Here is a 57,343-nt window from a genome sequence, read left to right as displayed (position 1 = left end):
TTTGTTTCTATTAAATAGAAACGCCCTACACATTTGGTTTGTTTTATTCGTTCAGTTTTCAAAGGTCTACATTGTTTGTCACTTTGTTTCAGCAACTTTTATATCTTAACAGCTTGCTGAGTGAATGTCAATAACTTTTTTGAAGTTTTTTTCAAACAAATCATTGTCACTGCTTGATGCGACTTTGATAGAATAACTGATAACCAGTCACCTGTCAACAATAATTTTAGGTGTTCCAAAAGGTTTATCGCCGCTTCAGAACATAAAATAATATATCAGTTTTATGCGGTTTGGTCAACGAAAAGATGGTAATTTTATCCACTTTTTTTAAACACGATGAATAAATATAAATATCAGTTTTTCGTTCGCTTTTTTATTTTAAGAGTGAGACTTTTCGTGATCTTCAAAGTTTAACTTTCGGTATTTTATTTTTGATTTTTCTTTAACTCCTAGTGCTGTCTTTCGCCTTCCGTTGATTTCTTTGGTAAAATAGGGATGTAATTATTTTTATGATGGACGGAGGAACATTTAATGAAAGTATTAGTTGCAGATGATGACAAAGAAATTGTCGAACTATTAAGTATTTATTTGCATAATGAAGGGTATGACGTTATTAAAGCATATGACGGTAAAGAAGCATTGAGTAAGCTTCGAACTACGAATGACATTGAGTTACTCTTATTAGATATTATGATGCCGGTGATGGACGGTATGCAAGTTGTAAAGGAATTAAGAAAAGAATCGCAAATACCGATTATTATGTTAACGGCTAAAACAACCGATATGGATAAAATAAAAGGATTAGTTGCCGGTGCTGATGACTACGTAACGAAACCTTTTAATCCTTTAGAGGTCATGGCTCGGGTCAAATCTTTATTACGCCGGACAAAAATGCATATCGCGGAAGATCAGCCCGATATTCTTGAGATCCAGTCGTTGATCATCAATAAAGATTCTCATGAAGTTAAGACGGTTGATGGAAAAGAAATTCAGCTGACAGCTTTGGAATTCGGCATCCTATATTTATTAGCAAGTCATCCAAACCGTGTTTTCAGCGCCGATGAAATTTTCGAACGGGTTTGGAAACAGGAAAGTATTGTCTCAGCGAAAACGGTCATGGTTCATGTCAGCCACTTGCGTGATAAGATCGAAGAAGCGACAGATGGCGAAAAAGTGATCCAAACCGTTTGGGGTGTGGGTTATAAAATAGATGCAAAATAAAGTAGAAAAGAAAAGACGAATCACACTTACCTCAAAAGAAGTCAGTGAATTGATCGCGGAAGGAATCATTACTATTATTTTATTGCTTCTATTAAATGTAGCAATTATGGTTCTTTTTACTCAGATGCTGAATAACTCACCTGATCTGACGGATGCGATCTATCGGTCAAAAGATATTTTTGCAAATAATCTGGGCAGTGATATTTTTTGGAGTGGACGTAATTTTGTGATCCCCCTCTTTACTATTATCGATGTACTGATTATTTTTTGGCGGTTGATTCGCCGCTATCATCAAATGCAGCTGCGGCATATCATCAATGAGCTGCATTATATCGCTAATGGGAATTACGATTACCGGATTCCTTTTGAATTGCGCGGTGATCTCAGCAAAGTCGTTGACAGTATCAACGGTTTGGTTGACAGTACTGTCGCAGCCATTGAAGATGAACGCGAGATTGAAAAATCCAAAGATGAATTGATCACAAATGTCAGTCATGATATTCGGACACCGCTGACTTCGATCATCGGTTATCTCGGTTTAATTGAAGATGGTCAGTATCAAAATGATGAAGAGATCCTGAAATATACGAGTATCGCCTACAACAAAGCCAAGCAAATGAAGTCTTTGGTCGAAGATTTATTCGAATATTCCAAGGTCCGCCAACCTTCTGTTCCCGTCAACAATGTCTCTTTTGACATGGTGCAGCTGCTGGAACAGTTGGCCGCTGATTTTGAGCTGGAAGCTAAGAAAAAAAATATTCAGATTCAAGTGGAGACAACAGAGAGTCAATTGATCATGGACGGCGACACAGAAAAACTCGTACGCGTCTTCAATAATTTGATCACCAATGCGCTGAAATATGGTGCGGACGCTGACAAAATAATTATTGAAATCGAAAAAATGAAAAATGAAGCGGTCGTTACTGTCAAAAACAATGGACAACCAATCCCAAGAGAAGCGCTGGAACAACTTTTTGATCGTTTTTATCGAGTGGACGGCTCCCGTTCGCAAGAAATCAGCGGGACTGGCTTAGGATTGGCCATTGCTCAAAACATTGTGAATCTTCATGGCGGTTATATCTACGCACAATCCAGCAATGACTGGACTTCTTTCATTATTCACTTGCCGCTTTATAAAAATCAAACGAAGACTCTGCCAGATAATCATTGACTTTAAATTTTTGATTGCTTATACTGGTCTCAATAAGAGATGCAGGAAACCAAGTACGTAAGTTTGTTTTTCTAGAGAGTTGATGGCTGGTGGGAATCAACAAAACAACTTAGGGAAATCCAGTTTTATGATCTGCGTTTTTCGAAAGAGAGACCGGGTGACGTCGATAACCGTCGATCAAGTGCAGCTTAGGCTGAATTTGGGTGGTACCGCGAAATTCAACACCGTTTCGTCCCTGTTATATGGGATGAAGCGGTGTTTTTTTATTTTAAAAGGAGGAGAATAGGATGCTAGATGTAAAAATGATCCGCAACAACTTTGCGGAAGTAAACGAAAAATTAGCAACTCGAGGCGTAAAGGAAGAAGTTTTGAAACGGTTCTTAGAATTGGATGAACAACGTCGCCAGCTATTAGTCAAAACAGAAGAATTGAAAAAATATCGTAATGATGTCTCAAATGAAATCGCCAAGTTAAAACGCGAAAAAAATGATGCTGCTGATAAAATCGCAGAGATGAAAGAAGTCGGGACAAAAATCAAAGACTTTGATACTCAAGTAGCCGATATCGACGCGCAATTAACAGAGATCACAACGACATTGCCAAACTTGCCTCATGATTCTGTCCCAGTTGGCGAAGACGAAGATGATAACATTGAAGTACGCCGTTGGAGTACGCCGCGCCAATTTGCTTTCGAACCAAAACCGCACTGGGAAGTCGCAGAAAACTTAGATATTTTAGACTTTGAACGTGGTGCAAAAGTTTCCGGCAGCCGTTTTGTTTATTACAAAGGTTTAGGTGCACGGTTAGAACGTGCAGTTTATAACTTTATGTTGGACGAACACGTCTATGAACAAGGTTATACTGAAATGATTACGCCGTTCTTAGTAAACAGCAAATCAATGTTTGGTACTGGACAATTTCCTAAATTCAAAGAAGATGTCTTCCAAATTGAAGATCGCGATCTAACCTTGATCCCGACTGCGGAAGTTCCTTTAACAAACTATTATGCGGACGAAATTTTAGACGGTAAAGAATTGCCGATCTATTTTACAGCACTATCTCCTTCTTTCCGTTCTGAAGCCGGCAGTGCGGGACGCGATACACGCGGATTGATCCGTTTGCACCAATTCCATAAAGTTGAAATGGTGAAATTCAGCGACAAAGAAACATCATATGACGAATTAGAAAAAATGACACAAAATGCGGAAATTCTTTTACAAAAACTAAACTTGCCGTACCGTGTCATCACGTTATCAACCGGCGATATGGGCTTCTCTGCTGCGAAGACTTATGACTTAGAAGTCTGGGTCCCTGCTCAAAATACGTATCGTGAGATCAGTTCTTGCTCAAATTGTGAAGACTTCCAAGCTCGTCGCGCAATGATCCGTTACCGCGATGAAGCTGGCAAAGTCCAATACGCTCACACATTGAACGGTTCAGGTCTAGCGGTCGGCCGAACAGTGACTGCGATCTTAGAAAACTATCAAAACGAAGATGGTTCAGTAACGATCCCTGAAGTCTTAGTGCCGTACATGGGCAATGTTAAAGTGATTAAAAAAGAAAAATAGTAGATAAAAAAACAGCGGCTTCGCTTTTGCGAAGTCGCTGTTTTTAGTTAAATTTTTATTGTTCAACTGAATAGTTTGGTGCTTCTTTTGTGATTTGAACATCATGGGGATGAGATTCTTTCAAACCATTGCCGCTCATTTGAACAAATTGAGCATTCTCACGTAAATGTTCCAAATTGCCTGCACCGACATAGCCCATACCGGCTTTCAATCCGCCGATCATTTGGAAAATAATATCTGCAGCCGTTCCTTTATAAGCAACTCGACCTTCGATTCCTTCTGGAACTAATTTGTTGGCTTCGTTGACGCCGCTTTGGAAATAGCGATCACTTGAACCTTTTTCCATCGCGCCTAATGAACCCATGCCACGATATGTTTTGAAGCGACGACCTTGATAAATCTCAAATTCACCAGGAGATTCATCTGTCCCGGCTAGCATGGAACCAAGCATGACAGCATGTCCGCCAGCCGCTAAAGCTTTTACGATATCGCCTGAATATTTGATCCCGCCATCAGCAATGATGGCTTTGCCATACTGACGTGCAACAGAAGCTGCATCATAAATCGCAGTCAATTGCGGTACACCAACACCGGCAACCACACGAGTCGTACAAATCGAACCTGGTCCGATTCCGACTTTCACTACATCTACCCCCGCATCATATAATGCTTTTGCACCTTCAGCAGTGGCGATATTGCCAGCGATCAATGTCGCTGTTGGAAATGTCTCACGGATTTCACGAATCTTGCGCAGAACACCGGCACTGTGACCATGTGCGGTATCGATGATGATTGCGTCGGCTCCAGCTTCTAGCAAGGCTTCTGAACGCTCAAAAGTATCGCTTGTCACGCCGACTGCTGCGGCAACTAACAAACGGCCGTGCTCGTCTTTCGCTGCGTTAGGAAATTCGATAACTTTTTCGATGTCTTTGATCGTGATCAAACCGCTTAGACGACCGGCATCATCCACGATCGGTAATTTTTCGATTTTATGTTTTTGTAATATTTTTTCAGCGTCTTGCAACTTTGTACCAACGGGTGCTGTTACTAGACCTTCTTTAGTCATTACTTCGTGGATGGGGATCTCGTAATTTGTCACAAAGCGCATATCGCGGTTCGTAATGATCCCAACTAATTTACGATTTTCCAATGTCTCTACGATTGGTACACCGCTGATCCGGTAACGGCTCATCAAATCTTCGGCATCGCGTACTTTATGTTCTGGTGTTAAGAAAAACGGATCAATGATTACGCCGCTTTCTGATCGTTTTACTTTGCGAACCTCGTCTGCTTGGGCTGCGACGCTCATGTTTTTATGGATGACTCCAAGTCCGCCTTGTCGGGCCATCGCGATCGCCATTTTACTATCTGTCACAGTATCCATACTTGCACTCATCAATGGAATGTTCAATTTGATATTTTTTGCTAATTGCACACTCATATCCACTTCATTCGGCAATACGTGACTCTCCGCCGGAATCAATAAAACATCATCAAATGTCAGACCTTTTTTTGCAAATTTCGTTTCCCAATTAGACATCGTTCATTACCACTCCCCAGAATTATTTTTAATAAAAAAACTAACAGAATGCGCGAGTGAAGTCAACAACTTGTGCCGAAATCCTCATCTAACCCTTATTTTTCTTAATATTCACCTTATTTCCCTAGTGATTCCGTGGTTTCTTTAGCTAGTTGTTCTGTGTTGAAATACTAGTAGAATCCGCACCAAGACAAAAAAGGAAGTTCGTCACCGAACTTCCTTTGATTTTTTTATTTACGTGGTGCTGAGGCTAAACTGCTGATGATGCCAAAACGTTTTTTCAAGTAGTAACGCAAGGCTAAAGCCAAAGCGGATAATATGACTAAGACCATCGGATCAAGAATAGGGTTCAACGTTGGCGGTAACAGTGCCGCACTATTGAATACTAAAAACCAGACAAGTGTAACAGACGCCAGCATTAAGACGGTCTTCCATGTTTTTGGTTTCTTTGATTTATCTGCGCCTGGTTGGTCATACTGGTAAACAAATAAATACATCATGTAAAATACGATCCCACCGATTGCTGAAGCAATGATCAACGCGGTGATCCCATAAGTGACTGGTTGTGTTCCACGTGAAACAAACAAGCCCATCACTCCAGATACGATCCCTAATAAACCAAACAACAACAAGAAATTATCTAGCCACATCAATGACGCAGTAGTAGATTTTTTCTGTTCGACTGGTTTGTTTACGATTGCATCTAATCGTTCGGAGACTGTTCCGAACAATTGTCGAGCGGTCTTTCCTGATTTTTGTTCTTCGACTAAAGTCGGCAGCATTTCATTTAAAGCGGTGATGGTTTGTTCTTCCGTTAAATTTGCTGCTTTTAAAGCTTTTTTCAAGTCAAAAATGTACTGTTCATTCCGCTTGGTCAACTTTGTTTCAAGCTGTACATTTTCTGCTTGCAACGTTTGCAATTTCTCTGGTTCCATTGTTTCTTTCCTCCCTAAACGTTGAAACGGAACAACATTACATCGCCATCTTGCACGACATAATCTTTCCCTTCTAATCTGACACGCCCAGCTTCTTTGGCCGCGTGCATACTGCCGTATTTATCTAAATCTTCAAAAGATACTGTCTCTGCACGAATGAAGCCGCGTTCGAAATCAGTATGGATAATCCCGGCTGCTTGCGGGGCTTTCATCCCTTTACGGAACGTCCAAGCACGAACTTCTTGTTCTCCGGCAGTAAAGTAAGTTGCTAAACCTAATAAATCATAAGCTGTACGAATCAATTGATCCAAGCCTGACTCTTCGATCCCCATCGCTTCTAAAAATTCTGCTTTGTCTTCGTCTTCCAATTCAGCAATTTCTTCTTCTGCTTCGGCACAGACTACGATCACTTCTGAATGCTCGCTAGCAGCGAAATTCCGGACAGTTTGTACGTATTCATTGCCATCTGGATTTGCAACGGTTTCTTCATCAACATTGGCTACATAGAGGACAGGTTTGCTTGTCAGTAAGAATAATCCTTTGACGATTTTTTGTTCGTCTTCAGTAAACTCAACCGTTCGAGCCGATTGCCCTTCTTCCAACACAGGTTTTAGTTTATCTAAAACGGCCAACTCAGCCACTGCATTTTTTTCTTTTGTTCTCGCTACTTTTGCTACTCGAGTATAGCGTTTGTTGATAGAATCCAAGTCCGCTAAAACTAACTCTAAGTTAATCGTTTCAATATCTTCTAGCGGATCAACGCGTCCTTCCACGTGGGTGATGTTTTCATTATCGAAACAACGGACTACATGACAAATGGCGTCTACTTGGCGGATATGGCTTAAAAATTGATTTCCTAATCCTTCACCTTTGCTGGCACCTTTGACGATCCCGGCGATGTCGGTAAATTCAAAAGTCGTTGGAACAGTTTTCTTAGGATGAACTAATTCGGTCAAACGTTCTAAACGCCAATCAGGTACTTCGACCATTCCGACATTGGGGTCGATCGTCGCGAACGGATAGTTAGCAGCTTCTGCTCCTGCTTTAGTAATTGCATTAAATAGGGTAGATTTACCTACGTTAGGTAATCCTACGATTCCGGCTGTTAAGGCCATGGTTCACTTCACTCTTTCTCTACTAAGGAATTATTCTTGAGTTAAATCGATTTTCTTCTCAAGGATTTTTTTCATTTTCTTTTCAAAATCGCGGCGCGTCATCATGACGATATGTCCGCAGTTGATACATTTGATTTTAATATCCGCACCCATCCGAATGATTTCCCAGCGATTTGTCTGGCAGGCATGCGGTTTTTTCATCTCAACGATATCACCTAAGTCATACATCTGGCAAACCTCCTATCTCTATTTAGCTCTATACTTCAATAGAAATCCTATCTGTGCTTTGTTTTTTTAGGATTCATCAAAATGGATATTCAAAATATCTAAGATTCGAGTCAGGTCAGACGGTGATAAATACTCGATCGCAATCTTGCCTTTGCCGTCTTTTTCAACGATCTCGACGCCGGTTCCGAATTTGTCCATCAAGCGATCTTCGCTTTCTCGTAAGTAGTAAGGTTTTTCTTTTGCCAATCGCGGACCTTTTTTCTTGTCCTTGGCTTTGCCTTCGTTGTATTCATTAACGATCTGTTCTAATTGACGCACGGTCAAATTCTCTTTCACCGCTCGATTTGCTAATTTCAAAATTTGATCTTTTTTCTTTAAACCTAACAAAGTCCGAGCTTGGCCCATCGATAGACGTTCATCTTGGACCATCTCTTTTACCAATTTAGGCAACGTCAGTAAGCGCAGATAATTCGCGATATACGGACGGCTTTTGCCTAACCGATTCGCTACATCGGCTTGGGTCAGTTTTAAATTTTTCATCAGCATCTCGTAAGCTTCGGCTTCTTCCAACGGGTTCAAATCTTCCCGCTGCAAGTTTTCCAAAACTGCGACTTGCATCATCGCCTCTTCGTCAAACTCGCGGATGATCGCAGGGATCGTTTCTTTGCCCGCTAGTTTAGAAGCACGGAAACGCCGTTCGCCGGCGATCAGCTCATAGCCTTTCACCGCGGATTTTCTGACGATGATCGGCTGAAAAACACCTGATTGCTCAATCGAGTTGGCTAATTCTTGCAAAGTCGCTTCATCAAATGATTTTCGCGGTTGATAGGGATTGGGGCGTAGATCGCTTAACGGAATCTCGATCACTTGATCTTTTTTCATGTCGACTTCTTCGATCTCAGATAAATCTTGAAACAACGCATCGATTCCGCGGCCTAATCCTTTATTTTTGCTCACGAGCTAACACTTCCTTTGCTAGAGCTTGATAAACTTCGGCACCTTTTGAGCGTGGGTCATAATCAATGATCGGTTTGCCATGACTAGGCGCTTCTGATAAACGAACATTTCTTGGAATGATCGTATCGTATACTTTTTCTTGGAAATAACGGCGAACTTCTTCGACCACTTCCGCGCCTAAGTTGGTCCGGGCATCGTACATCGTCAGCAGTACGCCTTCGATCTCTAAACCGGGATTAAAATGTTTTTGGACCAAACGAACCGTGTTTAGCAACTGGCTCAATCCTTCCAAGGCATAATATTCACATTGAACTGGAATCAAAATCGCATCACTAGCTGTGAAGGCATTGATCGTCAAGTGTCCCAAAGAGGGCGGACAGTCCACCAAAATGAAGTCATAATCGTCACTGATTTCTGCCAGTGCGCTCTTTAAACGGGATTCCCGTGCCATCATAGAAGTTAATTCGATTTCTGCGCCGGCTAATTGCAGCGTCGCAGGAACGATCGATAAATTTTCCCGTGAGGTTTCAATGATCGTCTCTCTGATAGGGACCTCATTGACTAAAACATCATAAATATCTTGTTTCACGTCTGGTTTGCGCACGCCTAGACCGCTTGTAGCATTTCCTTGCGCATCGCTGTCGATCAATAAGACTTTCTTACCATCATAGGCTAAGCACGCACCCAAATTAACAGTCGTTGTCGTTTTTCCGACACCGCCTTTTTGGTTTGCAACAGATATGATCCGTGCCATTTAATTTCCTCCTAGTTCATACTAAAGAATTTATTTTTCTCAAGAAAAATAAGTCTGATTTTCACCGCATAGCCGCTTTTGTATCCTATACAATCCCAGGCAAAACTGGTATTTATATTGGCTTTGAGTTTTCAAAACAAAAGTCAGCTTTTCTCGCATCTTACCTTAAAATAATTCAACTTATTTCAATGGCTGCTTATTCGGTACTCCTGGTTTGCGCGGATATTTTTTCGGGGTCTCTTTCTTTTTTTGCACCGTGATGATGTGTCGCGTATCGCCGTTTGGCAGCGAAACATCTTCAGCTTGGATCAGCTTGCCGCCTAATAACGCGATCGCTGGTCGTGCTTCGGTCAATTCTTCTTCACTTTTTGCTGCTTTTAAAGCAAAGAAGTAGCCGTTTTTTTTCACCAAGGGCAAACAAAGTTCCGTCAAAACATTTAAGCGCGCCACTGCTCGTGCGGTAACAAAATCAAATGCTTCACGAAACTCAGGATTTTGCCCGAAAGTTTCTGCTCGATCATGATAAAGCTGCACGCCATCTAATTGCAAAGCCTCTACTAAGGTGGTTAAAAAAGTGATTCGTTTATTCAATGAATCAACGATTGTAATTTCTAATTCTGGAAATACGATCTTTAACGGCAGACTGGGGAAACCCGCACCTGAACCGACGTCGCATAACTTTCCAACTGGTTCGAACGTATCAGAAAAAGCCAACGTAATCGAATCATAAAAATGCTTCAAATAGACTTCTTCGTGTTCAGTGATCGCGGTAAGATTCATCTTTTGGTTCCATTCAACCAATAACTGAAAATAAGTTGCGAATTGATCCAGCTGTTTTGCGGACAATTCGATTCCTTGTTTCTTTAATTCCGCTTGAAATTCTTCTGGTGTCATAAGAAATCCTTTCATTTTCGTGAAACAGCAAAATGTTTCACAGACTATCCTCTACTTTAACGCATTATTACGTTACATGCAATGGTTTCCGTATGTTTCACAAGGAGATTAAGAAAGCTTTAATCCCCTTTTTTATTGTGGTTTTCCAGACAAAAATCATAGAATTTTTTCAAGACTGGAATTTCCAAATTATTTTTTTTGACCGCTAAATAAATATTGCGATCTTCCAGTGCATCAGTGATCGTGATCTTTTTGACTGGAAATGAATTAATCGACGGGATATTGGGCATAATGGCGATCCCATATCCTTGACCAACAAAGCCCAAAATACTATGATCTTCTTCTAATTCGCAAATGATCTCTGGCTTTAATTTTAAATTTTTGATTTGCCGATCCAGATACGGCCGCAAACCGCTTTGCTTATTATAGTAAACATACGGATATTCCGCCGTTTCAACTAATGAAATACTGTCATAACTTGCCAATGGATGATCCAACGGGACTACCAATACCATCTCTTCTTGTGTTAAAATTTGATAGATTAGCTCAGCTTCATTGCCTACTTTTGAACAGATGCCGATATCGATTCGATCTTCAAGCAGCATCTGAATGATCTGATTCGAATTACCTTGCTGAAATTCAAAAGTGATTTTGTCATTGCCTTGGCGATGGAAAGATTGCGCTAATCGCGGCGCTAATTCAGCCCCCATCGTAAAAATAAAGCCAAACTGGATCTCACCTGAATCAGGATTGACCATCTCTTGTAATTTTTTTTGACCTTTTTCGATCTCGGCTAACGCCGGCGCAACATATTCGTAAAAAATTCGTCCATGACGGGTCAATTGGATGTTCCGTCCTTTTTTCTCAAACAGCGTGACGCCAACTTCTTGTTCCAACATCGTCATCGCGTGGCTGATGTTTGGCTGTGAAGTATTGGATTTCTTGGCTGCTTGGGTCATGTGTTCCGTTTGCGCGAGTGTCACAAAAAATTCTAATTGTCGCAGATTCATTTCTTCACCCCATTACTAAAAATTGTGCCGCTTTCAATAAATAGAGTTTATCAATTTTATTGATATAAATCATTAGTTTTCATAATAAATTTGCGTTAGTATGTGTGTGACTTTAAGTGAAACTAATCACATGAAAGGAGTCTTCAATGAAAAAAGATAATTATCGGCTATTGATCTCAAGTCTCTATTTCAACTATATTTTTCAAGGAATGGCAGCCATTCTTTTGTCACAAAATATGGCTAATTTAAAACTCCACTGGCAAGCCACCACCGCTCAAGTCACTTTAGTTATGAGTGCCATCGGGCTGGGCAGAATTTTGAGCCTGTATTTTTCCGGGTATTTCTCAGATAAATTCGGCCGCAAAAAAACGGTGCTGATCGCCATTGTTTCTTATATGATTTTCTTTGTTGGAATGCTCGTCAGTCCGAACTATCAATTGGCCTTTTTCTTAGCCATGTTCGGCGGTGTCAGCAATGCGTTTTTGGACACTAGTACCTATCCAACTCTTGTGGAAGCGTATCCCGATGAGCGGGTAAATAGTTCTTTGAGTGTCTTGAATAAAGCATTCATCTCACTTGGCCAATTCCTGCTTCCATTTATCACACGCTATTTACTGCAGCACGATCTGTTTTTCGGCTGGCCGTTTATCTTGGCTGCATTGTGTTTGTTTGCCAATATGTTCTATTTATTATTTGCTCGTTTCCCAAAAACCACAACCATCATAAAAAAAGCAACCGACGAGGTCACTGTTCCAACAAGCACTCCGGAAAATCGTGGAAAATTTAAGATTGATGGTGTCGCTTTGCTGATCTTTTCTTTTGTGTCTGTCTCACTATTCAATATTTTTATTTTATGGATTCCGCAGTACGCGGAAAACATGCGGGTCGTTTCTCACGAAAACAGTTTGATCCTTGTCAGTCTTTATAGTACTGGATCCTTCATTTCGGTCTTTTTCACTTCAGGGATCGTAAAAAAGGGCATCAATATTCCAAAGTTCATCAGTTTCTGTCTTATTGTCTCAGGTCTCTCACTGCTGGCTATGCTGCTCCATCCAAACTTTGTCACAGTTGTTTTAGCGGCAATCTGTATCGGGATCTTTGCTGCCGGCGGTATTTGGCAATTAGGACTGGCTTTGATGCTGGAATTGTTTCCGAAACAAAAAGGAAAATGCACTAGCTATTATTCGCTGGCTACCTCTGTTTCGATTATGGTCACCCCTTATATCACTGGACTGCTCAGCGAGCAAAAAATCACTTATGTCTTCTGGTTCGTCATTCTTTTAAACGCGATTGGTTTGGCAGCTTCGCTCGTGATTGTTTATCGCTACAATAAATTAGTAAAACGACTAGTCTTGAGCTAGTCGTTTTATTCATTTGCTTTATTGATTTCATCAATATAAAGCATTAGTTTTTATACAGATTAAATTCTAAAATAGAGATAACAACTTGTGATTTTATTCATAAGCGGTATTTTTAGAAAACGCTTTGCTTGAGAACAAATGAACAAATAAATTTGAAAAGAGGAATTTATCAATGACTGAACGACTTACTGGCCACACTTTGCTAATCAGCTTAATCGCAACTCCGATCCGTCACAGCATGTCCCCTACGATGCACAACGAAGCTTTTGCTAAGTTAGGACTTGATTACGCTTATTTAGCTTTTGAAGTTGGCAACGAAGAATTAAAAGACACAGTCCAAGGAATCCGTGCCCTGGGGATTCGCGGTTCGAACGTTTCAATGCCGAACAAACAAGCGATCATTCCTTATTTAGACGAGGTGTCGCCTGAAGCAACGTTGATTGGTGCAGTCAATACTGTAACTAATCTTGATGGCAAAGGTCATCTTGTAGGGTACAATACAGATGGGATCGGTGCGATGTCCGCATTGAAAGATGAAGGGGTCGAAGTGAAAGATCAAATCATCACCTTAACAGGCGCAGGCGGTGCAGGAACAGCTGTCGCAATTCAAGCAGCCTTCGATGGCGCAAAAGAATTACGAATTTTCAATATCAACGACGGTGTCTTCGCAAACGCGAAAGAAACTGCGCGCAAAATCAACGAGAACACCAATTGTCGCGCAACAGTCACTGATTTAGCCGATCAAGCCGCTTTCAAACAATCGATTGCCGAAAGCAGTATCTACATCGACGCAACGGGTGTCGGCATGAAACCATTAGAAGATTTGAGTTTGATCACGGATCCAGCGGTTATCCGCCCAGACTTAGTTGTTTTTGATGTCGTTTACGCTCCGCGCGAGACGAAATTATTGAAATTCGCGAAAGAACACGGCGCCAAAAAAGCGATCAACGGACTTGGTATGATGCTTTATCAAGGTGCCGCTGCCTTCAAATTATTCACTGGGGAAGAGATGCCGGTCAGCTATATCAAAGAGCTGCTATTTAAAGACTAGGAGGAACAACATGAAAACAGTAACTGTTGGCAACGTTACAATCGGTGCCGGTCTGCCTAAGATCATCGTGCCGATGGTGGGAAAAAATAAAGAAGAACTCTTAACAGAGGCAAAATTGATCCAAACATTGGATTGCGACTTAGTAGAATGGCGGATCGATTTTTTTGAACAAGTTCAAGATGCGCAAGCAGTTGCTGCATTTTCACACACATTAAAAGCGACGCTGGAAAAACCGTTACTGATTACTTTTCGGACAAAAAAAGAAGGCGGCGTGCGTGAATTATCCGACAACGATTACTTCGCTCTGTATCAAACGATCCTCACTGAGGGCGACTTAGACTTATTAGATGTGGAATTATTCATGGCAGAAAAGCAAGTTGCTGAAACGATCGATTTGGCACATCAAAACGATGTTCAAATCATTATGTGCAACCACGATTTTGATCAAACACCTGAAAAAAATGAGATCGTTACACGACTGCAAGCGATGCAAAATAAAGGCGCCGATATTTGCAAAATCGCAGTGATGCCACAGAGTTCCGCTGACGTGCTGACGCTATTAGAAGCCACTCGCGAAATGCACGAAGAACACGCTGAAGTTCCTTTGATTACAATGTCAATGGGCGCGCTAGGCATGATCAGCCGTGTTTCCGGACAACTCTTCGGCTCAGCCGCAACTTTTGGCTCAGCTGCCACAGCTTCTGCTCCAGGACAAGTTCCCGTTGCAGAATTACGAAAAATCTTGACGACGTTGCAATTAGCTTAATCCGCGCTGGCTGATAAACAGAAAATATATTCTCGTTATTCTAATTTTTGTTTATCGTTATTTATATATTGGCTCAAACTAGACTAACGAGAAATTTTTCTTTTAAAAAAGGCTAGGAATGTTTCACATGAAACATTCCTAGCCTTTATTTTTTTCAGTAAGAAAACAACTTGTATACGAACAAAAAATACAGATTCAGTTGCTAAAAATTTTAATATCTCAAAGAAAAATTTGCAAAATTTTTCTTTGACTGAACTATTTGATCGGCCTTTCCACTTACTGTTTCATCCAGATAAAAAAATAATAGATCGGCTATTTTCCCAATATTAGTTTTAGATTGACTCACTTGAAGTGAGCCGCGTGTTTTTCTATCGTTCCAATGATTGTTATCAATTTGATTCATTAAAATTTCTTGTTTTCACCATTTGAACATCTTTCAACTACTCATTGGGACTAACCAAAAAACAACCTTCAAAATTAAATTTAAAGGCTGTTTTTTTAAATTATTTTATTTATAATTTATTTTTACGTTATTCATCCGATAATTCTTCCGTCTTAATAACGACATGATCACTATTTCGGATCGTGTATTTGGTGCTAGGATCATTAGGATAAGAGGCATTACCGCCATAAACGATCAATTCCGTAGTATCACCAACTTTGGTGAATTCATCATAGCTACCGCCTGCCCCAAGATTAGTCCAGTGCAAGACGATTCGATCCCCACTCTGCTCTGTTAAACTCCAACAGCTTCTATCGTAGTTTTCCCAATTTAAATCTTTACTGATTGCATTTGCCGGATTTTTGTAAGTTTCTTCATAAAATTGAATGGCTTCATCCATAGACCACGCATTACTTGTTTGAGTTGCTTGAGTCGTCTGACTCGCTGTACCCGTTGCGATGTTTTGGAAGCCTGCATTCAGCTCTTGATTTTCTGTTGCGCTAAAATGCAATGCCCCATCAGGCATCCCTTGATTTTGCATCGAGACTAGTACGATCGGCTGATTATTATTAAACCCCAAAAAATAAACGTGTTTGCCTGCATAAGCGGCTGTTTCTGCATCTGAATAGACGGAAACAATCATGTACTCAGCCGTTGATTTTCCATTTTCAGACCATTCCGCTGAGACAATCTGGTCGTTGACTGCGATCGGTTGGATTTTAGTATCTCCCAATACGCCATCCGGCAAATCCAACCCATAGAAATCAACGTTTTGCTTCGGCTGATATTCCTTGTACGTTTGCCCCATCGTACTGCCCCAATCATTCATAAAGCTTTGAAGTGCGCTGGCCTTTTGAGAATCCCAAAGAACAGCTTCCTTAGCAGAACTCTTAGACTTTTCCGCTGAAGACTCCACCGTTTTTTCACTCAAACTGCTGGACTTGCGCTCACTTTTTTCAGTTGTTGAATACGTCTCTGATACTTTGATCGTATCTTTGCTTTTTGTTTCACTGGCTTCTTTTTCACTACTACACCCTGCTAAACCAAGCAAACAAAGACCAATGCTGAAACCAACTATTACTTTTTTCACTTAATCACTCCCAGTCTGCCTCTAGCTTAGCAAATAGCCGTCATGATTAAAAGGTCTTTTCATGAATAGCGCTAACAAACTGAAACAGTTCGGAAAAGTTCTAAAAAAAAGAAAAAAACGGCTTAAGACTAAGCCGTTTCACTATCCACTTTTGCAATTTTCCCTTGTTCCACGTAGACCATAAGAATGCTGATATCGGCGGGATTCACACCGCTGATCCGGCTGGCTTGGGCAATTGTTTCTGGTTGGATTTTTTGGAGTTTTTGTTTTGCTTCTGTTGCTAGACCATTGATTGCTTCGTAGTTGATCCGTTCTGGAATACGTTTTGCTTCCATTCGTTTCAATTTTTCTACTTTTTCCATCGCTTTTTTGATGTAGCCTTCATACTTGATTTGGATCTCTACTTGTTCGATTTCTTTTTCTGCTAGTTCATCGTTAGCAGGGATGAATTGCAATAATTCTTGGTAAGAAATCTCTGGTCGTTTTAAGAAATCACTCGCCAAAACACCGTCTTTCAATTCTGCGCTGTTTTTAGCCCGTAGGAAGCTTTGGACCGCTTCGTTAGGTTTTACCCGAATTGATTGTAAACGAGCCAGCTCTGCCTCGATATGGGCCTTTTTGACTAAGTATGCTTGATAGTTCTCTTCTTCTACTAAACCAATCTCATGACCGATCTCAGTCAAACGTAGATCCGCATTGTCATGACGTAAAATCAAGCGGTATTCCGCCCGTGAAGTCAACAGACGGTAAGGTTCATTGGTTCCTTTAGTTACTAAGTCATCGATCATGACGCCGATATAGCCATCACTGCGTTTCATGATAAATGGTTCTTTGTCTTGGATTTTCAATGCTGCGTTGATTCCAGCCATCAAACCTTGGCCGGCAGCTTCTTCGTAGCCGCTCGTTCCATTGGTTTGTCCCGCTGTATAAAGATTTTCAATTACTTTTGTTTCTAAAGTTGGACGCAATTGATGGGGGGCTACCATATCGTATTCAATCGCATAACCTGTCCGCATCATCTCTGCATTTTCCAACCCTTTGATGGAATGCAAAATAGTATTTTGGACATCTTCCGGCAATGATGTAGACAAGCCTTGCACGTAAACTTCTTCTGTATGACGGCCTTCTGGTTCTAAAAACAATTGATGGCGCTCTTTGTCTGAAAAACGTACGATCTTGTCTTCGATTGATGGGCAATAACGCGCGCCTACCCCATCAACGATCCCAGTAAACATCGGTGCACGATGCAAATTGTTTTGAATGATTTCATGACTTTTTAGGTTCGTGTAAGTCAGCCAACAAGGGATCTGTTCTTGCAAGTATTGACTGTCCGGTGTTTGGTAACTAAAATGGTTGGGTTTTTCATCGCCTGGTTGGATCTCTGTTTTGCTGTAGTCGATCGAGCCTGATTTTACTCGCGGCGGCGTTCCCGTTTTGAAGCGATGGATCTCTAAACCTAATTCTTGTAGGTGATCTGCTAATTTGATTGCTGGTTGCGAGTTGTTGGGTCCTGATGAATACTTTAATTCACCGATAATGATCTCGCCGCGCAAGGCAGTTCCTGCTGTAATGATTACGGCTTTGGCTGAATAGACTGCACCAGTCGAAGTCACTACCCCTTTGCAAATCCCGTCTTCAACGACTAAACGATCCACCACACCTTGTTTCAACGTTAGATTTTCCGTTTTTTCGATTGTATGCTTCATTTCTTCTGCGTAAGCATGTTTGTCTGCTTGTGCCCGCAATGCCCGTACTGCGGGACCTTTACCGGTGTTCAGCATCCGCATTTGGATATAGGTCTTGTCGATGTTGCGGCCCATTTCCCCGCCAAGCGCATCGATTTCCCGTACGACGACACCTTTAGCTGGCCCGCCGATCGATGGATTACAAGGCATAAATGCCACCATGTCCAAATTGATCGTAATTAATAAAGTTTTTTGACCCATTCGTGCTGCTGCTAAGGCTGCTTCAGAGCCTGCATGTCCGGCACCAACGACGATTACGTCATAATTTCCTGCTTTGTATTCCATTGCACTGCTCCTTTTATTTTCCTAAACAAAATTGGCTGAATAATTGTGTAATCAGTTCGTCTTGCACACTGTCGCCAACGATCTCGCCTAAATAGTCCCAACAACGCGTCATGTCGATTTGGACTAAGTCTACCGGCATCCCTGCCATGATCCCATTGCGGACTTCGCTCAGCGACTGTCCAGCTTTTTCAAGCAACGCAATGTGGCGCGTGTTCGACACATACGTTGCGTCTTTTTCTCCTGTTTGGCCGCCAAAGAAAAGTTTAGCAATGGCTTCTTCCAATTGATCCAAACCAGCTTTTTCTAAAACTGAGATCGCAAAAACTTCATCTTCGCTTAAATAAGCCGCTAGTTCTGCTTGCGTCAGCTGGCTAGGCAGATCCGTTTTATTTAATAGAACGATTCGTTTCAAGCCTTGCGTGGCTTCCAATAATCCTTTGTCTTCGGCAGTCAAGGCCTCACTTTGATTCAAGACCAACAAGATCAAATCGGCTTCTTTTAACGCCTTTCGGCTGCGTTCCACACCGATTCGTTCTACTACATCATCTGTTTCACGAATTCCCGCCGTATCGATCAATTTCAACGGCACACCGCGAACGTTGACATATTCTTCGATCACATCGCGAGTCGTGCCGGCAATCTCTGTTACGATCGCTTTTTCTTCATGCAGCAAGTAATTCAATAAACTTGATTTTCCAACATTAGGCCGGCCGATAATTGCCGTACTTAGACCTTCTCGCAAGATCTTTCCTTGTTTAGCATTCAGCAACAAAGCATCGATCTGCTGACCGACTTGTTGGGCTTTTTCTAATAATAATTGTGTCGTCAACTCTTCGACATCTTCATATTCCGGATAGTCGATATTTACTTCGACTTGCGCCAATGTTGCTAAAATTTCTTGGCGCAGCTGACGAATCAAATGAGATAAATTGCCGTCCAATTGATTGATCGCAACGTTCATCGCCCGATCGGTCTTGGCCCGAATCAAGTCCATCACTGCTTCTGCTTGAGACAGATCCACACGGCCATTTAAGAACGCTCTTTTAGTGAATTCACCTGGTTCTGCCAAGCGCGCGCCTGATCGCAAAATCAGCTGCAGCAATTGATTAACCACTACGATTCCGCCATGACAATTGATTTCAACGACATCTTCTCTCGTAAACGTCTTCGGTGCCCGCATCACGCTGACCATCACTTCATCAACTACTTGTTGATCTGACGGGTCGACGATGTGTCCATAATGGATCGTATGTGTTGCGACATCTGCCAAACATTTTTTCCCGCTGCGATACACACTGTCCGCGATCGCGATTGCTTGATCGCCGCTCAAACGGACGATACTGATCGCGCCTTCGCCTGGCGGGGTCGAAATCGCTGCGATCGTATCAAATTCTAAGGTGATTTCTGCCACTTTTTTTCCTCCTATTTTGTCTTTAAGAGCATAAAAAAAGTGCCTACTCCACCCCTTAAAGGAGCAGATTGAGCACTTTGACTGCTTTTTCTACAAAATTCTGGTGTAAGGTTAGCATATTTTTTTTAACAATTCAAGTTTCCTTGCCGAAATCCGTTCATTTTCTAAAATTTTAGTAAATAAAAAAGCGGATGTTACTCAATAATCAAAGAATACGCATAAGGACTTTCATAGATCCCCTTTGCTTTGAACGTTAGCGGCTGTGAAAATAGCGGACCATCCGTCACCAATGTATGATACTCCCCGTTTTCCCCGCATACGTCTAATTCATGTTTCACTAAATACTCAACAAAATTTTTATCCAACGGCTTACCTAAAAATTCTAATGGAATGCCTGATTTTTTACTGACAGTCTTGATCATCGCTTGATAACCGCTAGTTAGAAATTCTGCTACAAGTTCTTGCCGGCCGCGCTGCCACAATGGCAGATGAGGCGTTAGTCCTGCACTAGCTGCGATTCGTTTGTCCCAAGCACCGTTTTCTTCGATGTCGATATCGCCAAAACAAATATTCGTGATCCCGGCTTCTTTAATTTTTTTGAGCGCCAGAGTCATTTGTTCTTCATAGTTCTCGCCATTGGTCCGCACGACCACCAACGGTAAGTTTAATGCCACAGCCGCATTTGCTAAAACATTTTCAGGTACTCCATGAAACCAAGAACGGTCGATTTCTTCGTTTAAGCTGGTGATCAATCCAGCCGGCTGAAACCCTTGTTTAGTCAATGTATCCAATGCCAAAATACAGTCTTTTCCAGAACTGTAGCTCAAATAAAATTTTTCCACACTAGCCCTTCTTTCTTCCGATTCATAGTCAGCATTTTTTAAAAAATATTCAAAAAAAGCGCTAAGTAGACGAGAGCTACTTAACGCTGATTAACCATTCCAGGAATTAAAAATATTTCTTCGCTGGTTCGACCACTAAATAACGATAAGGATCTTCGCCTTCAGAATGAGTTTTGATGTAATCGTCTTTACTCAACGCTGAATGGATCATTTTTCGTTCGAAAGCCGGCATTGGTTCTAAAAAGACTGGTCGACCGGTTTCTTTTACTTTTTCTGCCGTACGCTGTGCTAAACGAGTAAGAACTTCTTCACGTTTTTGGCGGTAATTCCCAACGTTCACAATGACTGACAGTTTTTCTTTTGCGATTCGGTGTAAGAAAACTTGTGCTAAGTATTGCAGAGCATTCAAGATTTTTCCGTGTTTACCGATCAGCATCCCTTGCTTGCTGGTTTCTAGATTCATCACGATTAAACCATTCGCTTCATGCTGGATCTTCACCAGTGCCGGTACGCCCATGTCATTAGTGATAGTCGTCAAGTAAAGCGCCAACTCTTTGACGGCTTCCTCTTTTTCTAATTCCTCTAAGTGACTGGCTTGTTTTGGCGCCGCTTCTGCAATTTTTTCTTCAGGTGCTGCTGCAACGGGTTCTTGTACAGATTCTTGTGTGGGTTCTTGTTCAACTTCAACTTTGATCGGTTCGATCGAAACACGCGCCGCTTTTTTTCCCATTCCTAGGAAACCTTTTTTGGCGTCCGTTAAAATTTCAATATCGACCGCTTCTTTCTTCAACCCTAAAGTATGCAACCCGTGGGCGATTGCTTCGTCGATTGTTAGACCTTCATAAACAGGCATTTTCCAAACCTCCTTATTATAAGTGATATCTGTGAAAAATAAGCTGATTCAAATGTGCGCATTCACTGACTAAAACAATGCGTTCCATTTTTGCTATTTCCGTTTTCTCTTCGGATGTTTCGCTTTTTCAAGTGCTCGTTCTCTTTCGCGGATCTGGCGTGCGGCTTCTTCTCTTTCACGACGGATCTTGAACGGATTATTGATCAAGAAAGTTTGAACGACTTGGAAAGCATTTGAAATCACCCAGTAAAGGGATAACCCGCTCGCAAGGTTCAACGCCATCACGAAGATCATGACTGGCATCGCGAAGTTCATGATTTTCATTGAAGCATTGGATTCAAGTTGGCTCATGCTCGATAAGTACGTGCTGGCAAACGTAAAGACTGCCGCAAGGACTGGTAAGATGAAATAAGGATCCGCTTCACTCAAATTTAACCATAAAAAATGACCCGAACGTAATTCTGGAACTCGTAAAATCGCTTGATACAAAGCCATCATGACCGGCATCTGAACTAACAGCGGTAAACAGCCGGCGTAAGGGCTCACATTATTTTCCGCGTATAACTTTTTCGTTTCTTCTTGTAGTTTCTGTTGTGTTTCTTGATCGCGCGTGCTGTATTTTGCTTGCAACGCTTTGATTTTTGGTTGCAGCTCTTGCGTTTTGCGCATGCTCTTCGTTTGGAAATGCATCAACGGCATCAAAATGATCCGAATAATGACCGTAAATAAAATAATCCCGATCCCGACATTGCCAAAAGAGAGTCCTTGGATTGCTTGTCCAAAGTAATAAACTACGTAGCGGTCCCATATACCGGTGCTGTCTGCACTGATATTTTTAGTCCCACAGGCCGATAACAAGAAGACGAGACTCAGTAATCCTGTCATTAATACTATTTTTTTATATTTCTTCACCTAAATCTGTTTCCTTCCTAACTCAATATTTTTGCTAATTTTAAAACGTGTATAAGATTCGAACGCATTTCATCATGAGGCAGATCTTTCGTGGCTGGCCGCGCGATTACAATAAAGTCTAATGGCGGCAATTCTGTTTTCAATTCTTGTAAAATCGCCCGGATTTGGCGTTTCACTTGATTTCGTGCGACAGCATTACCGACTTTTTTACCGACTGACAGACCTACTCGAAAATGTTTTTGACCAGAAGGTTCTAGACGATAAACTACAAATTTTCGATTCGCAAAAGAAGCCCCCTCTTGGAACACCTTTTGAAATTCTCGTTCTTTTTTGACCCGATATTTTTTTTTCATCTAGTTTCCTTCGTTTCTTTTAAATCTATACCTGACAATAATACCATACTTCAATTTAAGGAATCATCCTTATTTAACAGAAAAACTCATTAAAAAGCTGATTTTAGGTACAAAAAAAACCACTGACCGGCAGTGGCTTAAGCAGCAAGTACTTTTCTTCCTTTACGACGACGGCTTGCTAATACACGACGGCCGTTTTTAGTGCTCATGCGTTTACGGAATCCATGAACTTTTTGACGTTTACGTTTATTTGGTTGATAAGTTCTTTTCATTTAAATACACCTCCATATAACATTACATAGACATACTCGAATATTATAGCGACTCCTCCCCCACTTTGTCAATCATGAAATGAAAAAGGATCACTGAACTTGCGTATTTTTCACATTATAGGGACTTATTCCTGCTCATTTTTTAATAAATGCTCCCTTAATTCACAATCTTTGAAGGATTTCCTCGTTTTCCTTGATTTATTTTTCAATTTTTTTCGAAAATGTCTTTTGCAAAAGCTGCTACTAAAAAAGCAACAGTTAGTAACTTTATAGAAATAAAAATTTATCCACAAAATTTGGGGATAAATCCGCTAAAAATGTGCACAACGTTTTTGCGCAAAAAAACTTGTATAGAATTTTTCCAGCGTTTTTCCCCAGAAATAGTTGCTATTAACAACTTGTCCACAAGGTGGATAACTTTTGTTCATAACTCTTTTCTTGTTTGATCTATCAAGGGCTCTATTTTAGTTGATTTGTCGATAATTTCGTGGAAAACAGAAACTTCACACATTATTTCTTAGGGTTGTGGATATGTTTTTACAGGCTAGTTAACAACTTTTTTGTATTTTTATACAATTTGTGGAAAAGATAAAAGCTTTGGCTATTTTCTCTCTGGTTGTGGAAAACTCTTTGAAAAAATGATAAAGTAGGACTATCTGAATTTTATTAATAGGAGGCGACTTATTTGACCTCATTGGACAGTTTCTGGCAAGAATTGAAGGACAGTTATAAAAATGACCTCAATCCCGCCAGTTATGATGCCTGGGTAGGCACCGCTAGACCCTTAGCTTTAACAAACAATCAATTAACGATCGAAGTGACCAGTGATCTGCATAAACGCTACTGGGAGAAACATTTGGCCGCAAAAATCGTTGAGATTGGTTTTAAAGTAACAGGAGACGAAATCATGCCGCTGTTTGTCACACCGGATGAAGCGCCGCCCGTCAGCATTGTAGAAAAAGCAGAAACTCCTAAAGTTGGTACAACCAAGCGAGCAATACTCAATCCAAAATATACTTTTGATACATTCGTCATCGGAAAAGGCAATCAAATGGCCCATGCTGCGGCATTAGTGGTAGCAGAAGAACCAGGATCGATCTACAATCCGCTGTTCTTCTATGGTGGTGTTGGTTTAGGGAAGACCCATTTGATGCATGCCATTGGTCATCAAATGCTGGCTATCAATCCGCAAGCAAAAGTGAAATATGTTTCTAGCGAGACTTTCGCAAATGACTTTATCAATTCAATCAAAAACAAAACATCTGAAGAGTTTCGCCAAGAATATCGTAAAGTTGATTTGCTATTAGTCGATGATATTCAATTTTTCGCGGACAAAGAGGCGACACAAGAAGAATTTTTCCATACTTTTGAAAATCTATATAATGATAATAAACAGATCGTACTAACTAGTGACCGGCTGCCAAATGAGATTCCTAAACTGCAAGAGCGGCTTGTTTCGCGCTTTGCCTGGGGATTGTCTGTCGACATCACACCACCCGATCTAGAAACACGAACAGCGATTTTACGGAAAAAAGCACAAGCAGAAAATCTTGAGATCCCTGATGATACTTTAAGTTATATCGCGGGACAGATCGATTCCAATATCCGCGAATTGGAAGGGGCGTTGGTCCGCGTTCAAGCTTTCGCTACAATGAATAGTGCCGACATCACCACGAGTATCGCGGCAGATGCCCTGAAAAGTTTGAAAGGGACCAGCAATGCGCAGCTTTCCATCAGCAAAATCCAAGAGGAAGTTGCTAAGTTTTATCATATCCAAGTAAAAGACCTTAAAGGGAAGAAACGAGTCAAAGCAATCGTTGTACCGCGACAGATTGCGATGTATTTAGCTCGTGAGATGACTGAAAATTCATTGCCGAAAATCGGAGCTGAATTTGGCGGGAAAGACCATACAACCGTTATCCATGCCCACGAAAAAATTGCCCGTTTGATGAAAGACGACCGCAGTATCCAGCAAGAAATCGCCGAGATTAAAAATCTGCTTCTCGGCTGACCTGTGGAAAATCATTGAAAAAAGACTTTTCTTATCCACACCTTTTCCACAAGTGGAAAACTTAACGGATCAAGCTTTTAGCAGACTTTTCCACATGATCAACAGGCCCTATTACTGTTATTACTTAATTTATTAACTAAATAATAAAACTAACGGCTTGTTCGCCGGACAATCTAAAACAAAACTAGAATCTTAAAATTTAAAACGAACTAATTAAACTGAAAAAGGAGTTCCATTATGAAATTTACGATCAATCGTGCTCGCTTCATTCAAGAATTACAAACTGTTCAACGTGCTATCTCGTCTAAAACGACTATCCCAATCTTAACTGGGGTAAAAATCGAGTTGAATCATGAAGGATTGAACTTAACTGGGAGCAATGCGGACATTTCCATCGAAACGTTTTTAGCTGCTGACGATGAAAAAGCCGAATTACAAATCGCAGAGACCGGCACAATTGTTTTACAAGCACGTTTCTTCAGCGAAATCATCCGCCGCTTGCCAGAAGCGACCTTTACGCTGGAAGTCCAAGAAAATCATCAAGTATTGATCACTTCCGGAGCCGCTCACTTTACCGTGAATGGTTTGGATGCCGACAATTATCCACATCTGCCGGTAGTAGAAGAACAAAATCAATTGAAATTACCTGTCCACATGTTGACAAAGTTGATCGGTGAAACGGTCTTTTCTGTTTCGCAACATGAAAGTCGTCCGATTTTGACTGGTGTTCATTTCACCATGGCAAACGGCCAGCTTTTAGCCGTAGCAACTGATTCTCATCGTTTAAGTCAAAGAATCGTTCCCGTTGAAAATGCGAATAACGATTTTGATATTGTGATTCCAGGAAAAAGTTTAGTGGAACTTTCTCGCTCATTATCTGATGAAGAGGCGGAAGTTGAGATCAGCATCATGGAAAATCAAGTTTTGTTCAAAACACCGTCAATGTATTTCTATTCTCGTTTGCTTGAAGGAAACTATCCTGATACGAATCGTTTGATCCCAACTAGCTTCAATACAGAACTGACTTTCTCAGTCCCAACTTTATTGGCAGCGATCGAACGGGCTTCCTTACTTTCACATGAGGGACGCAATAATATCGTTCGTTTAGCAATTGCCGACAACTCAGTGATTCTTTATGGGAATTCACCAGAAATCGGTAAAGTAGAAGAAGAATTGGTCTATGAAAAAGTGGAAGGCGAACCGTTAGAGATCTCATTCAATCCTGATTACATGAAAGATGCGTTGCGCGCTTTTGGGGATATGAGTATCAAGATTCAGTTCATCTCAGCGATCCGGCCATTTACATTGGAACCTAGCGAAGGCGATGTTTCCTTTATTCAATTGATCACGCCAGTGCGGACAAACTAAAAAAAACACAGTGAGTTTCACAAATTTTTTGAAAAATATGAAAAAATATGAAAAGAATAAAATTCCAGTAAAAGGTCTTAAAATCGTTTTTAAGACCTTTTTCTTTTTTTTGAGTAAAATAATTAAAACGGCTTAAAACTTCTTAAATCGAAAAATACAACAAGTTCATTTGTTTTATCGGTAAAAAAAGGGTATAATAAAGAGGTGTTTCTAGCATGAAAATGAGGGATGAATGTGAAACAAAAAATTTTTTTAGAAACAGAGTTCATGACGCTTGGTCAGTTATTAAAAGAGATCAATGTAATCTCTAGCGGTGGACAAGCCAAGTGGTTTTTAGCGGAAGAAACAGTATTTGTAGATGGCGAGTTGGAAAACCGCCGCGGCCGAAAGCTCTATCCGGGAATGATGATCGAGATTCCTGAGGTAGGAACTTTTTTTATGGTCAAAAATAAGGAAGAACAAGATGCGGCTGAATAAGCTTGAGCTGAGAAATTATCGTAATTATCTAGAGCTTCAGTTGGAATTTCCCAATCGTTTGAATATTTTTTTAGGGGAGAATGCCCAAGGAAAAACCAATCTTTTGGAAAGTATCTATGTTTTAGCGTTGACTCGCAGCCACCGAACCAGCAGTGAGCAGGAGTTGATCGGTTGGCAGGATGATTTTGCTCAGATTAAAGGTCGAATTGAACGCAAGACGAGTGAGCTGGAGTTGGAACTACTATTAACCAAAAAAGGTCGCAAATCCAAAGTCAATCATATCGAACAAAAGAAACTGAGCAGCTATATTGGTCAATTGAACGTCATTTTATTTGCGCCAGAAGATCTTTCCTTAGTGAAGGGGAGCCCGCAAACGAGACGACGCTTCATCGACATGGAATTAGGCCAGATCAATCCGGTCTATCTTTATGATCTGGCACAATATCAGCAGACATTGAAACAGCGCAACCTTTATTTGAAACAGCTGTCCGAGAAAAAGCAGACAGATGAGATCTATCTCGATATCTTAACGGAGCAGTTAGTGGATTTTGGCAGCAAGGTCTTAGCCAGTCGTCTTCTATTTGTTAAAAAGCTGGAATATTGGTCCAATGATCTTCACAGCAAGATCACCAATCAAAAAGAAGCATTGGCGATTGAATATGCTGCAAGTATCCCTTTGAAAGGCGAGAGTGTTGAAGAAATCCGTAGTGTTTTCCTGGCTGAATTACAGAAAAACCGCAAACGGGAGATTTTTAAAGGCAATACATTCTTAGGCCCTCATCGAGATGATTTGATTTTTAAGGTCAATCAGCAAAACGTGCAGACGTATGGGTCGCAAGGTCAGCAGCGGACTACTGCATTAAGTGTCAAATTGGCAGAGATCGATTTGATGAAAGAAGAAACAGGCGAATATCCGATTTTACTTTTAGATGACGTCATGAGCGAGCTTGATGATAGCCGTCAGATCCATTTATTGGAGACGATCGAAAACAAAGTCCAGACGTTTTTGACAACGACGACGTTGAATCATGTTGAAGGAAAGATGACGGTCCATCCGGATATTTTTTATGTCCAGCAAGGACAGATAGAAAGGAAAGAAACGTAGATGACAGAAGAGGAAAAGAGTTTACTAGAACGTGCTCAAGAGTACGACGCTAGTCAGATCCAGGTATTAGAAGGACTAGAAGCTGTCCGGAAGCGTCCTGGGATGTATATTGGTTCGACCAGTACGGAAGGATTGCACCACCTTGTATGGGAAATCGTAGATAACTCTATCGATGAAGCGTTAGCAGGTTTTGCGACGCATATCCATGTGGTGATTGAAGAAGATGACAGTATCACAGTCAGCGATGACGGACGCGGGATTCCAGTAGATATCCAAGCGAAAACGGGTCGTCCAGCGGTCGAAACTGTTTATACGATCTTGCATGCCGGCGGAAAATTCGGCGGCGGCGGATACAAAGTTTCTGGCGGGTTGCACGGTGTTGGGGCTTCTGTCGTGAATGCCTTGTCTGCCAGCTTAGATTTGCGTGTTTTCAAAAATGGTAAAATCTATTTCCAAGAATATCGTCGCGGAGCAGTCGTAGACGATTTAAAAGTGATCGGTGATACTGATCAGCACGGGACAACGGTTCACTTTGTACCTGATCCTGAAATTTTTACTGAATCGACTGTTTTCAATTTTGATAAATTGGCTACTCGTGTTCGTGAATTGGCGTTTTTGAATCGCGGATTGAAAATTTCGATTGAAGACAAACGGGCAGAAAATCCTGTTTTGCGTGAATTTCATTACGAAGGCGGGATCAAAAGTTATGTTGAACATCTAAACCATAGCAAAGCGGTTATTTTTGACGAACCGGTTTATGTGGAAGGCGAACAGCACGATATCACGGTCGAAGTCGCTATGCAGTATACAGACGGCTATCACACCAATATCTTGAGTTTTGCAAACAACATTCATACTTATGAAGGCGGGACCCATGAATTCGGGTTTAAAACAGCGTTGACTCGCGTGATCAATGATTATGCTCGTAAGCAAAAAATCATGAAAGACAACGACGAAAATCTTTCCGGTGAAGATGTGCGAGAAGGTTTGACGGCGGTTATCTCGATCAAGCATCCGGAACCACAGTTTGAAGGTCAGACTAAAACAAAACTTGGTAATTCTGAAGTTCGGACCGTTACGGACCGTCTTTTCTCAGAGAATTTCTTGAAGTTTTTGATGGAAAACCCATCAGTCGGCCGCCGGATCGTCGAAAAAGGCATGCTGGCAGCAAAAGCACGCTTAGCTGCTAAGCGCGCTCGGGAAGTGACTCGGCGCAAAGGCGCATTGGAGATCAGCAATCTGCCAGGGAAATTAGCCGATTGTTCAAGCAATGATCCAGAAAAATGTGAATTGTTTATCGTCGAAGGAGATTCCGCCGGCGGTTCAGCTAAACAGGGTCGCAGTCGAGAATTCCAAGCGATCTTGCCGATTCGTGGGAAAATCTTGAATGTGGAAAAAGCCTCAATGGATAAAATTTTGGCTAATGAAGAGATTCGGTCATTGTTTACCGCGATGGGAACTGGTTTTGGCGCCGATTTTGATGTGTCGAAAGCTCGTTACCACAAATTAGTTATCATGACGGATGCCGATGTCGATGGTGCGCATATTCGTACGTTGCTGTTGACGTTGTTCTATCGCTACATGCGTCCAATCGTGGAAGCCGGTTATGTTTATATCGCACAGCCACCATTGTACGGGATCAAACAAGGCAAAAATATTACGTATATCCAACCAGGTAAAAATGCAGAAGAAGAATTGGCGCAAAAAATCTCAGAATTGCCTGCGTCGCCTAAACCAAATATCCAACGTTACAAAGGGCTAGGTGAAATGGACGATCATCAATTGTGGGAAACAACGATGGATCCAGAAAATCGTTTGATGCTGCGGGTCAGTGTTGATGACGCGATCGAAGCGGATCAAGTCTTTGAAATGTTGATGGGGGATCGTGTAGAACCTCGTCGCGCGTTCATTGAAGAAAATGCACATTACGTTAAGAATTTGGATATTTAGTGAAGAGCTCAGTTTCTCATCACGTTTGTGTGATCAGCGAAATGACTTGCGTGATGAGAAACAGATTTATTTTTTAAGAAAAAATAAATTCATTAACACGAACTAGGAGGATCAATTTGGAAGATCGAAGAGAGAATATACATGACGTCAACCTAACCAGTGAGATGCGAGAATCCTTCATTGATTATGCAATGAGCGTTATTGTGGCACGTGCTTTACCCGATGTACGGGATGGTTTGAAACCTGTTCATCGTCGAATTTTATACGGAATGAATGAACTAGGGGTAACGCCTGATAAGCCTCATAAAAAATCTGCACGTATCGTTGGGGATGTAATGGGTAAGTATCATCCTCACGGCGACAGTGCGATCTATGAATCAATGGTGCGGATGGCGCAGTCATTCAGCTACCGCAATATGCTAGTCGACGGTCACGGAAACTTTGGTTCTGTCGATGGCGACGGCGCGGCAGCAATGCGTTATACCGAAGCGCGGTTAAGTAAAATCGCGATGGAAATGCTGCGAGATATCAATAAAGATACGGTTGATTTCCATGGCAACTATGACGACAGCGAACGAGAACCAGATGTATTGCCGGCACGTTTTCCTAATTTATTAGTCAACGGAGCTACTGGGATCGCGGTCGGGATGGCAACCAATATCCCACCGCACAATCTTAAAGAAGTCACAGCCGGAATCGAATTATTGATGGAAAATCCTGATGTTACGACCCAAGAATTGATGGAAGTGATTCCAGGACCAGATTTCCCAACTGGCGGTTTAGTTATGGGGAAATCCGGCATTCGTCGGGCCTATGAAACAGGTAAAGGTTCGATCACTGTCCGAGCAAAAATCGAGATTGAAGAACAAAAGAACGGCAAGGAACGAATCATCGTTACTGAATTGCCTTATATGGTCAATAAAGCCAAATTAATCGAACGGATTTCTGAATTGCACCGTGATAAACGGATCGAAGGAATCACTGATCTGCGGGATGAATCTTCTCGCGAAGGCATGCGGATCATGATTGAAGTTCGCCGCGATGTCAGCGCATCAGTTGTTTTGAATAATTTGTATAAAATGACTTCCTTGCAAACATCATTTAGTTTCAACATGTTGGCGATCGAAAAAGGTGTCCCTCGTATTTTAAATTTGAAACAAATCTTGGAAAACTATATCGAACACCAAAAAGAAGTTATCACTCGCCGGACGATTTTTGATAAGAAAAAAGCTGAAGCACGCGCACATATTTTAGAAGGATTGCGAATCGCATTGGATCATATTGATGAGATCATTGCGACGATCCGCAGTTCCGCTTCAGATGATATTGCGAAAGCGACTTTGATCGAACGTTTCAATTTATCCGATCGTCAAGCACAAGCAATCTTAGATATGCGTCTGCGCCGTTTAACAGGCTTAGAACGCGAGAAAATAGAAAATGAATACCAAGAGCTGTTGAAGACGATCAGCGACTTAGAAGACATTTTAGCGCGCCCTGAGCGTGTGACAGAAATCATTCGTACAGAACTAGCAGAAATTGCCGGCAAATTCGGTGATGCACGCCGCACGGAACTATTGATCGGTGAAGTTTTGAGCTTAGAAGACGAAGACTTGATTGAAGAAGAAGATGTCGTTATTACGTTGACCAGCAACGGGTATATCAAACGGGTTGCATCAACAGAGTTCCGCGCACAACGCCGCGGCGGACGAGGCGTGCAAGGAATGGGCATCCACAATGATGATTTCGTGAAGACGCTGATCTCTTGTTCGACGCATGATACGTTGCTGTTCTTTACAAACAGCGGTCGTGTTTATCGGGCGAAAGGTTACGAAGTGCCTGAATATGGACGTACAGCTAAAGGAATCCCTATTATTAATTTGCTGGGAATCGATTCAAATGAAACGATCCAAGCGGTGATTTCGGTCAATGGACAAGCAGAAGACGGTCATTTCTTATTCTTCGTTACGAAAAAAGGAACGGTCAAACGGACGACAGTCACCGCCTTTTCAAATATTCGAGCAAATGGTCTGATTGCAATCGGCTTGCGCGAAGGCGATGAATTGGTAAATGTGATGTCAACAGAAGGTGATGAAACGATTATTATCGGGACACACAATGGTTACTCGGTGACATTCAAAGAAGAAGCCGTCCGTGATATGGGGCGGACAGCAAGCGGGGTTCGCGGTATCCGGCTGCGTGAGGAAGACTATGTGATCGGTTCAGCGATGCTGAAGAAAGATCAAGAAGTTTTAGTCATCACGGAAAAAGGTTACGGCAAACGGACGAGAGCTGCTGAATATCCAATCAAAGGCCGCGGCGGTAAAGGAATCAAGACCGCCAACATCAAAGAAAAGAATGGCCCATTAGCCGGCTTGGCTACGGTTAACGGCGATGAAGATATCTTATTGATCACAGACAAAGGTGTTATCATCCGCTTCAACGTTGGCAGTGTTTCTCAAACCGGCCGTGCAACGTTAGGTGTCCGTCTGATGAAGATGGAAGAAAACACAAAAGTTGTCACGATGGCAATCGTTGAAAAAGAAGAAGAAGTACCTGAGACTGAGACACCTGAGCTAGCTGAAACAAGCGAGGTTATTGAAGTTTCTGAAGAAACAACGGATACAGAAGAATAAAATTTTAGAGGCTGGGAGCAATCCCAGTCTTTTTTCGTAACTTAAAGTAAAGAAACAATTGATTTTTGCAGGATGATTATGTATAATGAATATTTGTGAGTAGTCTATATATTTTAGATCGCTCTCCTTGCTCTTAAGACATTTAAGAGCCTTATAGTCCATAGGGAGGTGAAAATCAATGAGTCAAAACACGAAGTATGAAATCACATACATCATTCGTCCGAACATTGATGAAGAAGCAAAAACTGCTTTAGTAGAACGTTTCGATACAATTTTGAAAGATAATGGAGCAGAAATTATCGATTCAAAAGATTGGGAAAAACGCCGTTTCGCTTACGAAATGAACGGATTCCGTGAAGGCATCTACCATATCGTCAATGCAACTGCGCCAACAACAGCTAGTGCAGTTAACGAATTCGATCGTCTTGCAAAAATCAATGACGATATTATTCGTCACATGATCGTTAAGATTGAAGAATAATTGTTTCACGTGAAACAATTGACGAGAAGGGAGCTGGCTTTACTTTGATTAATAATGTTGTATTAGTTGGTCGTTTAACGAAAGATCCTGATTTACGTTATACAGCAAATGGGACAGGTGTTGCAACGTTTACCCTAGCGGTGAATCGTAATTTTACGAATCAAAGCGGGAATCGCGAAGCGGACTTTATCAATTGTGTGATTTGGCGGAAATCAGCTGAAACTTTAGCTAATTATGCGCGCAAGGGAACTCTTTTAGGTGTGACTGGCCGTATCCAAACCAGAAATTATGAAAATCAGCAAGGACAACGTGTCTATGTGACAGAAGTTGTTGCTGAAAACTTCCAGTTATTGGAATCACGTTCTGCAAATGAACAGCGTCAACAGAATCCAAATACAGGTTCTAGCGACAACTTCCAAGGCGGAGGAAATAATTTTGACAACAATTATAATCAATCCTCTCAGTCAGCTAAGAACACTATGCCTGACTTCGATCGAGATTCAGATCCTTTTAGCGGATCCTCAATCGACATTTCAGATGATGATTTACCATTCTAACAATTGAATAGGAGGGAAACGGAATGGCACAACAAAGAAGAGGTCGCAAACGTCGTAAAGTAGACTATATTGCTGCAAATCATATCGAACACATCGATTATAAAGATATCGAATTATTAAAACGTTTCATCAGCGAACGTGGTAAAATTTTACCTCGTCGTGTAACTGGAACAAGCGCTAAAAACCAACGTAAATTAACGATCGCCATCAAACGCGCACGTATTATGGGCTTATTAGCATTCGTTTCTGAAGAATAAAAAGTAATTTTCAAAAGAGACTTCGTTATGAAGTCTCTTTTTTGTGTTCCACGTGAAACATTCAAGAAAGTCGCATGCACAAGTAGACTGTGATAAAATTACACTGTTAGCTTGTCTGATCTTAAAGATAAGGAGTAGGAGGTCATAGATGAAAAAGAATCCTCAGTTGAAATGGTCCTTTTTCTTGCTCTGTTTACTGCTGATTCAATTAGCTGCACTTTTTTTGCTGCCGATTACTTTTAATATTTTGACGGCGGGAATTGTTCTAATAATTGATCTTTTGTTGTGGATCTATACAGTCGTTTTGCGTAATCGAATCGAGATCACCAATCAACAAAAAATCCAATACGCTTCTCGACGTGCGCAAGAAGCTTTAGCTTATGTATCTGATGACATGCCGGTGGGGATCATCACGTGGGATGATAACAACACGTTCAGTTGGACCAATCCAGCGATAACCGAGCGCGTCCGAAATTTAACTAAAGAAGATCAGCAAGATATGATCAACGAGTTGCTGCAGCGAGCAGAAAAAGGCAAGAGTATTTACAAGATAGATACGATTTTGTATCATTTTGAATTGAATCAGGAAAAGCGCGTCGTTTATTTAATCGATGTTACCAAAGAAAATACATTGGAAAATAAGGAAAAACAACAGCAAGCTGTTGTTGGGATCCTCTCAGTCGATAATTACGATGATGTGATCGATCGGCGGGATGATAAGGAAATTTCTAATTTGAACTCATTTATCACAACGATCATCTCTGATTGGATGGATTCTTATCATATCTTTTACAAACGTGTGAATCCCGAGCGCTTTTTTATTTTTGCGCGGTATGATGATTTAGAAAAAATGATTGAGAACAATTTTGATTTATTGGAACATATCCGGGTCTCAGCTGAAAAACAAGATATGCTGATCACGGTCAGCATGGGAATCAGCTATGGGACAGAATCAGTGGAAGTAATTGGTGCGGAGGCGCAAAATAATTTAGATATTGCATTAGTCCGCGGCGGTGATCAAGTCGTTGTTAAAAACGCGCAAGAAGGGCAAAAGCCGATCTTTTATGGCGGTAATTCTGCCAGCGCGGCGAAACGGACAAGGGTTCGTTCGCGTGCCATGTCAATGGCGCTGAAAAAAGTATTCGATCGAACAGGAAATGTCTTCGTGATGGGGCACCGTTTTCCTGATATGGATGCGATTGGTTCAGCTTTCGGAGTTGCCTGTCTAGCTCGCTACCATGATAAAAAAGTTCAGATCGTTATCAATGAAGAGGAAACAATCCCTGATGTGGAGCGTTGTTTGAAGGAAATTCATAAAAACGGTGAGCTGGAAGATCTATTGATCGCACCGGATGCTGCCAAAAAACAGCGTCGATCAGGTGATTTATTAGTGATGGTAGATTATCATCGTCCTTCTTTATCGATTGATCAAGAATTATATGAACAGTTTGAAAACATCGTCATCATTGATCATCACCGCAGAGGCGAAGAGTTTCCTGAAAAATCTTTATTGACCTATATCGAGTCTTCTGCATCTTCAGCTTCAGAATTAGTCACAGAGCTGATCCAATTTGAAAGCAATGAGCGGCAAAGAATGAGTAAAATGGAAGCAAGTCTGTTATTAGCGGGCATCACGGTCGATACAAAAAATTTCGCAGTCAGAACAACGGCGCGAACGTTCGATGTTGCCAGTTATTTAAAGACTTGTGGAGCAGATGCTTCTTTAGTACAATATTTATTGAGTACGGATATTCAATCCTATTTGGAAATTAGTAAACTAGTCGGCGAAAGCGAGTACGTCAAAGAGGATATTGTGGTTGCAACCGGAACGGATGAACAAGAGTATGACAGCGTAACTGCCGCAAAAACGGCGGATACATTATTATCGATGGTAGATATCAATGCCGCGTTTGTCATTATTAGACGAACCGATGGAGTAATCGCAATCAGCGCACGCAGTTCTGGGACGATTAACGTCCAAATAGTGATGGAAGCATTAGGCGGCGGTGGACATTTTACCAACGCGGCTACCCAATTGACGGATAGTACGATCGCGGAAGCGAAGAAACAGTTATTAGAGGTCATTAATCAACAGTTGACGGAGGGGACAGAAGAATGAAAGTAATTTTTTTACAAGATGTCAAAGGCAAAGGTAAAAAGGGCGATATTAAAGAAGTCCCAACGGGTTATGCCCAAAATTATTTATTAAAAAATAATTTAGCTAAAGAAGCGACTAAAGGCAGTATTTCTGAATTGAGCGGTCAAAAGAAAGCTCAAGATAAAAAAGCGGCAGAAGTTTTAGCCGAAGCTAAAGAACTAGCCGAATTTTTAGCCAAAGAAGAAACAGTCGTTGAAATCAAAGCAAAAGGCGGCGAAGACGGTCGTTTGTTTGGTTCGATCCCTTCAAAACAAATTGCGGAAGGTTTGAAGAAACAATATAATCTAAAAATCGACAAACGCAAAATCGAATTAGAAAATCCTATTCGCACACTTGGCTATACAAAGGTTCCAGTCAAACTTCATACTGAAGTTGAAGGAATCATTAAGGTGCATGTAATCGAGGAATAACTTATAGTAAACGAATAATTGCAAGAGAGTATGAGAGTTCTTGAAATTAAGAGAATTCCTCGTACTCTTTGTTGTATTTAGTGGGTAGATTTTGTAAAATAGATGGACGAAGAGGAGCGTAAATAGACATGAGCGAAATGTTACAAGATCGTGTGCCACCCCAAAGCATTGAAGCCGAACAAGCGACGCTAGGCTCTATTTTTTTGGAGACTGATGCTTTGATTACAGCCATGGAGTACATAGTTCCAGAAGATTTTTATCGTCGCGGTCATCAATTGATTTTCCGCAGTATGATTCAATTAAATGATCGCAATGAAGCGATCGATGTCGTAACGGTTAAAGAATTGCTAGAGCAGCAAAATCAGCTGGAAGACGCTGGCGGCTTGAGCTACTTATCTGAGCTAGCTTTGAGTGTTCCAACCGCAGCGAATGTAGGCTATTATGCCAAAATCGTCGAAGAAAAATCGTTATTGCGAAATTTGATCCAAACAGCTACGAATATCGTGACCCAAGGATTTGAGCAAGGAGACGACGTACAGACCATTTTAGATACTGCCGAACGGGATATTATGGAAGTATCGGAACGCCGCAACAAGAGCGGTTTTTTGACCATCAGCGAGGTGCTGAACACCGCGATCGAAAATATCGATCAGCTAGCGCGAAACAATGAAGAAATCACCGGCTTGCCGACGGGTTACGCGGCACTGGATAAAATGACCGCTGGTTTGCAAGCGGAAGAATTGATCATCTTAGCGGCGCGGCCTGCGGTAGGGAAAACGGCGTTTGCTTTGAATATCGCGCAAAATGTCGGAACGAAGACGGATAAATCTGTTGCTATTTTCAGTTTGGAAATGGGGGCAGAGTCGTTAGTCAACCGGATGCTTTGTGCGGAAGGTTCGATTGAAGCGAGCCATCTCAGAACCGGGCAATTGTCTGAAGAAGAATGGCAAAACTTGATCGTTGCGATGGGAAGTTTGTCCCGTGCGAATATTTTTATTGATGATACACCCGGTATCAAAATTTCTGAGATTCGGGCGAAATGCCATAAATTAGCAAAAGAAAAAGGCAACCTTGGATTGATTTTAATTGATTATCTGCAATTGATTGAAGGAACAGGTCGCGAAAACCGGCAGCAAGAAGTTTCTGAGATCTCACGGCAGTTAAAGAAGCTAGCCAAAGAATTAAAAGTACCGATCATTGCATTGTCACAGCTTTCTCGTGGTGTCGAACAGCGTCAAGATAAGCGCCCAGTATTAAGTGACATCCGTGAGTCTGGATCCATTGAGCAAGATGCCGATATCGTCGCGTTCTTATACCGTGAAGACTACTACGAACGTGAAGGCGAAGAAGAGGAAGAATCGACCGCCAACCGGAACGTGATTGAAGTGATCATCGAAAAAAACCGGAGCGGAGCACGGGGAACCGTCGAGTTGCTCTTTATCAAACAATACAATAAGTTTTCTTCGTTATCACCTAGAGAAGAATTTTAGCGCAAGTTTTGAACTTGCGCTTTTTTTTGTTTATTTTGCGTTTTATCGGTACAGTCTCTGGCTCTTAAAAAAAGCTTATCGCGGCGGGTCTTCACCAGATTTATCCAATAATCTAAAAATAATGTTCGTGATTTACTCGTTTTTTTCATATATATTATTTTAATATTCGAATTTTAATTGAAGTATTAGGCTATTCTTGATACAATGATTCAGGATTAAATAAAATTGAATGAGGTGTTCAGATGTCATCTGTAGTAGTTGTAGGGACGCAGTGGGGCGATGAAGGTAAAGGAAAGATCACAGACTTTTTGAGTGAGAATGCAGAAGTCATTGCTCGCTACCAAGGTGGAGACAATGCAGGTCATACAATCAAATTTGACAATGAAACATATAAATTGCACTTGATTCCTTCAGGGATCTTCTACAAAGAAAAGATCAGTGTTATTGGGAATGGTGTTGTAGTCAACCCGAAATCATTAGTGACAGAACTGGCGTATTTACATGAACGCGGCATTGTGACGGATAATTTACGAATCTCTGATCGCGCGCACGTGATTTTGCCTTACCATATCAAGTTGGATCAATTGCAAGAAGATGCAAAAGGCGAAAACAAGATTGGTACAACGATCAAAGGGATCGGACCAGCTTACATGGACAAAGCTGCTCGTGTCGGTATCCGGATTGCCGATTTATTAGACAAGGAAATTTTTGAAGAACGCTTGAAAATCAATTTAGAAGAAAAGAATCGTCAATTCGTTAAAATGTTTGATGATGAAGCATTGAACTTTGATGATATTTTTGAAGAATATTATGAATACGGCCAACAAATCAAAAAATATGTAACCGATACTTCAGTTATTTTGAATGATGCGTTGGATCATGGCAAACGTGTATTGTTTGAAGGTGCCCAAGGGGTTATGTTAGATATCGATCAAGGAACATATCCATTTGTTACGTCATCTAACCCAGTTGCCGGCGGTGTAACGATCGGTAGCGGTGTCGGCCCATCGAAGATCGATAAAGTTGTCGGTGTCTGTAAAGCCTACACCTCACGTGTTGGTGATGGACCTTTCCCAACAGAATTATTTGATGAAGTTGGTGAACAGATCCGTGAAGTTGGTCATGAATATGGAACGACAACTGGCCGTCCGCGTCGTGTTGGCTGGTTTGATTCTGTTGTTATGCGTCATTCTAAACGTGTTTCAGGCATTACCAATCTTTCTTTGAATTCAATCGATGTCTTGAGCGGATTAGAAACGGTCAGAATTTGTACCGCTTATGAATTAGACGGTGAATTGATTTATCACTATCCAGCAAGTTTGAAAGAATTGAATCGCTGCAAACCAGTTTATGAAGAATTACCTGGCTGGAGCGAAGATATTACTGGTTGTCGTGATCTAGCAGATCTGCCGGAAAATGCGAGAAACTATGTTCGTCGTGTTTCTGAACTTGTCGGTGTTCGGATCTCAACGTTTTCTGTCGGTCCCGATCGGACACAAACAAACATTATGGAGAGTGTTTGGGCACAAATCTAACATATTGTGAGACAAGCAACCAATTATCTAGTAAAATAGATTTACTATTAAGTGGGTATTTGGAGGACTTTAAAAATGTATCAGATTCTGACAGATTCATGTTGTGATGTGCCTTATGAATTACTAGAAGAAAACAACGTTGATTTTATTTCAATGCATGTTTCGATCGGCGGTACTGAATTCGCTGATGATTTAGGGCGTCATTTTAAAATCACTGATTTTTATCAACAAATCAAAGATGGAGCGATGCCGACAACTTCACAAGTGAATGTTGGCCGTTATGTCGAATTTTTCCGCAGTTATGCGGAGAAAAACATCCCGATTTTGTATATTTGCTTCTCTTCTGGTATGAGTGGATCATACCAAAGTGCGATGCAGGCAGTTGCGATCTTGAAAGAAGATTTGCCAGCGGCAGAAGTCTACGTAGTCGATTCGTTAGCTGCCAGCGGCGGTGAAGGTCTGATGGTTTATGAAGCGGCTCAGAAACAGCAAGCAGGAATGTCTCTGACCGATTTGTACGAATGGCTGGAAGAAAACAAACTGACTTATCATCATTGGGTAACTGTCGATGATTTGAAACATTTGCAACGCGGCGGGCGCATTTCTAAAACGAGTGCCGCAATCGGCGGATTGATGAATATCAAGCCGATCATCACGGTTGATGTTGAAGGTCGATTGCAAAATGTTGAAAAAGTGCGGGGACGCAAAAAAGCGTTGCAGTTAGTTGCTGACAAAATCAGCGAAGCAACGAAAGATCCCGCAAACCAAACGATTTTTATCACCACTAGTGCTGACCAAGAAGGGGCAGAAGAAGTGAAGCGCCACTTAGAAGAAAGTATCCAGCCAAAAGAAGTTCGGATCTTTCCTTTAGGCACGACGATCGCCAGTCATACAGGACTTGGCTGTATCGCAGTCTTTACTCGCGGTGAAAAACGCAATTAAAAAGAAACAGTTGTGACTGAAGTGGACAGCTTCAAGAAATAAGCAGGAATTTTCGAAAACTGTTTCTCAAATTTTTGTGAAATTTCGGCTGATTTCCAAAGAAGCTGCTGGAACACCGTTTAAACGAAAAAGGCTATGACAAAAATTTTTGTCATAGCCTTTTTTGTTTAATACAATTGACTCAATTGTTTTTGAACTTCAGGATTTTCTAAGAATTCATCGTACGTCGTTTCAGCACGATCCACGACACCATTTTCAGAAATCGCGATGATACGGTTAGCGATCGTTTGGATAAATTGATGGTCATGGGAAGCAAATAAAAGCGAACCTTTATAAGAAATCAAGCCATCATTCAATGCTGAGATCGATTCTAAGTCTAAATGATTTGTTGGATCATCTAAGACTAAGACGTTTGATTTTGACAGCATCAATTTTGATAACATACAACGAACTTTTTCGCCACCGGATAAGACGTTGACTGGTTTCATGACTTCGTCGCCAGAAAACAACATCCGGCCTAAGAAACTGCGTAAGAAAGTATTGTCGTCTTCTTCTTTGCTGGCATATTGACGCAGCCAGTCGAGGATCGGCATCGTGTTATCGAATTCTTTCGTCGTATCTTTTGGCAAGTACGCTTGACTAGTCGTTACTCCCCAGCGGATCGTACCTGTATCGGGCTTAAGATCGCCCATGATGACTTTGAACAAGGTCGTCGTCACTAAGTCGCTTTCAGCGATGAACGCCACTTTGTCGTCGCGATTCAACGTAAAAGAGATGTTGTCAAGAATCTTCTTGCCGTCGAGTGTCACACTGACATTGTCCACTTGCAATAAATCATTGCCAATTTCTCGTTCTGGTTTAAATTGAACGAATGGGTAGCGGCGAGAAGAAGGTTGAATATCATCTAGTGTGATTTTATCCAACATTTTCTTCCGAGAAGTCGCTTGTTTTGATTTTGATGCGTTGGCGCTGAAACGAGCGATAAAGTCTTGCAATTCTTTGATCTGCTCTTCTTTTTTAGTGTTTTGCTGTGATTGTAATTTTGCTGCTAATTGGCTTGATTCCAACCAGAAGTCGTAGTTGCCGACATATAATTTGATTTTGCCGAAATCAAGGTCGGCCATGTGCGTACACACTTTGTTTAAGAAGTGGCGGTCATGGGATACGACGATCACGGTATTTTCAAAATTGATCAAGAATTCTTCCAGCCAGTTGATTGATTGGATGTCTAAGCCGTTCGTTGGTTCGTCTAACAAAAGAACGTCGGGCTTACCGAAAAGTGATTGCGCCAAAAGAACTTTGATTCTTTGTCCGGCAGTCAATTCACTCATTTTTTGTTGATGCAAATCTTCAGGAATGTTCAAGCCTTGTAATAGGACAGCTGCTTCAGGCTCAGCTTCCCAGCCGTCTAGCTCGGCAAATTCGCCTTCTAGTTCAGCTGCGCGAATACCGTCTTCGTCAGAAAAATCTTCCTTCATATAAATGGCGTCTTTTTCTTGCATGACTTGGTATAAACGTTGGTGGCCCATGATGACTGTTTCCATAACAGTGTATTCTTCAAAGTCAAAATGGTTTTGTTTCAACACAGCCATTCGTTCGTTCGGACCCAAAATAACAGAGCCGGTCGAAGGCTGGATATCACCTGCTAAAATCTTAAGAAAAGTTGATTTGCCGGCACCATTTGCACCAATCAACCCGTAACAATTGCCGGGAGTGAATTTAATATTTACGTCATCAAATAATTTACGGTCAGGAAACTGTAAACTAACGTCACTTACTGTAATCAATGATTTTCCTCGCTTTATCAGTATTGGCTTAAGGCCTCTTTGCATTATATCGGGGAACATCTGAAGTTTCAAGCTTCCTTAAGAATTTACTTGCAGTTTAAAATAGGATAGACTGGAAAATTGAAGGGATGTGTCAGTATGATTGGGATAGTAATCGCGACCCATGACCATTTAGCAGACAGTTTGTTGAAAACAGCTGAAGCTATTTTGGGTGAGCAAAGCTATGTAAAAACAGTAAATATTGATCCTGGGGCAACAGGGCTGCAAAAAAAAATTGAAGATTTGGCTAAAGCTTTATTGACGGAAGTCGATGAACTCGTTTGGTTAGTAGATATGTTCGGCGGTACACCATTTCGCTATGCCAGCTATTGTGTGATGAATGATTCGCGGCAAGCTTTAGTGACTGGAGTCAATTTGCCGATGGTCTTACAAGCCTTAGTGAATCGCGAGCTGTCAGCTGAAGCGTTGACAAAACAGTTAGAATTAGAAACAAAACAAACGATTCGGAGAATGTAAAAGGAGCTATGACAAAGTCTGTCACAGCTCCTTTTATTTTATTTCAATAATTCTCGCAAAGTCGGCATGTCATGAACTTGGTATTTTTCTTTGAATGCAGTGATTTGTTCTGCTGAGAATTTTTCTGGTTCTAATTCTAAAGCTTCGACCGGCAATGGCCGTTCATCTTTGATTTTGACATCAATCACGACCGGACGTTTGCTTGCTTTAGCAGCAGTGAAAGCTGGTTCTAATTGACTGTATTCAGTGATCGTGAAGCCGTCAGCACCTAGCGCTTCACCGACTTTACCAAAATCCGCTCCTTCTAGAAAGACACCGAATTTTTGTTGTTCCGTATCTTCTTGTTCGGCTTCGATAAAACCAAAAGCATTGTTAGAAAAAACAACGTTGATGATTGGCAAATCATATTTTACTTGTGTGATGATATCTTGCATTTGCATTGCAAAGCCGCCATCGCCGCTGAATGTAAAGACTTGTTTGTTTGGATAACTTAATTGGGCCGCGATTCCGCCAGGCACACCATTGCCCATCGTCGCAAACCAGCCGGAAGTAGTAAATTGCTGCTCGCCGTTCATTTCTAAGTGGCGGATCGCATTCAAGGTAACATTGCCCACATCGGCAACATAGACGGCATCTTTTTCAGCGATACGATTGACTTCTTTAAAGACAGGTTCCGCGCGCAATGGCGTCGAATCATCATTGTAGAAGCTCTTGCGCCAAGCATGCCAGTTGCTGATGTTTGCTTGATTGGCTTTCAACCAGTCATCGGCTGGGCGAGCTTTTCCAAGTTCAACCCACCGGCGAAGCGCTGTCGCGCCATCCCCTAAAACAGAGTAATCGACAGGATGACGCCGGCCGAATTTTGCTGCATCAATATCGACTTGGATAAATTTCGCATCGGGATTAAAGAAGTAACGGCCAAATGGAAAATCGCTGCCGACAAATAGAATCAAGTCTGCCTCAGCTAGTGCTTCATTTGCTGGTTTCGTTGCTACTCGTGCCGCAAAGCCTAAAAAGTTTTCGTACAGATCTGTAATGATTCCTTTGGCTAAGACGGCTGATGCAACCGGCATTGAAAAATGTTCGGTGAATGCTTTGACCGCATCAAATCCGCCGCGAACGCCTTGACCGATATAAAGTACTGGTTTTTTAGCCGCTTCGATCAACGGCAGCGCTGCTTTCAAATCTGCTTCAGCCGGAAGAAGTACGCCGGTCTTATGATTTTTCGCAGTCGCAATCTCCGCCTCTTCAATTACTTCAAACCCAAAATCGACGGGGATAGTAACGACGGCAACCCCTTTTTGCTGGTACGCCGCTTTGATCGCCTCATCGATTACATGCGGCAAACTTTCCGGAGTCATTACCGTCCGATTGTACACGCTGACATCTGCGAACATCGGATTTTCATTTAATTCTTGAAAAGCATTGTAGTTCATCGAAGTGGAAGGGACTTGTCCTAACAAAGCTAAAAGTGGGACATGGTCCATTTGTGCATCATAAAGACCATTGATCAAATGACTAGCACCAGGACCCGCAGAACCAAAGACCGCTCCGACTTTACCAGTCAATTTTGCATCCGCCGCCGCCGCAAGTGCTCCGGCTTCTTCATGGCGAACTTGGATATATTTGATTGATTCACGTTCGTGATAAAGCGCATCCATCGTTGAGTTGAAAGAACCGCCGGGAATTCCATAAATATGATCGATTCCCCAAGCTTCTAAAACTTTGACCATTGCAACGCCTGCATTAATTTCTGACATCATCTTCACTCACTTTCTTTTTGTAAGTTTCATATTAAAAATTATAACGTGTCTTAAAAAAACCGGCAAAGAAAGTGTCTCGGAAGAAAAAGTTTACAGGTATACCTAAAATATGATAAAGTTAGTACGAACAAAACGGTTTCAGGAGAAATTTTAGCTGATTTTATTACTTATTCTAAAATAATCAATAAAACCGGCTGCAATTGAATCACTACTCCTAAGCTGAGTTACTAAAGTAATCAATTAAAAAAATGTGTCATGGAGTCATCAGATCAAATTTTCTGTAATAATCAATAGTAGAATAATGAAAATTAGGAGGACGTTATGATTGGGTGGTTATTAGGTTTAGCGGCTTGGCAGCAGGCACTGGTGGGAACACTGTTTACTTGGGGGATGACGGCATTAGGTGCCGCGTTGGTCTTCTTCTTTAAAAATATCAACCGCAATGTCTTAAACTTGATGTTAGGTTTTGCTTCGGGTGTAATGATCGCAGCTAGTTTTTGGTCATTATTAGACCCAGCGATCGCAGCCGCAGAAGAGAACGGTTCGATTCCGTGGCTAGTAGTTAGTTTAGGCTTTGGATTAGGCGGACTGTTTTTATACATCGCAGATAAAACGATTCCCCATATGCACTTTGGACCGAATAAAGAAAAAGAAGGCTTGCCAAGTCATTTGAAACGGACGATTTTGCTAGTGTTTTCGATCACCTTGCACAATATTCCGGAAGGGTTAGCAGTCGGAGTGGCATTTGGGGCTGCAAGTGAAGCAGCGAATCCAGCGGTGGCAGTTTTAGCAGCGATCTCTGTTTCATTAGGGATTGGGATCCAAAATTTCCCAGAAGGCGCTGCAGTCTCGATTCCTTTGCGACAAGAAGGTTTGAGCCGAACAAAGTCTTTCCTTTATGGCCAAGCATCCGGCCTAGTAGAGCCAATCGCCGCTGTGATTGGGGCGCTGCTAGTAACTAGTGTCGAACCGCTCTTGCCGTATGCACTATCGTTTGCAGCGGGTGCTATGATCTATGTGGTAGTGGAAGAGTTGATCCCAGAAGCGCAAGCAACAACAGACAGCAAACATCATTTCGGTGTGTTTGGTGCGATGACCGGTTTTATTATTATGATGATCCTAGACGTTGCACTGGGATAAAGAGTCTAATTAGCTGGAAACCTTGATACATGAGGCTTCCAGTTTTTTTGTTTAATAATAGAAAGTCTAAGACAGTTAAAAATATTTTTTATGCAGCAAAAAAGTAATTTTACAATGACTCAAAGTAATCAAAAAATCCTGCTAGTATGTGAGGCTAGCAGGGAGATAGTCAGCTGATAAAAAAAGGGTGCCAGTCACCGAAGCAACTGGCAAAAATGAAAAAGATTATTTGGGATGAACATAATATAATAGCCGAAGCTTAATTGAAGCTTAAACGGATCTGAATAAATCGCAGCTCAGATGAATAGTAAAAAAATCGTAGACAGCATCGGCGAAAAGCCCACTGTCTACGATTTTTGATTAATAAGTCCGTCTGCGGTGTTTGGTCAACCATTTGACCAAGAAATAGGCTACGGCTAACGGAATAGCGATCTTGAAAAATAATTTGATCAAACCTGCGAGTACCGGCCCAACAATACTTAAAATCAAGCTGCCGACTAAAAAGAAGCCAATAACAGCTAAAATTCGGACAACTAGAGGATATTCTTTCATCATTTTAAATTCCTTCTTTCCATTTGTTTAACTGAATCTAGTTTAGCAAATTGTTTTTTCATTTACGTCCAACTTAAGACGTATTTATGCTCAGTTTTCTCCTGATTAAAGTTAGGAATCAGCATTAATTAATGAGAAACGACTGATAAGCCCCCAATAGTACAGTATTATCCTTGATATTTTACATTTTTTTTTGTTTAATAGAAGCCGTAGAGGAAACTTATTTTTTGTTAGTAACATTGGAATAAAAAAGAGTTAGGAGAAAAAAATGTCAAAATCACGAATAGAAGCGTTTACCGACGCGGTCATTGCGATCATTATGACGTTGCTCGTTTTGGAACTGCATGAACCTGCTTCAGCGGAATGGTCAGCTTTTTTGGTTATGAAACATAAGTTTATTGTCTATCTGATCAGTTTTGTTAGTTTGGCGATTTATTGGAACAATCATCATCATCTCTTTCAAGTAGTAAAAAAAGTCGACGGCTGGGTATTGTGGGCCAATAATTTTTTGATTTTGATGATGACCATGTTTCCGTATGCGACAGCTTGGGTCGGCAATTATCCCTTTGATTGGGCGCCGCAAGCTTTATATGGACTGATCATCTTAGGGACCGATTTTGCTTATTATTTACTAGTCCGAGCATTGGTTCGCGCGAATGGAAAAGATTCCCAGATCGGCCAGATGTTCAGACATTATCCTAAATTGTATTTAACCATCGGTTTAGCCATCGTAGCGCTGATTTTAGGCAAGCTGATCGCTCCGATCGCGGTATTGATCGTCAATGTTTTGATTTTATTGATGTGGTTTATTCCGGAAAAGGCAATTGAAAAAATATTATAAAACGGCTAGTGTTGCAAAAAATTAATTAACACATGGAATGCTTGAACGCTCCTTGAAGCGCAAAAAAGGTTGTGAGAAATCACAGCTTTTTTGTTTGGGAAAATTTAGAAGGAGTTAAAGTACGAAGCAATAGAACAGGTCAGCGGAAGTCTTTTCGCTAGAAGGCTACCCACTTTTTGAGATCTATGGTAGAGTTTAAACAAATACTTGTATGGAGGAATGGAATGTTAGCAGCGATTATTTTCGATATGGATGGCGTGTTAGTCGATTCAGAATATACGTATTTTCAAAGCAAATCACAGATTTTAAAAGAAGCGGGTCATGAAGTAGCCGAAAGCTACCATTTTCAATTTATGGGAACAACTGGCGAGTATATGTGGGAGCAGATGAAACAAGAATTTTCATTGCCTTTATCCGTACCAGAATATGTTCAGCAAATGACGTCTTTGCGCCAAGCGATGATCGAACGTGACGGGATCAAAGTCATTCCGCATGTGCAGGAATTTGTTAAACGATTGCATGAAAGCGGATTAAAATTAGCGGTAGCTTCCTCTTCTTCGTTAGCAGAGATCAAAATAAATTTGGCAGCGATCGGGTTGATCGAGTATTTTTCAGAAGTCGTTAGCACTGAAGAAGTGGCGCATTCAAAACCCGCACCAGATGTCTATTTAGCGGCCGCCAAACGGTTAGGGGTAGAGCCTGAAAAGTGTTTAGGGATTGAAGACACGAAAAACGGTACGGGCGCTGTTTCTAATGCCGGAATGGTTTGTGTCGGCTTTGCCAACCCAGCGTTTCCTAAGCAAGATTTAGCTTTTGCAGATCAAGTCATAACGACTTTTGCTGAGCTGGATGCGAAAGCGCTCAGTACTATTTATCAGAAAGGAAGAGAGCAGCATGGCTAAAGCAGCAATTTCCAGTAGCGCTTTTTTAGTTGATGGCGGGTGCAATGCCTGCAAGATGCAAAATACGGAGACATTCACTATTCATTTTGAAGACCGCTTGTCTGAAGTGCTGGATAATTTTGATGTTCCGTCACTTGTCCAAACGCTTGCCCAGAAAAATGGGTGGCGGGAGACAGTCATTCCGACTGGGATCGGGGAAGAGACGCTCGTTTTAAAAAAAGGCAGCGACATGATCGAACCTAAACGGCTTGGGGATCAAATCGTTTATCAAGCAGCCGCACAACGAATTCAAACAAAACAAACATTTGAAGACAACGACCAATTGTTTGATCAAGTCAATCAAATTTTAGCGCAACTGTTCAAGATCGAACCTTACGAAATCAAACTAGCAGTTGATTAGCGAAGTTATGAGCTTCAAGCAATTTCAGCTTGTTTCTTGAAGCTGGAACACTAGTTATTTAGCAAAAAGGAGCTGTGACAATTTTTGTCACAGTTCCTTTTTGCTTTACTGAAGAAAAAAACTAATTGTTGCTAAATTTATTAAGGTCGACCGATCCTAGCAAGCCTATTTTTTGCTTTTTATTGAAAACGTATTCTATGATAAAAAGATAGGAGGGATGGAAACTATGGAAAGACAGTTCGACAAGCAGTTTATTGGCGGCAAATGGAAGCCAGGCAATGATTTAGATCAGGTGAATGAAGATAGAAATCCGTATACTCAAGAGACGCTCACTACGATCCAAGGTGCAAATACCCAAGATGTTAATGAGGCCTATCAAGCCGCTCAAGAAGCGCAAAAAGAATGGATCGCCAAAACACCTAAAGAACGCAGTCAAGTAATAAAAAAAGCGGCGGCTTTGATCGAAGCGCAGCAAGCTGAAATTATGGAATGGCTGGTCAAAGAAGGCGGCGCCACAAAAATCAAAGCCGGACTTGAAGTCAATTTGGCAAAAGGCATCACCGAAGAAGCGGCTAGTTTTCCGCTGCGGATTGAGAGCCGAATCTTGCCGACAAGCAGCGGCACAGAAAGTTTTGTGATGCGTCGGCCGGTTGGTGTCGTTGGAATCATCAGTCCTTGGAATTTTCCTTTTCATTTGACGATGCGCTCATTAGCCCCTGCGCTTGCTGCGGTGGTCATCAAGCCGGCAAGTGACAGTCCGGTGACCGGCGGCCTGCTGCCAGCTAAAATTTTTGAAGAGGCTGGTGTTCCGCAAGGCTTGGTGAATGTGACGATCGGTAGCGGCAGTGAGATCGGGGATTATTTTGTCAGCCATCCCATTCCTAATTTCATTTCCTTTACCGGTTCGACACCCGTCGGAAAAAATATCGCCAGTCATGCACTGAGCGGAAAAAGGATCAAACAAGTGGCCTTGGAATTAGGTGGAAATTCTCCATTTATCGTATTGGCAGACGCTAATCTGGATGAAGCTGCCCATGCGTTGGTCGTCAGCAAATTTATGCATTCCGGTCAAATTTGTATGGCTGCCAATCGAGCCATCGTAGTGGAAGCGGTCTTTGACAAGTTTGTTGCTAAAGTAGTGGAGCGAGTAAAAAAATTAGTTGTTGGAAACCCTGCCGATACGCAGACGATCATCGGTCCGATCATCAATCAAAAACAAACGGACCATATCGAAGAGATCATCCAGCAGGCCCAATCAGCCAAAGCTGAATTTTTAGTAGAAGGAATGATCAAAGGTCAGGTCGTAGAGCCGTTCGTTTTAGTTTCAGAAGATCCAACACTAACAGTTTTTCATGAGGAAATTTTTGGTCCAGTCCTGCCGATCTTAAAAGTAAAAGACACAACCGCCGCGATCACAGCAGCAAACGACACTGACTACGGGTTGTCCAGCGCCCTGTTCACCAGTGATTTAACTAAAGGTAGGATGTTAGCCAATGAGTTGGAGTCCGGCATGTGTCACATTAATGGATTGACCGTTGCTGATGAACCCAACGCACCATTCGGCGGCGAAAAAAATTCTGGGATTGGACGGTTCAACGGTGAATGGGTATTAGAAGAATTCACCCGTGTTCAATGGGTGACAACCAAAACCGGGAAAAACCAGTATCCATTTTAAATTATCGTTGAAAAAGGTATCAATGGGATCATGACGTGTAAAAAAAAGAGACTGAAGGATGAATTATTCGTCCATTTCAGTTTTTTTTTCGGATTATTTAGCGTTTAGACCTATGCTAAAGCTATTTTTACTGTAAAAATGAGAAAGTCTCGTTTACATAAAAAACAGACAAATAATGAGACTACTGATAGAATAAGTAGAAAATAAGAGAATCAAGTTGCATAATACGTAGTAAAAAATAGGAATGTAAGGATTCTTTATTGCTGCTATTCAAGCATTTCTTATTTCTGCTTATTTTTTTTGTGAAAAAAAAGTATCTGTCAGCACCAGGTTGCATAAAAAACACTGAATTAATTGTGAACAAATAAGCTAGAATTGTAAGCGTTTTTCATTTAAATTTAAGAATGTAAAGAGGGATAAGGATGAACTTAGAAGAACGAACTAATCAGATTTTTGTTGAGTTAATCAACAATCCGCAGATCACTAGTAAAACATTGTGCGAGAAATTCGACTTGACGCGTGGGCAATTGAATTACGCGTTGAAGAAGATCAATGATTCTTTACTAGATGAAAAGTTGAGTGAGATTAAACGAACAAAAAACGGTCACTTTCTCATCGCAAATGAGATTCTCTCAAATTATAAGGGTGGTGATGAACAGCTCGGGGAATCAACAGAAAATTATGTTTTTTCTGGTAAAGAACGAGCGTCCATAATTGAATTGATGTTACTTAGCAAAGAAGATTATTTATCGCTGAATCATTTTATTGATGAATTGAATGTTAGCCGCAACACTGTGCTACGGGATTTGAAAGAAGTCACGCAGCAGTTGCAGAAAAATCAATTGGTCTTGAAATATACTCGTCAAAAAGGGTATTTCATTCAAGGAGATGAGTGGAACAAACGCAATGTCCTTTCTGATTTATTGAACAATTTAGCGGCGATGTACAATGGGATCAATTTTATTAGCCAATTTGCCAATATTGATTTGCAGCAGATCGAAGTCTTTCGCAAACGCGTGGAGTTAGTAGAAGAAGAGTTGAAAGTCCAGTTTACAGACGAACGACTAAAAACCTTACCGCTATTGATCATTTTAGTGATTCGACGGGCGCAAAAAGGTAAGTTGATCTCTTACAGTTTTAAAGTCAATTATCGCGAACTTGCAGATACGAAAGAATATTTAGCTGCTGATCGGGTCATTTGGGATGTTGATGGTTTAAGTGAAAATGAACGCGTTTACTTAACGATGCTGCTGCTGACGACCAATCTTTCCCGCGGTGATATTTTATCGGTGAAAGAGATCAATAAAATGAAAGAAGCTTTAGAACAAGTCATCGCAAATTTTGAACAGATCGCTAGTGTCAGCTTAGAGGAAAAGGAAAAATTATTAGAGCGATTGCTTGTCCACATGCGTCCAGCTTACTATCGCATCAAATATCGCTTGAATCTGCAGGCACAATATTATCAAGAAAATAAAGATGCCAATTTATTTTCACTATTTTATTTAGTCAAAGAAGCCAGCGGGCCGTTGGAAATCTATTTTGAGCAACCAGTTCCAGATGCGGAATTATTTTTCATTTCGCTGTTTATTGGCAGCCACATCGTGGAGAGCTCAGAAATCGTCCATCCGGAAAATCGGAAGCAAGCAATCGTCGTTTGTCCGAATGGGATCTCAATCACGGTTTTATTGGAAAACACATTGAAAAATTTATTGCCGGAAATTGATTTTGTCACATCGATGTCAGCACGTGAATTTTATCGGAATGATTATGATGTAGACTTCGTTTTCTCAGCGGTTCCGTTAAAAACGGAAAAGAAAGTTTTCGTCGTGAACAATTTTTTATCAGAACAAGAAAAGCGGCAATTAAGAGAACGTGTGTTACGTTCGACAGCGATCATTCAGACGGAGATCGTTACACCGGAGAAAATCTTGGCAGTGGTAAAAAAACACGCGGTCATCGCGGACGAAATGAGTTTTTATGACGAATTGCTAAGCCTGTTTGCACCAAAAGAATCTAAAATCTTGGAAAAGAAACGGCCGCATTTGATCGATCTTTTAAAAGGAGAAACGATCCAAATTTTTGAAGAAGCGATCAGCTGGTCAGAAGTTTTAGATGCATTGGCGCAACCGTTGGAACGGCAACAAGTTATCACGACAGATTACGTGCAGACGTTGAAAAAAGAAATGCCGTTACCGCCAGCCTATACCGTTTTACGTCATAAGATCGCGTTGCCGCATACAGTAGCTGAGGCAGGAGCAATCGGTGTAGGAATCAGTTTAGGACTGGTGAAAAAAGGAATTCTCACTGAAGATGGCAAAAAAATCCATACGGTGATTTTACTCGCTTCAAATGATAAAGAGGAACACCTGGATTTGATTTTTGAAATGATGAGTTTAGCAGGTGCCGATGAGTTGGCACAATTAGAGAAGGCAACAACGAAAGAAGAAATTCGGGAATCGTTGATCGATTTCAACGATGAGTATTGGAGGGCAAAATAATGACAGAAACGACACTAAGTTCATATGTGAAAGAACCGTTAGTTTTCGCACAAGAGAACTTTTCTTCAAGTGATGAGTTGTTTGAACAAGTTAATCAAAAAGCCTCAGACCTAGGGTGGGTCCGAGAAGACTTTTTAGAACGGATTAAAAAACGGGAAGAAACTTTTCCTACCGGTATTCAATTAATGAATTTCGGCGCGGCGATCCCGCATACTGATGCGGAATGTGTGTTGGAAGAATTTGTAGCAGTAGTGACTTTGCAAGACCCAGTAGCTTTCAAAAGCATGGAAGACAACAGCAAGCAAGTGGAAGCTCAGATCGTCTTTGTATTAGGACTGAATCAACCCCATGCGCAATTAGAGATGCTGCAATCGTTGATGGGATTATTACAAAATGAAGCAGTTTTATCAGAATTATTATTAGCGACAACAGCGACTGAGTTAATCAGCACGATCAAAAACAATCAATTATAAAAAGGGAGAGAAATATTATGAAACCAATTCGCGTATTAGTAGCATGTGGAGCAGGAATCGCAACATCAACGGTAGTGATGAAAAAAGTCGAGGAATTATTCGCTAAAAACAATTTGCCGGTAGAGATTACACAAATCAAAATTTCAGAAGCAGCCGGAAGACAAGACAGTGCAGACATGTTGATTTCAACAACAATGTTGCCAACACAATACAAAATTCCAGCAATTTCTGCGATGGCATTTTTAACAGGGATCGGAACAGAAAAAATCGAAAATCAAATTCTTGAAGTAGCTAAAGGAATTTAATAACTTTGGATAAGGCGCTAGTTCATGAGTTTCAAAGCACGTTCGTTTATCTGTAAGCGAATGTCTGCTGCTTGGCGACTAGCGCGATTTTCTAATGCTGTTTTTTACAGTTGACGCAGCTGGGAATAAAGATTTTGAATAAGACGAAGTACAGCGTAATTGATGTACGGGAAATATTAGTAACATTTGAAGATCGTTTGCTGGATAGTTGAACAACAGCAAGGTCTTTAGAAACCTAGACTAAAACGAATTGGGAGGAAGGAATTTATGGATAGTTTAATGAACGCAGTACAGAGTGTTTTAGGTGCTGGCGCAAGTGTTATGCTGCCAATCATTATCTTCATTGTTGGGATTATCTTTAGAGTTCCAGTTAAAAAAGCAATTATTTCAGGGATCACTGTAGGTATCGGGATGATCGGGATCAACTTGGTCATCAATGTCTTGACCACAAATGTAGGTCCAGCAGCACAAGCGATGGTTGAACGGTTCGGATTGAACTTGACGATCATTGACGCAGGCTGGCCAGCAGTCTCAGCCGGGACATGGGCGCAACCAATCGCGGCTGTAATGATTCCAGTCATTTTAGTGGTAAATTTGATCATGTTAGCATTGAATCGGACCAAAACACTAAACATCGATATCTGGAACTACTGGCACGTTAGTTCTGTAGCAGCAACTGGTTATATTGTAACAAAAAGCTTTTTCTTTGGCATCTTATGCGGCATCTTATTCACGATTATCATTCAAATTATCGCGGATAAAACAGCACCAAAAGTTCAAGAGTATTACGGATTAGAAGGAATCAGTATCACAACCGGTTCTGCTCAAGGTTATGCTATTTTGGCATTACCAGTTGGCTGGTTAGTCGATAAAATTCCTGGTATCAACAAATTAGACGTGAAACCAGAAACAATTCAAAAACGTTTTGGTATTTTTGGGGAACCAATGATCATGGGTATTATCATCGGGATGTTCCTTGGCTTGCTAGGCGGTTATGACTTTATTGGCATTTTACAAATGGGAATGAACATGGGCGGTGTAATGTTCTTGATGCCACGGATGGTAAAAATCTTGATGGAAGGTTTGATCCCAATTCAAGAAGGCGCACAAAAATTATTACAAAGCCGTTATGGCGATCGCGAAATCTATCTAGGAATGGATGCAGCTTTAGCAACCGGTTCACCCGCAGCATTATCGACAGGTCTTTTGATGGTACCGATCACATTGTTCTTAGCTGTCATTTTACCAGGAAACCGTGTATTGCCATTTGGTGACTTAGCAACGATTCCATTCTTTGCAGCTTTAGTTGTACCTAGCCGTAAAGGAAATATCTTGCACTCAGTTATTTCTTTGACTGTCGTTATGGCTTTAGCATTATTGATGGCGACTGATTTTTCACCAGTTATTACTGAAATGGCGCAAGGAATCGTAAAATTCCCTGACGGCGCAGCTCAAATCACAAACTTAGACACTGGCGGTAACTTCTTGAAGTGGATCTTCTTGAAATTCTCAGAATTAGTTGCACAAGTGATCTAATCTTTGGCGAATAATTACAAAAACAAAAGGCATTTAAATTTAAAAAAATAGTAATCAAAATAATTTTTTCGATAAAAATTATTTTCCTTAATATGAATGAGGAGAGACAGAAATGACGAAAATGATGAAGGGCGTTTCAAAACAAGAACCAGGATATGACAAAATGGCATTTATCGATCTGCCAGTTCCCACAGCGGCAGAAGACAAAGTCTTGATTAAAGTTGCTTACACCGGTATTTGCGGTTCAGACATCCATACTTTTAAGGGCGAATATAAAAATCCTACCACACCAGTTGTGCTGGGTCATGAATTTTCCGGTGAAGTTGTTGAAGTCGGCGATAAGGTAACCAAAGTCAAAGTCGGTGATCGGGTAACAAGTGAAACTACTTTTTATGTTTGCGGCGAATGTGACTACTGTAAAGAAAAACAATACAATTTGTGTCCGCACCGTAAAGGAATCGGGACGCAGCAAAATGGCTCGATGGCAAATTACGTATTGGCACGAGAAGAAAGTATCCATCTATTGCCAGACCATTTAAGTTATGAAGGTGCTGCGATGAGTGAACCATTGGCTTGTTGTGTCCATGCGATGTATCAAAAAAGCCATCTAGAACTAAAAGATACAATCATTATCATGGGACCTGGTCCAATCGGCTTATTCCTGTTACAAATCGCTAAAGAAATTGGTGCTTTTGTCATCATGACAGGGATCACTAAAGACGCTCATCGCTTAGCTTTGGCTAAAAAACTTGGCGCAGATATCGTAGTCGACACAATGAAAGAAGACTTAGCAGCGATCGTCAATGAAGTAACAGACGGTTACGGTGTTGATAAAGTGTACGACGCATCAGGAGCTGTACCAGCAGTTAATGCCAGCTTACCATTGCTCCGCAAACAAGGACAATTCGTCCAAGTCGGTCTGTTTGCTAATAAAATGGTGGACTTAGATACTGAATCGATTATCCAACGAGAAATTGAGTACATTGGCAGCCGGTCACAAAATCCTTACGATTGGCCAATCGCGATCCATCTATTAGCCAAAGGCGCGATCAATATCGATGAAATGATCACGAAGAAATACCCATTAACAGAATGGCGTGAAGCCTTTGATAAAGTAATGGAAGGCAATGAGATCAAAGTAATGATCGAATCCAATCCTGGAGAATTCTAATTAAATTAAGAAAGCTATACCAGAAATTCTGGTATAGCTTTTTTTCTTTTCACAAATTAGTCTCTCTTTTTTTTTAATGACAAAAAAAAGAGTGTATTAATCATTTTCGGAAAGCGCTTTATACTTGGTTTGTAAATAAGAGGAGGGAACAATGAATGTCAGATTGGTTAGACATTGCAGGAAAGAAAGTAATCGTAACGGGAGGTTCTTCAGGGATTGGCGCTAGCATTATTGATGAGTTGTTGGAGCAAGGTGTAGCGGTAGCGAATTTTGATCTTCAAGAAGGTAAGCAGGCTCATGAGAATCTGCATTTTTACCAAACAGATATTTCGGATCGTCAACAAGTAGAAGAAAACGTGGCGCGAGTCATTAAAGATTTAGGTCAGATCGATGGTTTAGTGAATAACGCGGGAATCAATGTGCCGCGGTTATTAGTAGATTCAGCTGATCCGCATGGAGAATTTGAATTGTCAGATGCAGTCTTTGATAAAATTATAGCCATCAATCAAAAAGGCGTATTTTTAATGACTCAGGCCGTTGTGCGCAACATGGTGGGAAGAAGCGAAGGCGTCATCATCAATATGTCATCTGAAAGTGGGCTCGAAGGTTCAGAAGGTCAGAGCCCATATGCCGCAACAAAAGCGGCAGTTAATAGTTATACACGTTCTTGGGCAAAAGAATTAGGCAAAAAAGGAATTCGCGTAGTGGGAATCGCTCCGGGTATTATGGAAGAAACAGGCTTGCGAACGGTAAAATATGAAACAGCATTAGCCTATACCCGCGGAATCAGTGTTGATGATTTGCGTAAAAATTATAGCAAAACAACTACCATCCCGTTAGGCCGCAGTGGAAAACTCAGTGAAGTTGCCGATTTGGTATGCTATTATCTATCTAACCGGTCTAGTTATATTACTGGTATTACAACCAATGTTGCTGGAGGAAAAACTCGCGGATAAACAGAAGGTGGGGTAACAAGATGGCATTGATCAATCGCTGGTATCAATTACTGCAACATTTTATTACCCAAGATTATTTGAGTTTAGAGGAATTGCAGAAAATAACTGGTACGAGTGCTCAAACCACCAAAAAAACGATTCAATTATTAAACGATCAGATGGAATGTACGGCAATGATCGAAGAAAATAACGCAATTTATTCATTGAAAATAATCGACTCTCAACAATTTTCAGAGATCATGAATGGAAGTTTAAAACAACAAACAGATTTTAATTCAAGTACGAAGCGAATGGCTGTTTTGATCGATTGTTTTATGAAACAAACCGATTATATCGTAATTGATGATCTATCTGAAATTTTAGGAGTTAGCCGATCGACGGTAAACAAGGATTTAAGTCATCTAAAAAAAATTATGAAAAGCTATCAGGTCTCTTTAATTGGTACACCTAATAAAGGACTATTGATGGATGGAACGGAAGCACAGCTGCGCATATTGTATTTGCATCATGCTTACGATTACTTGAAGCAGCCGAATTTGAGTGAGGAATTATTACGCCAAATTGATTCAATCGCGTTGGATAAAAAATTAGATTTCCGAACCTTGGGTTTGATGAAAAAAACAATAACTTTGACTATTCAACGGATTCGTTCAGGCAATGCTCTTGCACAAAGTGTTC

The 57,343-nt window shown here is 41.1% G+C and carries 52 protein-coding genes and 1 other annotated feature (1 of these 53 only partly in view); of the genes, 33 read left to right on the top strand and 19 right to left on the bottom strand.

The window, feature by feature from the left end:
• The first annotated feature begins 531 nt into the window (after nucleotides 1-531).
• The 3 genes from croR to serS all read left to right on the top strand — a co-directional run bounded on the left by croR (nucleotide 532) and on the right by serS (nucleotide 3,960).
• A complete protein-coding gene (gene croR / locus FFM63_RS04090) occupies nucleotides 532-1,221 on the top strand; it encodes a response regulator transcription factor CroR (RefSeq protein ID WP_137609055.1) in 690 nt (229 codons plus the stop codon).
• Nucleotides 1,211-2,392, top strand: coding sequence for a sensor histidine kinase (locus FFM63_RS04085; protein WP_137609054.1), 1,182 nt, complete (start codon nucleotides 1,211-1,213; stop codon nucleotides 2,390-2,392). Before croR ends, FFM63_RS04085 begins: the two co-directional genes overlap by 11 nt.
• Nucleotides 2,393-2,422: 30 nt before the next feature.
• Nucleotides 2,423-2,632: a binding site (T-box leader), on the top strand.
• Between the two features lie 47 nt (nucleotides 2,633-2,679).
• Nucleotides 2,680-3,960: a serine--tRNA ligase gene (gene serS, locus FFM63_RS04080; protein WP_137609053.1), complete on the top strand. Its 1,281-nt coding sequence runs from the start codon at nucleotides 2,680-2,682 to the stop codon at nucleotides 3,958-3,960.
• Between the two features lie 55 nt (nucleotides 3,961-4,015).
• Here the strand turns inward: serS and guaB are convergent, their stop codons facing one another.
• From guaB to FFM63_RS04040, 8 genes are all read right to left on the bottom strand, one after another.
• Complete coding sequence (gene guaB / locus FFM63_RS04075; protein WP_137609052.1) at nucleotides 4,016-5,500, bottom strand: IMP dehydrogenase; 1,485 nt, start codon at nucleotides 5,498-5,500, stop codon at nucleotides 4,016-4,018.
• A 230-nt stretch (nucleotides 5,501-5,730) separates the two neighbouring features.
• A complete protein-coding gene (locus tag FFM63_RS04070) occupies nucleotides 5,731-6,435 on the bottom strand; it encodes a DUF1129 domain-containing protein (protein WP_137609051.1) in 705 nt (234 codons plus the stop codon).
• 14 nt (nucleotides 6,436-6,449) lie between these two features.
• Nucleotides 6,450-7,550 carry a redox-regulated ATPase YchF gene (ychF, locus tag FFM63_RS04065; protein ID WP_137609050.1) on the bottom strand — a complete coding sequence of 367 codons (1,101 nt, stop codon included), beginning with the start codon at nucleotides 7,548-7,550 and terminating at the stop codon, nucleotides 6,450-6,452.
• 30 nt (nucleotides 7,551-7,580) lie between these two features.
• Nucleotides 7,581-7,778, bottom strand: coding sequence for a DUF951 domain-containing protein (locus tag FFM63_RS04060; protein ID WP_137609049.1), 198 nt, complete (start codon nucleotides 7,776-7,778; stop codon nucleotides 7,581-7,583).
• A 66-nt stretch (nucleotides 7,779-7,844) separates the two neighbouring features.
• A complete protein-coding gene (locus FFM63_RS04055; RefSeq protein WP_137609048.1) occupies nucleotides 7,845-8,735 on the bottom strand; it encodes a ParB/RepB/Spo0J family partition protein in 891 nt (296 codons plus the stop codon).
• A complete protein-coding gene (locus FFM63_RS04050) occupies nucleotides 8,722-9,489 on the bottom strand; it encodes a ParA family protein (protein ID WP_137609047.1) in 768 nt (255 codons plus the stop codon). Before FFM63_RS04050 ends, FFM63_RS04055 begins: the two co-directional genes overlap by 14 nt.
• Nucleotides 9,490-9,669: 180 nt before the next feature.
• Nucleotides 9,670-10,383: a 16S rRNA (guanine(527)-N(7))-methyltransferase RsmG gene (gene rsmG, locus FFM63_RS04045; protein WP_137609046.1), complete on the bottom strand. Its 714-nt coding sequence runs from the start codon at nucleotides 10,381-10,383 to the stop codon at nucleotides 9,670-9,672.
• 119 nt (nucleotides 10,384-10,502) lie between these two features.
• Nucleotides 10,503-11,393: a LysR family transcriptional regulator gene (locus FFM63_RS04040; protein ID WP_137609045.1), complete on the bottom strand. Its 891-nt coding sequence runs from the start codon at nucleotides 11,391-11,393 to the stop codon at nucleotides 10,503-10,505.
• Between the two features lie 146 nt (nucleotides 11,394-11,539).
• On the opposite strand from FFM63_RS04040, the gene FFM63_RS04035 reads away from it, so the two are divergent.
• From FFM63_RS04035 to aroD, 3 genes are all read left to right on the top strand, one after another.
• The gene (locus FFM63_RS04035; protein ID WP_137609044.1) at nucleotides 11,540-12,754 is read left to right on the top strand and encodes an MFS transporter; all 1,215 of its coding nucleotides are present in this window, start codon (nucleotides 11,540-11,542) and stop codon (nucleotides 12,752-12,754) included.
• A 172-nt stretch (nucleotides 12,755-12,926) separates the two neighbouring features.
• Complete coding sequence (locus FFM63_RS04030) at nucleotides 12,927-13,805, top strand: shikimate dehydrogenase (RefSeq protein ID WP_137609043.1); 879 nt, start codon at nucleotides 12,927-12,929, stop codon at nucleotides 13,803-13,805.
• Nucleotides 13,806-13,815: 10 nt separating this feature from the next.
• Nucleotides 13,816-14,571 (top strand): type I 3-dehydroquinate dehydratase, encoded by a 756-nt coding sequence (aroD, locus tag FFM63_RS04025; protein WP_137609042.1) that lies wholly within the window; start codon nucleotides 13,816-13,818, stop codon nucleotides 14,569-14,571.
• 530 nt (nucleotides 14,572-15,101) lie between these two features.
• On the opposite strand, the gene FFM63_RS09930 is transcribed toward aroD, so the two are convergent.
• The 8 genes from FFM63_RS09930 to rpmH all read right to left on the bottom strand — a co-directional run bounded on the left by FFM63_RS09930 (nucleotide 15,102) and on the right by rpmH (nucleotide 22,776).
• Nucleotides 15,102-16,103, bottom strand: coding sequence for a DUF4767 domain-containing protein (locus FFM63_RS09930; protein WP_137609041.1), 1,002 nt, complete (start codon nucleotides 16,101-16,103; stop codon nucleotides 15,102-15,104).
• A gap of 128 nt (nucleotides 16,104-16,231) precedes the next feature.
• Nucleotides 16,232-18,133 (bottom strand): tRNA uridine-5-carboxymethylaminomethyl(34) synthesis enzyme MnmG, encoded by a 1,902-nt coding sequence (mnmG, locus tag FFM63_RS04015; protein WP_137609040.1) that lies wholly within the window; start codon nucleotides 18,131-18,133, stop codon nucleotides 16,232-16,234.
• 13 nt (nucleotides 18,134-18,146) lie between these two features.
• Nucleotides 18,147-19,544 carry a tRNA uridine-5-carboxymethylaminomethyl(34) synthesis GTPase MnmE gene (gene mnmE / locus FFM63_RS04010; protein ID WP_137609039.1) on the bottom strand — a complete coding sequence of 466 codons (1,398 nt, stop codon included), beginning with the start codon at nucleotides 19,542-19,544 and terminating at the stop codon, nucleotides 18,147-18,149.
• 194 nt (nucleotides 19,545-19,738) lie between these two features.
• Nucleotides 19,739-20,386 carry a Dph6-related ATP pyrophosphatase gene (locus FFM63_RS04005; RefSeq protein ID WP_137609038.1) on the bottom strand — a complete coding sequence of 216 codons (648 nt, stop codon included), beginning with the start codon at nucleotides 20,384-20,386 and terminating at the stop codon, nucleotides 19,739-19,741.
• Nucleotides 20,387-20,492: 106 nt separating this feature from the next.
• Nucleotides 20,493-21,239, bottom strand: a complete 747-nt coding sequence (gene jag / locus FFM63_RS04000; RefSeq protein WP_137609037.1) for an RNA-binding cell elongation regulator Jag/EloR — start codon at nucleotides 21,237-21,239, stop codon at nucleotides 20,493-20,495.
• Nucleotides 21,240-21,332: 93 nt separating this feature from the next.
• Entirely contained in the window at nucleotides 21,333-22,151 is an 819-nt protein-coding gene (locus FFM63_RS03995) for a YidC/Oxa1 family membrane protein insertase (RefSeq protein WP_137609036.1), read from the bottom strand.
• A gap of 17 nt (nucleotides 22,152-22,168) precedes the next feature.
• Nucleotides 22,169-22,504: a ribonuclease P protein component gene (gene rnpA / locus FFM63_RS03990; protein WP_137609035.1), complete on the bottom strand. Its 336-nt coding sequence runs from the start codon at nucleotides 22,502-22,504 to the stop codon at nucleotides 22,169-22,171.
• 137 nt (nucleotides 22,505-22,641) lie between these two features.
• Nucleotides 22,642-22,776 carry a 50S ribosomal protein L34 gene (gene rpmH, locus FFM63_RS03985; protein WP_006703104.1) on the bottom strand — a complete coding sequence of 45 codons (135 nt, stop codon included), beginning with the start codon at nucleotides 22,774-22,776 and terminating at the stop codon, nucleotides 22,642-22,644.
• 685 nt (nucleotides 22,777-23,461) lie between these two features.
• On the opposite strand from rpmH, the gene dnaA reads away from it, so the two are divergent.
• The 14 genes from dnaA (at nucleotide 23,462) to FFM63_RS03915 (ending at nucleotide 40,150) form a co-directional block, all read left to right on the top strand.
• Complete coding sequence (gene dnaA, locus FFM63_RS03980) at nucleotides 23,462-24,787, top strand: chromosomal replication initiator protein DnaA (protein WP_137609034.1); 1,326 nt, start codon at nucleotides 23,462-23,464, stop codon at nucleotides 24,785-24,787.
• 237 nt (nucleotides 24,788-25,024) lie between these two features.
• Nucleotides 25,025-26,155 (top strand): DNA polymerase III subunit beta, encoded by a 1,131-nt coding sequence (dnaN, locus tag FFM63_RS03975; RefSeq protein WP_137609033.1) that lies wholly within the window; start codon nucleotides 25,025-25,027, stop codon nucleotides 26,153-26,155.
• A gap of 234 nt (nucleotides 26,156-26,389) precedes the next feature.
• A complete protein-coding gene (gene yaaA / locus FFM63_RS03970; RefSeq protein WP_137609032.1) occupies nucleotides 26,390-26,632 on the top strand; it encodes a S4 domain-containing protein YaaA in 243 nt (80 codons plus the stop codon).
• Complete coding sequence (recF, locus tag FFM63_RS03965; protein WP_137609031.1) at nucleotides 26,619-27,737, top strand: DNA replication/repair protein RecF; 1,119 nt, start codon at nucleotides 26,619-26,621, stop codon at nucleotides 27,735-27,737. Before yaaA ends, recF begins: the two co-directional genes overlap by 14 nt.
• On the top strand, nucleotides 27,738-29,687 hold the full coding sequence (gene gyrB / locus FFM63_RS03960; protein ID WP_137609030.1) for a DNA topoisomerase (ATP-hydrolyzing) subunit B: 1,950 nt from the start codon (nucleotides 27,738-27,740) through the stop codon (nucleotides 29,685-29,687).
• Nucleotides 29,688-29,803: 116 nt separating this feature from the next.
• Nucleotides 29,804-32,320, top strand: coding sequence for a DNA gyrase subunit A (gene gyrA, locus FFM63_RS03955; RefSeq protein ID WP_137609029.1), 2,517 nt, complete (start codon nucleotides 29,804-29,806; stop codon nucleotides 32,318-32,320).
• Nucleotides 32,321-32,498: 178 nt separating this feature from the next.
• Nucleotides 32,499-32,801 (top strand): 30S ribosomal protein S6, encoded by a 303-nt coding sequence (gene rpsF, locus FFM63_RS03950; protein ID WP_010742561.1) that lies wholly within the window; start codon nucleotides 32,499-32,501, stop codon nucleotides 32,799-32,801.
• Between the two features lie 44 nt (nucleotides 32,802-32,845).
• Entirely contained in the window at nucleotides 32,846-33,358 is a 513-nt protein-coding gene (ssb, locus tag FFM63_RS03945) for a single-stranded DNA-binding protein (RefSeq protein WP_137609028.1), read from the top strand.
• 23 nt (nucleotides 33,359-33,381) lie between these two features.
• Complete coding sequence (rpsR, locus tag FFM63_RS03940) at nucleotides 33,382-33,615, top strand: 30S ribosomal protein S18 (RefSeq protein ID WP_137609027.1); 234 nt, start codon at nucleotides 33,382-33,384, stop codon at nucleotides 33,613-33,615.
• Between the two features lie 148 nt (nucleotides 33,616-33,763).
• Nucleotides 33,764-35,734 (top strand): DHH family phosphoesterase, encoded by a 1,971-nt coding sequence (locus FFM63_RS03935; protein WP_137609026.1) that lies wholly within the window; start codon nucleotides 33,764-33,766, stop codon nucleotides 35,732-35,734.
• Complete coding sequence (rplI, locus tag FFM63_RS03930) at nucleotides 35,731-36,183, top strand: 50S ribosomal protein L9 (RefSeq protein WP_137609025.1); 453 nt, start codon at nucleotides 35,731-35,733, stop codon at nucleotides 36,181-36,183. The genes FFM63_RS03935 and rplI overlap by 4 nt, the downstream gene beginning before the upstream one ends.
• Before the next feature lie 128 nt (nucleotides 36,184-36,311).
• Nucleotides 36,312-37,673 carry a replicative DNA helicase gene (dnaB, locus tag FFM63_RS03925; protein WP_137609024.1) on the top strand — a complete coding sequence of 454 codons (1,362 nt, stop codon included), beginning with the start codon at nucleotides 36,312-36,314 and terminating at the stop codon, nucleotides 37,671-37,673.
• A 242-nt stretch (nucleotides 37,674-37,915) separates the two neighbouring features.
• Complete coding sequence (locus FFM63_RS03920; RefSeq protein WP_137609023.1) at nucleotides 37,916-39,208, top strand: adenylosuccinate synthase; 1,293 nt, start codon at nucleotides 37,916-37,918, stop codon at nucleotides 39,206-39,208.
• A 75-nt stretch (nucleotides 39,209-39,283) separates the two neighbouring features.
• Nucleotides 39,284-40,150, top strand: coding sequence for a DegV family protein (locus FFM63_RS03915; RefSeq protein ID WP_137609022.1), 867 nt, complete (start codon nucleotides 39,284-39,286; stop codon nucleotides 40,148-40,150).
• Nucleotides 40,151-40,317: 167 nt separating this feature from the next.
• Here the strand turns inward: FFM63_RS03915 and FFM63_RS03910 are convergent, their stop codons facing one another.
• The gene (locus FFM63_RS03910) at nucleotides 40,318-41,937 is read right to left on the bottom strand and encodes an ABC-F family ATP-binding cassette domain-containing protein (protein ID WP_137609021.1); all 1,620 of its coding nucleotides are present in this window, start codon (nucleotides 41,935-41,937) and stop codon (nucleotides 40,318-40,320) included.
• Between the two features lie 138 nt (nucleotides 41,938-42,075).
• Here FFM63_RS03910 and FFM63_RS03905 point away from each other — a divergent pair, with 138 nt between their 5' ends.
• The gene (locus FFM63_RS03905; protein WP_246033280.1) at nucleotides 42,076-42,453 is read left to right on the top strand and encodes a PTS sugar transporter subunit IIA; all 378 of its coding nucleotides are present in this window, start codon (nucleotides 42,076-42,078) and stop codon (nucleotides 42,451-42,453) included.
• 38 nt (nucleotides 42,454-42,491) lie between these two features.
• Here FFM63_RS03905 and spxB read toward each other — a convergent pair whose 3' ends face one another.
• Nucleotides 42,492-44,213: a pyruvate oxidase gene (gene spxB, locus FFM63_RS03900; protein WP_137609019.1), complete on the bottom strand. Its 1,722-nt coding sequence runs from the start codon at nucleotides 44,211-44,213 to the stop codon at nucleotides 42,492-42,494.
• Nucleotides 44,214-44,537: 324 nt separating this feature from the next.
• On the opposite strand from spxB, the gene FFM63_RS03895 reads away from it, so the two are divergent.
• Nucleotides 44,538-45,356, top strand: coding sequence for a ZIP family metal transporter (locus FFM63_RS03895; protein ID WP_137609018.1), 819 nt, complete (start codon nucleotides 44,538-44,540; stop codon nucleotides 45,354-45,356).
• A gap of 360 nt (nucleotides 45,357-45,716) precedes the next feature.
• On the opposite strand, the gene FFM63_RS03890 is transcribed toward FFM63_RS03895, so the two are convergent.
• Nucleotides 45,717-45,911: a hypothetical protein gene (locus FFM63_RS03890; RefSeq protein WP_137609017.1), complete on the bottom strand. Its 195-nt coding sequence runs from the start codon at nucleotides 45,909-45,911 to the stop codon at nucleotides 45,717-45,719.
• A 265-nt stretch (nucleotides 45,912-46,176) separates the two neighbouring features.
• Here FFM63_RS03890 and FFM63_RS03885 point away from each other — a divergent pair, with 265 nt between their 5' ends.
• The 11 genes from FFM63_RS03885 to FFM63_RS03835 form a co-directional block, all read left to right on the top strand.
• Nucleotides 46,177-46,749 carry a TMEM175 family protein gene (locus tag FFM63_RS03885; RefSeq protein ID WP_137609016.1) on the top strand — a complete coding sequence of 191 codons (573 nt, stop codon included), beginning with the start codon at nucleotides 46,177-46,179 and terminating at the stop codon, nucleotides 46,747-46,749.
• 224 nt (nucleotides 46,750-46,973) lie between these two features.
• A complete protein-coding gene (locus tag FFM63_RS03880) occupies nucleotides 46,974-47,651 on the top strand; it encodes an HAD family hydrolase (RefSeq protein WP_137609015.1) in 678 nt (225 codons plus the stop codon).
• Nucleotides 47,644-48,051 carry a DUF4809 family protein gene (locus FFM63_RS03875; protein WP_137609014.1) on the top strand — a complete coding sequence of 136 codons (408 nt, stop codon included), beginning with the start codon at nucleotides 47,644-47,646 and terminating at the stop codon, nucleotides 48,049-48,051. The genes FFM63_RS03880 and FFM63_RS03875 overlap by 8 nt, the downstream gene beginning before the upstream one ends.
• Nucleotides 48,052-48,277: 226 nt before the next feature.
• Nucleotides 48,278-49,726: an aldehyde dehydrogenase family protein gene (locus FFM63_RS03870; protein WP_137609013.1), complete on the top strand. Its 1,449-nt coding sequence runs from the start codon at nucleotides 48,278-48,280 to the stop codon at nucleotides 49,724-49,726.
• Nucleotides 49,727-50,148: 422 nt separating this feature from the next.
• Nucleotides 50,149-52,224, top strand: a complete 2,076-nt coding sequence (locus FFM63_RS03865; protein ID WP_137609012.1) for a BglG family transcription antiterminator — start codon at nucleotides 50,149-50,151, stop codon at nucleotides 52,222-52,224.
• A complete protein-coding gene (locus tag FFM63_RS03860; protein WP_137609011.1) occupies nucleotides 52,224-52,697 on the top strand; it encodes a PTS sugar transporter subunit IIA in 474 nt (157 codons plus the stop codon). The genes FFM63_RS03865 and FFM63_RS03860 overlap by 1 nt, the downstream gene beginning before the upstream one ends.
• Before the next feature lie 17 nt (nucleotides 52,698-52,714).
• The gene (locus FFM63_RS03855) at nucleotides 52,715-53,002 is read left to right on the top strand and encodes a PTS sugar transporter subunit IIB (RefSeq protein WP_137609010.1); all 288 of its coding nucleotides are present in this window, start codon (nucleotides 52,715-52,717) and stop codon (nucleotides 53,000-53,002) included.
• A gap of 267 nt (nucleotides 53,003-53,269) precedes the next feature.
• Nucleotides 53,270-54,538 carry a PTS galactitol transporter subunit IIC gene (locus tag FFM63_RS03850; protein ID WP_137609009.1) on the top strand — a complete coding sequence of 423 codons (1,269 nt, stop codon included), beginning with the start codon at nucleotides 53,270-53,272 and terminating at the stop codon, nucleotides 54,536-54,538.
• 112 nt (nucleotides 54,539-54,650) lie between these two features.
• Entirely contained in the window at nucleotides 54,651-55,709 is a 1,059-nt protein-coding gene (locus tag FFM63_RS03845; protein ID WP_137609008.1) for a zinc-binding dehydrogenase, read from the top strand.
• A gap of 155 nt (nucleotides 55,710-55,864) precedes the next feature.
• Nucleotides 55,865-56,665 carry an SDR family oxidoreductase gene (locus FFM63_RS03840; protein ID WP_137609007.1) on the top strand — a complete coding sequence of 267 codons (801 nt, stop codon included), beginning with the start codon at nucleotides 55,865-55,867 and terminating at the stop codon, nucleotides 56,663-56,665.
• Between the two features lie 20 nt (nucleotides 56,666-56,685).
• Nucleotides 56,686-57,343: the beginning of a BglG family transcription antiterminator gene (locus tag FFM63_RS03835; RefSeq protein WP_137609006.1), read on the top strand. It continues 1,196 nt past the right edge of the window; the window shows 658 of its 1,854 coding nt (coding positions 1-658); it begins with the start codon at nucleotides 56,686-56,688; its stop codon lies off the right edge, out of view.

Origin of the sequence: Enterococcus pingfangensis, assembly GCF_005405205.1 — a bacterium.
Lineage (GTDB): Bacteria > Bacillota > Bacilli > Lactobacillales > Enterococcaceae > Enterococcus_A > Enterococcus_A pingfangensis.
Note: the sequence above shows the minus strand (reverse complement) of the source record. Positions and strands in the feature narration are given on the sequence as shown.

Excerpts from the sequence above, each read along its gene's own strand:
- croR (WP_137609055.1), top strand. The coding sequence starts at position 532 with ATGAAAGTATTAGTTGCAGATGATGACAAAGAAATTGTCGAACTATTA.
- FFM63_RS04085 (WP_137609054.1), top strand. The coding sequence starts at position 1,211 with ATGCAAAATAAAGTAGAAAAGAAAAGACGAATCACACTTACCTCAAAA.
- serS (WP_137609053.1), top strand. The coding sequence starts at position 2,680 with ATGCTAGATGTAAAAATGATCCGCAACAACTTTGCGGAAGTAAACGAA.
- guaB (WP_137609052.1), bottom strand. The coding sequence starts at position 5,500 with ATGTCTAATTGGGAAACGAAATTTGCAAAAAAAGGTCTGACATTTGAT.
- FFM63_RS04070 (WP_137609051.1), bottom strand. The coding sequence starts at position 6,435 with ATGGAACCAGAGAAATTGCAAACGTTGCAAGCAGAAAATGTACAGCTT.
- ychF (WP_137609050.1), bottom strand. The coding sequence starts at position 7,550 with ATGGCCTTAACAGCCGGAATCGTAGGATTACCTAACGTAGGTAAATCT.
- FFM63_RS04060 (WP_137609049.1), bottom strand. The coding sequence starts at position 7,778 with ATGTATGACTTAGGTGATATCGTTGAGATGAAAAAACCGCATGCCTGC.
- FFM63_RS04050 (WP_137609047.1), bottom strand. The coding sequence starts at position 9,489 with ATGGCACGGATCATATCTGTTGCAAACCAAAAAGGCGGTGTCGGAAAA.
- rsmG (WP_137609046.1), bottom strand. The coding sequence starts at position 10,383 with ATGACACCAGAAGAATTTCAAGCGGAATTAAAGAAACAAGGAATCGAA.
- FFM63_RS04040 (WP_137609045.1), bottom strand. The coding sequence starts at position 11,393 with ATGAATCTGCGACAATTAGAATTTTTTGTGACACTCGCGCAAACGGAA.
- FFM63_RS04035 (WP_137609044.1), top strand. The coding sequence starts at position 11,540 with ATGAAAAAAGATAATTATCGGCTATTGATCTCAAGTCTCTATTTCAAC.
- FFM63_RS04030 (WP_137609043.1), top strand. The coding sequence starts at position 12,927 with ATGACTGAACGACTTACTGGCCACACTTTGCTAATCAGCTTAATCGCA.
- aroD (WP_137609042.1), top strand. The coding sequence starts at position 13,816 with ATGAAAACAGTAACTGTTGGCAACGTTACAATCGGTGCCGGTCTGCCT.
- mnmG (WP_137609040.1), bottom strand. The coding sequence starts at position 18,133 with ATGGAATACAAAGCAGGAAATTATGACGTAATCGTCGTTGGTGCCGGA.
- jag (WP_137609037.1), bottom strand. The coding sequence starts at position 21,239 with ATGCCTGTTTATGAAGGTCTAACAATCGACGAAGCAATCGCCCACGGG.
- rnpA (WP_137609035.1), bottom strand. The coding sequence starts at position 22,504 with ATGAAAAAAAAATATCGGGTCAAAAAAGAACGAGAATTTCAAAAGGTG.
- rpmH (WP_006703104.1), bottom strand. The coding sequence starts at position 22,776 with ATGAAAAGAACTTATCAACCAAATAAACGTAAACGTCAAAAAGTTCAT.
- dnaN (WP_137609033.1), top strand. The coding sequence starts at position 25,025 with ATGAAATTTACGATCAATCGTGCTCGCTTCATTCAAGAATTACAAACT.
- recF (WP_137609031.1), top strand. The coding sequence starts at position 26,619 with ATGCGGCTGAATAAGCTTGAGCTGAGAAATTATCGTAATTATCTAGAG.
- gyrB (WP_137609030.1), top strand. The coding sequence starts at position 27,738 with ATGACAGAAGAGGAAAAGAGTTTACTAGAACGTGCTCAAGAGTACGAC.
- rpsF (WP_010742561.1), top strand. The coding sequence starts at position 32,499 with ATGAGTCAAAACACGAAGTATGAAATCACATACATCATTCGTCCGAAC.
- rpsR (WP_137609027.1), top strand. The coding sequence starts at position 33,382 with ATGGCACAACAAAGAAGAGGTCGCAAACGTCGTAAAGTAGACTATATT.
- FFM63_RS03935 (WP_137609026.1), top strand. The coding sequence starts at position 33,764 with ATGAAAAAGAATCCTCAGTTGAAATGGTCCTTTTTCTTGCTCTGTTTA.
- rplI (WP_137609025.1), top strand. The coding sequence starts at position 35,731 with ATGAAAGTAATTTTTTTACAAGATGTCAAAGGCAAAGGTAAAAAGGGC.
- dnaB (WP_137609024.1), top strand. The coding sequence starts at position 36,312 with ATGAGCGAAATGTTACAAGATCGTGTGCCACCCCAAAGCATTGAAGCC.
- FFM63_RS03920 (WP_137609023.1), top strand. The coding sequence starts at position 37,916 with ATGTCATCTGTAGTAGTTGTAGGGACGCAGTGGGGCGATGAAGGTAAA.
- FFM63_RS03915 (WP_137609022.1), top strand. The coding sequence starts at position 39,284 with ATGTATCAGATTCTGACAGATTCATGTTGTGATGTGCCTTATGAATTA.
- FFM63_RS03905 (WP_246033280.1), top strand. The coding sequence starts at position 42,076 with ATGATTGGGATAGTAATCGCGACCCATGACCATTTAGCAGACAGTTTG.
- spxB (WP_137609019.1), bottom strand. The coding sequence starts at position 44,213 with ATGTCAGAAATTAATGCAGGCGTTGCAATGGTCAAAGTTTTAGAAGCT.
- FFM63_RS03895 (WP_137609018.1), top strand. The coding sequence starts at position 44,538 with ATGATTGGGTGGTTATTAGGTTTAGCGGCTTGGCAGCAGGCACTGGTG.
- FFM63_RS03890 (WP_137609017.1), bottom strand. The coding sequence starts at position 45,911 with ATGATGAAAGAATATCCTCTAGTTGTCCGAATTTTAGCTGTTATTGGC.
- FFM63_RS03885 (WP_137609016.1), top strand. The coding sequence starts at position 46,177 with ATGTCAAAATCACGAATAGAAGCGTTTACCGACGCGGTCATTGCGATC.
- FFM63_RS03880 (WP_137609015.1), top strand. The coding sequence starts at position 46,974 with ATGTTAGCAGCGATTATTTTCGATATGGATGGCGTGTTAGTCGATTCA.
- FFM63_RS03875 (WP_137609014.1), top strand. The coding sequence starts at position 47,644 with ATGGCTAAAGCAGCAATTTCCAGTAGCGCTTTTTTAGTTGATGGCGGG.
- FFM63_RS03870 (WP_137609013.1), top strand. The coding sequence starts at position 48,278 with ATGGAAAGACAGTTCGACAAGCAGTTTATTGGCGGCAAATGGAAGCCA.
- FFM63_RS03865 (WP_137609012.1), top strand. The coding sequence starts at position 50,149 with ATGAACTTAGAAGAACGAACTAATCAGATTTTTGTTGAGTTAATCAAC.
- FFM63_RS03860 (WP_137609011.1), top strand. The coding sequence starts at position 52,224 with ATGACAGAAACGACACTAAGTTCATATGTGAAAGAACCGTTAGTTTTC.
- FFM63_RS03855 (WP_137609010.1), top strand. The coding sequence starts at position 52,715 with ATGAAACCAATTCGCGTATTAGTAGCATGTGGAGCAGGAATCGCAACA.
- FFM63_RS03850 (WP_137609009.1), top strand. The coding sequence starts at position 53,270 with ATGGATAGTTTAATGAACGCAGTACAGAGTGTTTTAGGTGCTGGCGCA.
- FFM63_RS03845 (WP_137609008.1), top strand. The coding sequence starts at position 54,651 with ATGACGAAAATGATGAAGGGCGTTTCAAAACAAGAACCAGGATATGAC.
- FFM63_RS03840 (WP_137609007.1), top strand. The coding sequence starts at position 55,865 with ATGTCAGATTGGTTAGACATTGCAGGAAAGAAAGTAATCGTAACGGGA.